The sequence below is a fragment of the Pseudonocardia sp. GCM10023141 genome (assembly GCF_042653605.1).
The window spans coordinates 56,027-113,697 of record NZ_JBHSIR010000050.1; the positions used below are offsets into that span (position 1 = coordinate 56,027).

Genomic DNA, 57,671 nt, shown 5'->3' on the forward strand with positions numbered 1-57,671 from the left:
ACCCGCACGCCCGCGCGGCCCTGCTCAACACCCTGCTCGCCGCCGCCACCGCACATCCGCGCGTCACCGACCACGACGGCAGCTGGCACCTGCACTACCGCGATGACGACCTGCCGCTCGCGTCCGTGCTGCGGGCGCTCGTCGCGACCGGCACGGCGCTGCACCTCGTGGGCCGGGGCATGGACCGGCTGGGCCGGTGCGCCCTGCCTGACTGCGACCGCTGCTACGCCGACACCTCGCGCGGGGGCAAGCAGCGCTACTGCTCACCGCGCTGCGCCAACCTGGACGGCGTGCGCCGCCACCGTGCCCGCGCGACGGTCGGGGCCCGCGGAGCCGGTCAGTAGCCGCTGCTCGCCGCGCCCGCGCCGAGCAGCCCGAACGCGTCGGCGGCCGCCGCCACGGCCTCGCGGTGGGCCGCCGCCGCAGTGCTACCGGCCGCGAGAACGGCCCAGTTGGCGCGGGCGAGCACTCGCCACACCGCGAGGACCTGCGCTGCCAGCAGGCGCGGCCGCAACGTCGACGCGTCGACGGACACGGCACGGGCGAGCGCCTCGGCCAGTGCCGCGGTGCCGCGGGCGTCGATCTCGGCGAGCCGGGCGGTGAGACCCGGCGTCTCGAAGACCAGCCGGTGGAAGGCCAGCACCTCGGGGTCGTCGCACAGGCCGGTGACGGGGTCGTGGGCGTCGAGGCCCGCCCGGAAGTGGCGTAGCAACGCGGCGAGCGGGGTCTCACCCGCAGCCCGCTCGCGCACGACCCGCGCCGGCTCGTCCAGATGGTCGGCGAACCGGTGGACGACGAGATCCTCCTTCGTCGGGAAGTAGCGGAAGAGCGTCGGCTTCGACACCTCGACCGCCGCCGCGACGTCGGCCGTGGACACGGCGTCGAAGCCGCGGGCCAGGAACATCGCGATCGCCGCGTCGGCGATCGACTGCCGCGTGCGCTCCTTCTTCCGCTCACGCAGGCCGGGTTCCATGACCGCAGCATAGCAACTAAGACAATTTTGTGACTCAGTTGTATTTGATACTCGGTTGTGGTTCTGTGCTGACATGACACCAGTGCTGATCGTGGGCTCCGGCCCCACCGGATTGACGCTCGCCATCGACCTCGCGCGCCGCGGTGTCGCGGTGCGGATCATCGAGAAGAGCCCCGCGTTCCCGCGCTCCTCGCGCGCCAAGGGCCCCAACCAGCGCAGCCTCGAGGTGCTCGCCGACCTCGGCGTCGCCGATGCGGTGCTGGCACTCGGCGAGTCCGACCTGATCATGCGGAAGTACCGCGACGGCGTCGCGATCGCCGACACCGACCCGTTCGCGGGCAACGCGCCCACCCCGGACGTGCCGTACGACCGCACCTGCTGGATCGCCCAGTGGCAGCTCGAGCAGGTGCTGCGGGACCGGCTCGCGGAGTACGGCGTGCAGGTGGAGCTCGGCGCCGAGCTCACCACGTTCGCGCAGGACAGTGCCGGAGTCACGGCCCAGCTCGCCGACGGCCGCACCATCGCGGCGTCCTACCTGGTCGGCTGCGACGGGGCGCACAGCCCGGTGCGCAAGCTGCTGGGGCTGGCCTTCGACGGCCACGTCGAGCCCGAGCAGGTGATGGTCTGTGGCGACGTGGACGTGGACGTCGACGGCCTCGACCGCGGCATCTGGCACCAGTGGTTCGACACCGACGGCGCCGTGCTGCTCTGCCCGATCCCCGGCACGGAACGGTCGTGGTGGTTCCAGGCCGGGCCCGAGCGCACCGCGGACGGCACGATGGTCGAGCCGTCGCTCGCGTCCTTCCAGCGGCTCTTCGCGCGGCATGCGCGGCGGCCGGCGAGCGCGTTGACCACCGCCACGCTGCTCTCGACCTACCGGGTGAACGTCCGCATGGTCGAGCACTACCGCGCCGGCCGGGTCTTCCTCGCGGGCGATGCGGCACACGTGCACCCGATCGCGGGCGGGCTGGGCATGAACTCCGGCATCCAGGACGCCTTCAACCTCGGCTGGAAGCTCGGGATGGTCGCCACCCGCGCGGCCGGACCCGCGCTGCTCGACACGTACGAGGAGGAGCGGTTGCCCGTGGCGGCGGCCACGCTGGAGATCACCTCGGACCGGCTCCGAGCCGCCCTGGAGGCGATCAAGGAGCCGGGCGGCGGACTCGACGTCGTGATCACCAAGGACACCAGCAACCTGGGCGTCGGCTACCGGTGGAGCTCGCTGGCGGGCGACTCCGCCGCGGGGCCGCTGCAGGCAGGCGACCGGGCGCCCGACGCGCCGTGTCACGCCGGTGACGGCGCCCCGGTTCGGCTGTTCGAGCTGTTCGCGGGCCCGCACTTCACGCTGCTCGGGTTCGGCGAGGGCTGCCGCGCGGCCGTCGAGGCGCTCGACGGCGGCCCGGTGCGGGCCTACGGGGTGGACGCGGGGCCGGGCAGCCTCGTGGACACCGGCGGCCACGCGCGCCGCGCCTACGGCGTCACCGGGGATGCGCTGGTGCTGGTCCGGCCCGACAACCACCTGGCGACGGTGGCGGTGAGCCCCGAGCAGATCCGGGCCTACCTCGGCGGGCTGGGCTGATCGACTTCACGGCCCTCGGCCGCCACAGGCGCCGCAGACGACGGCGCCAACCAGTTGGCCACGGCGCCGATGTCGGGACGTCGGCGCGGTGGCTACGGGGTTGGCGCGGTGGGCGCGCGGGGCAGCCCAGCGCCGGACGCGTTGCAGGAAGGCCATCCTGCGGCAAGGTGGCCTTCCTGCAACGGGCCGAGATCGGGCGGCTCAGCCCTTCCGGCTGCGCCGCACCAGCAGCACGATCAGCAGGAGCAGGAGCCCGCCCACCACCGGCGCCAGCCGCTTGAGGACCGGTGCACCCGCGGTGTCGAGCAGGTCGATGGCATCGATCTCGCTGCGCATCGGGGTCATCGGCGTCGCCGGCTTGGCCGCCGTCGTGGGTGCCGGTGCCGTGGTGACCGCGCCGCCGCCGGCCGCACCGTTGGTGCTGCCGCTCGAGGACCCGGTGGCCACGGGGGCCGTGCGCGGCTCCTCGGCCGGGGCCGAGCCCTCCGCCTGCGGCGCGAGCTTGTCGGCCACGCACGCCGCGAACTGGCCGATGATCTTGTCGGCGACATCGGAGATGACGCCGCGGCCGAACTGCGCGGGCCGGCCGGTGATCGTCATGTCGGTGACCATCGTGACGCTGGTCTTGTCCGGGCCGTCGGCGACGAGCGTGCCGGTGACCGTGGCGTTGGCGGTGCCGTTGCCACGGGAGTCGCGGCCGCTGGCCTCGATCACCACCTTGTGGCCTGCCTGGTCACGGGTGGTGTAGGTGCCCTTGCCCTTGTAGGTCAGCGAGATGGGACCGAGCTTGACCTTGACGGTGCCCTCGAAGCTGTCGCCCTCGTACGCGGTGAGGGTGGCCCCCGGGAAGCAGGGTGCCACCGTCTCCGGCGTGTTCAACGCCTGCCACGCCTTCTCGATCGGCGCTGCGATCGTGAACGTGTTCTCCAACTGCATGGGGTCTCCTCACCAGTGCGGACGCCTGCCCCGGTGCTCCGGGGGCAGGCGCCCGCTGTGGACGATCGTCAGACGGCAGTGCCGCCTGAGCCGGATCAGCCGGCCGCGGCGAGCACCGCCCGTCCCGTGAGCACCTTCGCCAGATGCTCACGGTAGTCGGCTGCAGCGTCCGCGTCACTCGGTGCGGCCGTGCCTTCCGTCGCATGCTCGGCAGCAGCACGCACAGCATCCGCCGAGGCAGGCTGCCCGATCAGGGCCTGCTCCACACCCGTGGCCCGGATCGGAGTCGTACCCATGTTGGTGAGTCCGACCCTGGCCTCGGCGATGGTGCCGCCCTCGATCCGCAGCGCGGCGGCCACGGCGCACATCGACCAGGCCTGCGCCGTGCGGTTGAACTTCTCGTAGTGGCTCCCCCATCCGGTGTAGCGGGGGAACCGGATCTCGGTGAGGATCTCGTCCTCGCCGAGCGCGGTGGTGAAGTAGTCGACGAAGAAGTCGGCCGCGGTCACCGTCCGGGTGCCCGACGCCCCCGCGATCACCATCTCGGCGTCCAGCGCGAGCGCCGTGGCCCCGAGGTCACCCGCCGGGTCGGCGTGCGCCAGCGAGCCGCCGAGCGTGCCGCGGTGGCGCACCTGGTTGTCGGCCACCGTGGCGGTGGCCTGTGCCAGCAGCGTGACGTGCTGCTTGACCAGGTCGTCGCGCATCAGGTCGTGGTAGGCCGTCATCGCACCGATCGCGATGCGGTCACCGTCCTCGCGCACGCCCCGCAGCTCGGCGATGCCACCCAGGTCGATGATCAGCGACGGCGCCGCGAGGCGCAGCCGCAGCACCGGGATCAGGCTCTGCCCGCCCGCCAGGATCTTGGCGTCCTCCCCGCCCTGCTGCAACGCCGTGACGGCTTCGGCAACCGACGCCGGCTTGACGTAGTCGAACTTGGACGGGATCACTGGACCTCCCCCTGGGGGTTGTTCGGGTCGATCGAGCCCAGCCCGGCACCCGGCGAGTGGGTGTCGATCGGGGTCTCCTGGGTGGCGACGCCCTTGGCGGCCTGGATGGCCCGCCACACCCGCTGCGAGGTGGTGGGCATCTCGACGTTCGTGACGCCGAGGTGGCGCAGCGCGTCGATCACACCGTTGACGATCGCGGGCGTGGAGGCGATGGTGCCGGCCTCGCCGACACCCTTGACCCCCAGCGGGTTGGTGGTGGCAGGCGTCGAGACGGTGGCCGTGTCGAAGCTCGGCAGGTCGGCCGCCGACGGCAGCGTGTAGTCGACGAACGTGCCGTTGACCAGCGTGCCCTGCTCGTCGTAGTTCGCCTCCTCGAACAGCGCCTGCGCGATGCCCTGCGCGAGGCCACCGTGCACCTGCCCCTCGACGATGAGCGGGTTGATGACGTTGCCGATGTCGTCGACACAGACGTACTTGCGCAGCGTCACCTGGCCGGTCTCGGTGTCGACCTCCATGGCGGCGAGGTGCGTGCCGTGGGGGAAGGAGAAGTTCTCCGGGTCGAACACGTAGTCGGCGTCGAGGTTGGGTTCCATGTCCTCGGGGTAGTCGTGCGCGGTGAAGATGGCGTAGGCGATCTCCTGGATCGCCTTGCCCTTGTCGGTGCCGCGCACCGTGAACCGGCCACCCTCGAAGTCGATGTCGTCCTCGGACGCCTCGAGCAGGTGCGCCGCGACCTTGCGCGCCTTCGCGATGACCTTGTCGGCCGCCTTGACCATGGCGATGCCGCCGACGGCCAGCGACCGCGAGCCGTAGGTGTCGAGCCCCTTGGCCGAGACCTGCGTGTCGCCGTGCAGGATCTCGACGTCGTCGTAGGGCACGCCGAGCTGGTCGGCGATGATCTGGCTGAACGCCGTCTCCAGGCCCTGCCCGTGCGGGGACGACCCGGTGACGACCTCGACCTTGCCGGTGGCGAGCATCCGGATGCTCGCGGCCTCCCAGCCGCCCGCGCCGTAGCCCAGCGAACCGAGCAGCCGCGACGGCGCCAGCCCGCACATCTCGGTGAACGTCGAGATGCCGATGCCGAGCTGGACCTTGTCGCCGCTGGCGCGGCGCTCCTCCTGCTCGCGACGCAGGCCCGCGTAGTCGAACGTGGCCATGGCCTGGTCGGTGGCCTGCTCGTAGTTGCCCGAGTCGTAGGTGAGCCCGACCACCGTGGTGAACGGGAACTCCTCGTGCGTGATCCAGTTCTGCCGCCGCAGGTCCATCGGGTCGCGGCCGAGCTCGACGGCGAGCTCGTCCATGATCCGCTCGAGCGCGAACGTGGCCTCCGGACGGCCGGCTCCGCGGTAGGCGCCGGTCATCGTGGTGTTCGTGAAGACCGGGGTGCAGGTGAACCGGTAGGCGTCGAACTTGTAGATGCCGTTGAACATGAACGCGCCGAGCGCCGGCACGGCCGCGCCGAACAGGTTCAGGTAGGCGCCCATGTTCGCGAGCAGGTTGACGTCGATGCCGATCACGGTGCCGTCGCGCTTGGCGACGATCGTGATGTCCTGGATCTGGTCGCGTCCGTGCGCGGCCGAGAGCAGTGACTCCGAGCGGCTCTCGGTCCACTTGACCGGCTTGCCGAACTTCTGCGCGAGGACGACGCAGAGCATGTCCTCGCACAGCATGTCGGCCTTGCCGCCGAAGCCGCCGCCCACGTCCGGGGCGATGACGCGGATCTTGGCCTCGGGAATGCCCATGCTCGCCGCGGTCATCGTCCGCAGGATGTGCGGGATCTGCGTGGCCGCGTAGATGGTGAGCTGCTCGCCGGTGGGGTCGACGACGCAGGACCGCGGCTCCATGAACGCCGGGATCAGGCGCTGCTGGATGAACCGGCGCTTGACGACGATCTGGTCGGGGTCGGACTCGGCGGCCGCGATCGCGGCGTCGATGTCACCGCCGGTGCCGGCGCCCGCGGAGTCGAACACCCAGGTGGTGTTCTTGTTGGTGCCGAGGTCGGGGTGCACCAGTGCGGCGCCGTCGGCGACCGCGGCGGTCATGTCGAGCACGGGGTCGATCGGGTCGTAGTCGACCTCGACGAGATCGGCTGCGTCGCGGGCCTGTGCCAGCGTGCGCGCCAGCACCACGGCCACACCCTCACCGGCGAAGTGCACGGTGGTGTTGGCCAGCAGCGGACGCTGGGGAGCCTTCTCGTCCGGGGACAGCGGCCAGGCGTGCGGCAGGCCGACGGCCTGGACGCCGAGGTCGCCCGCGGTGAAGACGCCGAGGACCCCGGGGGCCGCCTCGGCAGCGGACTTGTCGATGCCGGTGATCGTCGCGCTCGAGATGGGCGACCGGACCACGTACATGTACAACGTGCCGTTCGGGGTGATCGCGTCGGTGTAACGGCTCCGGCCGACGATCAGTCGCGCGTCCTCCCTGCGGGGACGCGCCTTGCCGACTTCGAGCGTGGTGGGATCGGCGGTAGCGGTCATGTCTAGTTGCCTCCTCCGGCCACCGAAGCGGTGGCCGGGGTCTCGGCGTGGGCGCCTGGCTTCATCTTCTGGGCGGCGCCCTGCACAGCACGCACGATGTTCTGGTAGCCCGTGCAGCGGCAGAGGTTGCCCTCGATGCCCTCGCGGACCTCGCGCTCGTCGGGATCCGGGTTGTCCCCGAGCAGGTCGATGGCCTGCATGATCATTCCCGGCGTGCAGTAGCCGCACTGCAGGGCGTGGTGCTCGTGGAAAGCCTGCTGCACCGGGTGCAGCTGGCCGTCACGCGCGACACCCTCGATGGTCGTGACCTCGGCACCGTCGGCCTGGACGGCCAACACCGAGCACGACTTCACACTCTGACCGTTCAGGTGAACGGTGCATGCACCGCAGTTGCTGGTGTCGCATCCGACCAGCGTGCCGGTCTTGCCGAGGGTCTCCCTCAGATAGTGGACCAGCAATGTGCGGGGCTCGACGTCGTCGGCGTAGTTCACGCCGTCGACGGTGACCCGGACCTGTGCCATGTAGCTTCTCCTCCGCCGCGAGAGGTGTCTCGGCGCCGCCACATCTGTGTGTCGGCGACCACATCACACCCCTGTTGATCGACCCGTGCAAGCCGTCCGGCCGCCAGTCGGTACCCGGCGACGACCCGCAACCCGACCAGCGGAGCAGCGTCTCCGCTACAGCGGGTGACATGGGGTGATCCGGGCCGCAGACGCGGACCCGATCACGGGAAACCGTCATCCGTCCGGACTAACCCTCTCGGGCGGTCGGGATCCTGTACTACCCGGCCCGGCCGGCCGCAACGGCTCGAGCGTACGAAGCCGCAGCGCCCCCCACCAGAGCCCCGACCCGTAGGCCAGGTCGTCGAGCCTGCGGGCCAAGACGTACCCGGCAGGCCCCGGGCGGGCCCGCGGATCGCGACCGCGGTCGCGCCACCAGTCCACGACCCCACCGGCGAGCGCGATCACCGCGACCCGGCGCCGGGCCCGCGCCGAGACCAGGCAGGCGAGAGCGGCGACGGGCCAGTAGTGGCGCGTGACGGCGTCGGCGGTCTGGTTCAGCGCGCCCACCGCCCCCTGCCCGATCAACCGGGCCGCCGTGCGGCGCGGCCGGTCGACGGGGAGCTTGCGGGCGAGCCGCTCGACAGCCACGGCCGCGACCACCACCCCGACCGCGGCGGCGGGCGGCCGGGCCCACAGCGCGAGCACGCCCACCGCCGCGGCGAACGGGGTCAGCACCATCGGTGGCACGGATCCGCGGTGGCGCAGCGCCAGCGGCGCGGCGCCGGTGCCGTAGAAGGCCTTGCGCAGCCACCAGGTGGCCAGGGTGGTGCGGTGGTCGTGCGCCACGCGGGCCGCAGGCTCGTAGCGCACGCGCCAGCCCGCGGCGTGCAGGCGCAGCACCAGGTCGACGTCCTCCGCCACGTGCATCCGCTCGTCGAAGCCGGCACCGACGGCCGCGCGGCGCACCAGCAGCGCCGCGCTCGGCACGTACGCCACGCGCGACATCGGCACGACCAGCGCCGGGTCCGCCCCGAGGTCGAGCGCCGACCGGGCTGCCTCGTAGCGGCCCAGCCAGCCCGTGATCGGCGCCAGTGCGACGATCCGCGGTGCCACCAGTCCGACGGCGGGATCCGCGAGCTGGGTGAGCAGCGGTGCGAGCCAGCCCGGTTCGGGCACGACGTCGGAGTCGAGGAACGCCACGAGCGGCGTGGCCGCGGTGGCGAGCCCGGCGTTGCGCGCAGCGGCCGGGCCCTGCGCGGTCCGGTGGCACAGCACCCGAGCGCCGGCGCCGTGCGCGACAGCGGCGATCGCGGCCGGATCCGCCGAGCCGTCATCGACGACGACGACGCCGCCCAGCCCGCCCGGCAGCGCGGCGAGCAGCCGGCGCAGGCCGTCGACCCGGTCCTTCACCGGCACGACCACGGTCACGTCCGACGGCGACGGCACCGCCGTCACGGGCGCAGCGGTGGGGTGCGCGATCCCGGCGTCGAGCAGGGTGCGGGCCAGCTTCGTCGACGTCGCGTCGGCCACCGTGAACCCGCGACCACCGGCCACCAGCGCGCGGGCCCGAGTGGCCAGCCGCAGCATGCGCGGCGGCGCGCCACCGAACAGCACCGCGCCGTCGTCGACCACACGGGCGCGGCGGTCCAGCACGATCCGCAGGCCCGGCGGCAGCGCCGTGACGCCAGGAGGATCGAGCACGGCGCCAGCGTAGAGCGGGCCGCTCACATCCCGGTCTGGCAGTCTCGGCGCCGTGCCCGATGACGACCTCGTTCTGCCCCGCTACGGCGATCGCTCCCTGTCGGACGTGCTCCCCGCACTGCTCACGGCGCTGGGCGAGCCCGCGGTGGGCTCCGGCGACATCGCGCCGACCGACCTGGGGCTGGGCACGGTGCGCGCCGCGGCGGTGCTGCTCGTCGACGGGCTGGGCTCCAACCTGCTGCGCCGCCACGCCGCCGACGCCCCGTTCCTGGCGAGCCTGCCCGACGCCGGCCCGCTCACGGCGGGGTTCCCGTCCACCACCCCGATCAGCCTGGCCTCGCTCGGCACCGGCATGCCGCCGGGCGCCCACGGCATGGTCGGGTTGTCCTTCCGCGCGGACGGAGCCCTGCTCGACACCCTGCTGTGGCGGCCGGTGGGCGGGTCCGAGGATCTGCGCACGATGTTCCCGCCGGAGTACGTGCAGCCGATGCCGACGGTGTTCGAGCGGGCCGCGGCCGCGGGGATCGACGTCACGGTCGTGTCGAAGGGCGAGTTCAAGGGCTCCGGGCTGACCCGTGCCGCGCTGCGGGGCGGCTCGTTCCGCAGCACCTTCGCGCTCGGGGATCTGGCCGCGGAGGTCATCGGTGCGCTCAACGGACCGGGCAGGCGACTGGTGTACGGCTACCACGCCGACCTGGACGGGCTGGGCCACCGGCGCGGCCCCGGCTCGCTGTCGTGGCGGATGCAGTTGGGCCAGGCCGACCGGCTGGCCGCGCTGATCGCCGAGAGCCTCCCCTCCGACGCGGTGCTGGTGATCACCGGCGACCACGGGATGGTCGAGGTGGACGATGTGCTCGACGCCGACACGCACGACGACCTCAAGCGCGACGTCCTGCTGCTGGGCGGCGACGGCCGCGCCCGCCACGTCTATGCGCGGCGTGGCGCGGCCGCCAACGTGCTCGCCACCTGGCGGTCCGTGCTGGGCGAGCGCGCCTGGGTCGTGACCGGCGAGGAGGCCGTGGAGCGCGGCTGGTTCGGCCCGGTCGCTCCGCGGATGCGCGACCGCATCGGCGACGTCGTGATGGCCGCCCGCGGCACCACCGCCGTCGTCCGGTCGGTGGCCGAGCCGCTGCTCGCGACGCTGCCGGGCCAGCACGGCTCGCTCACGGCCGACGAGCAGTACGTGCCGCTGCTGGTGGCGCGGGGCGGGTGACGGACCCGGCGCTGGGGAGCGGCACCGGGCCTACTCGTGGTTGCCGAAGCCGTGTTGCTTGATCCGCTCGACGTTGCCGCGGGTCAGGAACCATCCGACCACGAGCGCCACCACGATCAGCGGGATGCAGTAGATCACGATCTTGCCCGTCGATCCGTTGAACCACGTCATCGCGAGCACCACCAGCAGGAACCCGAGCGTGATGTAGTTCGTGTACGGCGCTCCCGGCAGCCGGAACGCCGGCCGGGTGATGCGACCGGCGTCGGCGGCCTTCTTCATGGCGAGGTGGGCGATCATGATCATCGACCACATCCCGATGATCCCGACGGCGGAGAGCTCCGTGACGATCTCGAACGCGTCGTGCGGGAGGAACGCGTTGAGCGCCACCCCGATCAGGTAGATCGATGCCGTCAGCAGGATGCCGGTGTACGGGACCCCGGATCGGCTCATGCGCGAGAGGATCCGGGGCGCGGAGCCGTTGAACGCGAGCGAGCGCAGCACGCGACCGGTGGTGTAGAGCCCGGAGTTCACGCTCGAGAGCGCGGCCGTGAGCACCACGATGTTCATGATGCCGGCCGCGGCCGGTACCCCGATCTTGCCCAGCACCGTGACGAACGGGCTCTCGCCGGGCTGGTAGACCGACGACGGCAGCAGCATCACCAGCAGCAGCACCGAGCCGACGTAGAACACCGCGATGCGCCATCCCACCGAGTTGACGGCCCTCGGGATGATCCTGCGCGGGTTGTCGGTCTCCCCCGCCGCGACACCGACCATCTCGACGCCCGCGTAGGCGAACACGACACCCTGCAGGATCATGAGGACCGCGAGGAACCCCGCGGGGAAGAACCCGCCGTTGTCGAAGATCAGCTGCGGCCCGGTGGTGTGCCCGTCGACCGGGGTGCGCAGCACCAGCGTCACGATCGCGATGACCATGAAGATCACCAGCGCCGCCACCTTGATCGCGGCGAACCAGAACTCGAGCTCGCCGAACACCTTCACCGAGACGAGGTTGACCGCGAGGACGACGCCGAGCGCGACCAGCGCCGGGATCCACTGCGGGACGTCGGGCGCGAAGAACTTCACGTAGACCGCGGCCGCGGTGACGTCACCCATGCCGCTGCAGGCCCAGTTCAGGAAGTACATCCAGCCGGCGAAGTACGCGGACCTCTCCCCGATGAACTCGCGGGAGTAGGAGACGAACGAGCCCGACGTCGGGCGGTGCATCACCATCTCACCCATGGCCCGCACCACGAGGAAGGCGATGACGCCCGCCACGGCGTAGACGATCATCAGTGCCGGCCCGGCGGAGTGCAGCCGCCCGCCGGCACCGAGGAACAGGCCACTGCCGATGGCGCCGCCGATGGCGATCATCTGGACCTGGCGGTTGCCGAGGCTCTTCCTGTATCCCTCGTCCTCGAACACCGCGAGGTCGGTGCGGGACCGGAAGTCCGGTCCCCCGCTGGATTCCGTGCGTTGTGACATGTGCTCGTCAGCCCCCTTGCGTGACGTCGTACCGGTTTCAGGTGAAGGCGAGGCCGCGTACCTGGTGCAGCGCCGCGGTGACGCCGGCGAGATCGGCGGGTTCGCCGGTGCGCAGCTCCTGCAGCACGCCCCGCATGCGCGCCAGCCGGGTCGCGTCGGCGCGTTCCCACGCGTCGATCCGCTCGTCGACCGAGCGGTCGGCAGGCGTCTGCGCGGCGACCCGCAGCGTGATCGCGCGCAGCGCCGAGTAGAGCTCCTCCCGGACGAACGACCGGGCGAGCACCTTCGAGCGGCTGGAGCGGTCCAGCGCCGCGATCGAGGTGAGCTGCTCGTGCAGGTCGAGCCGGTCGGCGATCCCGAAGTAGAGCCGGGCGAGGTCGTCGACGGCGCCGGGCCGCGGCTGCGCTGCGAGATCGGGATGGTCGGCTAGATCGATGATGTCGAGCAGCGCGAAGCAGTACAGCGCCCCGGCGCACCGGCGGGCCAGCTGATCGGGCACCCCGATCTCGGTGTAGCGCCGGACACGGTCGGCGAGCGACCCGGCTTCCGGGCCGCGCACGAACCGCGCGACGTTCGGCGCGAGCGTCGCCATCGTCGGGCCGAAGCGCTCGACCTCCGCGCACAGGTCGAGCGGCTGCGGGCGGCGGGTCAGGAACCACCGCGACGAGCGGTCGAGCAGCCGGCGCGCCACCAGCGTGAGCCGGTCGGTGACGTCGTGGGGAAGCACCGCGGCGAGCGCGCCGATCCCGGCCGTGATCTCGTCGAGGCCGAACACCGCGGTGACGATGTGATGGGCCCGCGCCGCATCCGTGCTGGTGGCACCGATCTCGTTGGCGAGCCGGGACACGTAGGAGATGCCACCGCTGTTGACGACGTGGTTGGCAACGGCGGTCGTGATGATCTCGCGGCGCAGCGGGTGCGTCTGCACCGCCGCGGGGAAGCGGTCCCGAACGGCGGCCGGGAAGTAGCTCGTCAGATGGCCGCCGAGCGCGGCGTCGGCGGGCAGCGACGAGGCGGCGATGTCGTCGGCGAGCGCGAGCTTGACGTGGGCGAGCAGCGTGGCCAGCTCCGGCGAGGTCAGCCCGGCTCCCGCGGCGTCGCGGGTGAGGAGCTCCTCGGCGTCGGGCAGCGCCTCGAGCCCGCGGTGCAGGCCGCGCTGCGACTCCAGCTCGCCGATGATCCGCCCGTGCACCCCGACCATGGCGTCGGCGTGGGAGCGGGCGACGCCGAGCACGTCGTTCTGCACGATGTTGTCGGCGAGCACCAGCCCGGCGACGTCGTCGGTCATCTCGACGAGCAGGGCGTCGCGGTCGTGGTGGGTCAGCGATCCGTCCTCGATCAGCGCGTCGAGCAGGATCTTGAGGTTGACCTCGCGGTCGGAGCAGCCGACACCCGCGCTGTTGTCCACGGCATCCGTGTTGATCTTGCCGCCGGTGCGGGCGTACTCGATGCGACCGCGCTGGGTCAGGCCGAGGTTGCCGCCCTCCCCGATGACGTTCGCCCGCACGGCGGTGGCGTCGATCCGGACGGCGTCGTTGGTCTTGTCCCCGGCATCGGTGTGGGTCTCACCGCTCGCCTTGACGTAGGTGCCGATCCCGCCGTTCCACAGCAGCCGCACCGGTGCGGCGAGCACCGCCCGGATCAGTGCCGCCGGATCGAGCCTGCGCACGGCGCGGTCCAGCCCGAGCGCCACCCGGACCTGGTCGGACACCGGGATCGACTTGGCCGACCGTGGCCACACGCCACCTCCGGCCGAGATCAGGGTGCGGTCGTAGTCGGCCCACGACGAGCGCGGCAGTGCGAACAGCCTGCCGCGCTCCGCGAACGACACGGCCGGGTCCGGGTCGGGGTCGAGGAACACGTGGCGGTGGTCGAAGGCGGCGACGAGTCGCACGTGCGGGGAGAGCAGCATGCCGTTGCCGAACACGTCTCCGGACATGTCGCCGATCCCGACCGCGGTGAACTCGTCGACGTCGGGGTCGAGGCCCAGCTCGCGGAAGTGCCTGCGCACGCTCTCCCAGGCGCCGCGCGCGGTGATGCCCATCGCCTTGTGGTCGTAGCCGACCGAGCCGCCGGACGCGAACGCGTCGCCCAGCCAGAACCCGCGCTCGATCGCGACGGTGTTGGCGAGGTCGGAGAACGTCGCCGTGCCCTTGTCGGCCGCGACGACCAGGTACGAGTCGTCGCCGTCGTAGCGCACCACCCGCGGCGGGGAGCCGACCGTGGCACCGGCGCCGTGCCCGGACCGGTTGTCCACGAGGTCCAGCAGCGCACCCACGAACAGCCGGTAGCAGGTGGCGACCTCGGCGCGCTGCGCCGCGCGATCCGCCGCGTCGTCACCGGTCGGGACCGGGAGCCGTTTCACCACGAAGCCGCCCTTGGCCCCACCCGGCACGATCACCGCGTTCTTGACGGCCTGGGCGCGGACGAGGCCGAGCACCTCGGTGCGGTAGTCCGCGATGCGATCCGACCAGCGCAGCCCACCCCGCGCGACGCGTTCGAACCGCAGGTGGACGCCCTCCAGCCGGGCCGCGTGGACGAACGCCTCCACCGCGGGACGCGGTTCGGGCACGTCGGGGATCGAGTCCGACGCGAACTTGAACGCCAGCACCTCCGGCGGGTTGCCGGAGCCGTCGGTGGTGAAGTAGTTCGTGCGCGTCGCGGCGCGGACCAGCGACAGGACGCTGCGCAGGATCCGGTCGGCGTCGAGGTTGGCCACCGCGTCGATCCGCGTCGCGATCTCGACGTCGAACACCGCGACGCGTTCGGCGCGGTCCGGCTCGCTGCGGTCCGGGTCGAACCGCGCCTCGAACAGGCGCACCAGCAGGAGCGCGATGTCGGGCTGTGCGCGGACGGTGTCGGTGATGTAGGTGTGACCGTGCGGCCCGCCGAGCTGCTGCAGGTAGCGGGCGAGGCCACGCAGGACCGTGACCTGCTGCCAGGTCAGGCCCGCCGTCACGACGAGCGCGTTGAGCCCGTCGGCGTCGCAGCGCCCGGTCCAGGCCGCGTGGAACGCGTCCGCCAGGCGCAGGCCCAGCTCCGTGTCGGCAGCCGCGGCGCCTGCGACCTCGGGGAGCCGCACCGCGAAGTCGTGGATCCAGCACTGCCGACCGTCGCTGCGCCGCACGTCGTAGGGCCGGTCCTCGAGCACCTCGAGCCCCAGCGACTGCAGCACCGGCAGGACCGACGACAGGGTGACGCGGGTACCGGTGACCAGCACCCGGAACCGCGCGCTGCCGGTGCGCCGGGCGAGATCGCGCTCCAGAGCGGCGACCACGCCGTCCTCGGGGCTGAGCGCGTCCAGCCTGGCCAGGTCCAGCGCGGCAGCCGACGGAGCGACGTCGGCCCGGTAGGACTGCGGGAACACCGCACCGCGCGCGGTGGCGCCCGCCACGGCGAGCAGCTGCTCCCCCCAGGTGTCGAGCACGAGCGCGAGGCGCTCCTCGAGCGCATGCTCGTCCGGCTCCGACAGCGCACCGGTGCCCTCCACCGTCAGGTGGACGATGGCCACGTGCGACTCCGTCATGCGGGCCGCGTGCTCGGTGCTGCGGCCGCCGAACGCACCTTCGAGAACGCGCCGAATTGCGGTTCGCGCATCCGGCGTGCAATGGTCGCGGGGCAGGAAGACCAGCGCCGACACCGTGGCGTCACCGAGATCGGCGTCCAGGAAAAGCCGCACCTGTTTCCGGTCGGTGATCTCGGGAACAGAGGTGAGCACGCGCAACAGGGAATCGGTGTCGGCGCGCAGCAGCTCGGCCCGCGGATAGTTCTGGAGTATCTCCAGTGCCCGCTGTCCCGACCACGAGTTCTGGTGCATCCCGGCCCGCTGCAGCAGCTCGGCCACCCGCTCCCGCACGATCGGGATGCTCATCACGTCGGCCCGAGCGGCGGCGGGCGAGAGCAACGCCTCGAAGGTGTGCACGACCGCGGGCTCCGCGGTCGGGGTGGTGGGCGCGGCACCCGACGCCGGCGCGACGACGGTGACGCGCAGCGGCGGGGCGTCGCACAGTACCCGGGTGACGCTGTTGCCCCGCGCGAAGCGCAGCAACCCGGGCGAGTGCTCCGGGGGTTCCGAGATCGGCTCCACACCGTGGTGCAGGAACGTGAGGTTGCCCTCGGCGCACCACGCGAGGAACCGGGCGGCCTCCTGCCCCGCCGGGGACCCCTCGATGCTCACGGCGAGGTCAAGTGCCTGCTGGGCGATCCGCGGCTCACCCTCGACGACGGATCTGACCTGCGAGATCACGCCGACCATCGCGGCTCGGAGATCATCATGGGCCGACCCGGCCGGAAGCTCGTCCAGGTGCAGCGCGATCCAGGACTCCGCGACCGGAGTGATCGACTCGAGTTCGTCGAGCCGACCCTCGGCATCGCGTCGGGCCCAGACTCGCGGGTGGACGACGCGATGCACCCCGAGGTTGCGGCGGCGCAGCTCGAGGAGCATCGCGTCGATGAGGAACGGCATGTCGTCGACCACGACGAGCACCCGCGGCCGCCCGGGCGACCCGGCGGGTACCACGCCGACGAGTGCCTCGGCGGGCAACCGCACCGCGCCGAGCTCGCGGTGCTGCGCGTCGATCCCCAGCGCCCCTTCCGGGGAGTCGCAACCCAACGGTCCGGACGACGCCACGAATCCGCCCGAATCGGGAAAGGTCGACGTTGCCACACTCAAGGGAAGATTCCTCCACAATTGGCACCGGGATCCTGCTGACATGGCCCATCGAGGTTATGCAGGCTCCCGATCAGCACCAAGTCGCTTGACCGAGATTTAGGGTCGAAAGATCTTGCCGGCTCAACTTTTCGCGAAATGTGAAATTGTCGGGATCCCGGCGACTATCGCGATCGCGGCAGATCCCGGTCGATCTCGGCGAGCTGCACACTGCGCACCGTGCAGTCCGGGCAACCGTCGAGGTGGGCCGCGACCTTGGCCCGCAGGCGCGTCGAGAGCGTGCCGCGCAGGAAGGCGGCCAGCTCGTCGAAGCAGGTGCGGCAGCCGGCATCCAACCCCGGTGGCGCGCCGCCGAGATGCGCCTGCAGGTAGGCCACCACCAGCGCCCGCCGGGCTCGCAAAGCGAGCGCCGAGACGGCGTTCGCGGACTTCCCCGAGGCTGCGGCGAGCTCGGCGGGCGAGAGCCCGTGCACCTCCATGCGGAGCAGGACGTCGCGATGCTCCGGCGAGATCATCGCGAGTGCGCGCGACATCAGGGCCGCGTCGGCCGACCGGAGCACCCCCGCTTCGGGGGTCGGGCCCTCGTCGAACAGCCGGTCCCCCGGCGATCGGCCGTGGTGGTCGTCAGGCTCGTCGAGCGACCGGAGGTGGCGGTCCTTGCGCGCGCGTGTCCGGACCGCGTTGCGGATGGCCGTGGCGAGGTAGGCCCGGAGCTGCGTCGGCCTGCTCCCGCGACGCAACGCCGACAGCACGTGCAGGAACGTGTCTGCGACCAGCTCGTCCGCGTCCGATCGGGAGCCGGTCAGTCGCAGCGCCACCCGGTTCGCTGCGGCGACGTGGCGCGCGTACAGGCGCCCGAACGCGGCCATCGCCTCCTGATGGCCCGCGGACCCGTCCCGGCCCGCCCGAACGATGTCGATCAGCTCGAGATCCGATGGCTCGGCTTCCCCCGCGGTGGGGGTCCGGCGATGCGTTCGAGCGTTCGCCACCCGGCCTGGAGCCGGCGGCACCGCGCGCGACGGAGCACCGGTGGCGGCGACCGCGGCGAGTGCCACGACGGCCGCCAGCACGGTGCCACGCCGCTTGCCTCGCCCGCGCGGACGCGCGGGGCGGGCCGAGACGCTGTGCAGGCCGACCCGCGGTACCCGGTACTCGGCAGGCTCCAGCCCGAGCAGCCGCAGTTGCGCCACCGCGGCCCGGCGGCGCAGCACCGGCGCGATCTTCGCCAGTGCCGCCGCGAGCGGCGGTGGCAGCCGAACCGACAGGACCGCCGCCCAACCCAGCACCAGCTTCCTGCGGGCATGGGCGTGGCGCAGCGTGTGGACCGATGCCGCGATCAGCACCGCCGTCACCGCGGCCGTTCCCGCGAGAACCGGGAGGCCGACGCCCGCCTCCGGGCCGGGCAGCGACCGCATCGGGGGCGGCGTCCCGGACGCGGCGGCGGCGCTCGCGCCGGACAGGGCGACGAGGGCCAGCGTCACCGGCGTCGCCAGGCCGACCACGACGATGCGGGTCCACCAGCCGATCCCGGCCGTCCGATCCGGCATCGGCCGGTACCGGGGTGAGCTTGCGGCCCCGCTCGCCTCCTGCTCGACAGGGTCGGACCACACCGAGGACGGCGGGTCGAGCGAGCTGGAGTAGGTGATCACCTTGCGGCGCCCGAGCTCATGGAGGCGCCATCCGGCCGCCCGCGCCGTAGGGGCGGTCAGTCCCGCCGCGACGAGCTCCTCGACCAGCAGATGCGGGTCGACCTGCTCGATCACGGCGATCACCTCCGGCGAGAACCGTCGCCCGTAGACCCGATCCACGAACGGTGAGGACGCGCCTGCAGGCGTCCCGGCGCCGGGGAACCCGAACGCGTGGTCGATGAGCTTCACGCGGTCGCCGTCGCGGAGGTGGTTGTCCCCGTGCCGGTCGCTGTTGGCCAGTACGAAGTCGACGATCGCCGCCCGTTCGACATCGGCATAGCGGTAACCGCCGGCGTCCTCCGTGCCGGGGACCACGTCGTGGAGCCACTGCTGCAGCGAACCCCGACCCAACCTGCCCTCCCACGGGAACGTTGGAGGGATCAGCTCGGGCCAGCCCAGCAGCCGGACCAGTGCGGCGGCCGCGATCTCGCGCGCCGCGGCGCCGCCGTCGGGATCGTCGAGGTCGAACTGCTTGTAGATGCCGACCCGCAGGTAGGTGCTCCCGGTCCAGATCTCGACCGCGTAGGGCATGACCTGGTTGGCGGGCAACGGTTCCGGCTTGAGCGGCACCAGGCGGTACCCACCCGGCATCAGCGCCAGCAGCTCGTCCCGGCTCATGTGCTCCGGCGGTTCACGGCGCCGCGGCGCCGGGCGCGTCGGGCCTGCGGTGGAGCCGGACGCCGCCCGCCGACCCACGGTGCCCGATGCCTGGAGCTCCTGCAGCCGCTGCGCCGCCGCCGCCGCGGGATCGGGTTCGACACCGGCTCCCGTCACGATGCCGAACAGGACGTCGACCGACAGCGCACCGACGGCCGCGAGCACGTCCACGGACAGGAGCGACGAGCCGAGTGCGGCGGCGAACGGTGAGCGGACCGATTCCGTGCCCACGACGAAGCCCCGCCCATTGTCGATCAACCGCACGGCGTCGCCGAACACCAGAAAGGTCGAGCTGTGGCGGTCGAGGTGCCCGGTCAGGTGATCGAGCACGGCGATCCGCTCGACGTCGCGAGGCCGGTAGGTGGCGACGTCCGGCCTCCCCGGTACGCCACCGGGCACGAACTGGCGCAGGGAGCCCCAACCGTGGGGGCCGCGCCAGGCGATCGTCGTGGGCACCAGGTCGGCCCAGCCGAGCCGGCGGGCCAACCGGGACATCGCGACGTCGCTCGCCGGTTCGCCGCCACCGATGTCGTGCAGGTCCCTGATCCGGTAGATGCCGACCGGTCGACCGTCCACAACGACGAGGAAGGGACCCGATGCCTGGCGGGACAGGCGGCGGAGCTCGACGCTTCCCTGCAGCTGCGCCCGCAGGTCGGCCTCGGTCAGATGTCGCGGCGCAATCCCTGATCCGGCCACGGCGGCGCGCGACAGGTGGCCGAGTAGCGGGAGTGCTCGGATGAGCGCCCGCGCCGTCAGCAGGGCCGAACCGAGCACGACGGCGCCCACCGTCACCAGTGCCAGCAGGCCACCGGCTCCGGGTTGCTGAGCGACGACGACGCCGGTACGGGCGCCCGCGGTGCTGCCGTGGTCGGTCAGCGAGGGCAGCAGTAGGCCCGCGGCAATCAGCCCGACCACGACCAACGGTGCATGGCCGAGGATCGACCACCGCGATCGCCGCTCCATCCGCACCCACTCCAGCGGCCCGGTGAGCACGGGGACCTCGGCGCCCCGCCCCACGATGATCAGGGCGAGGTTCGCCAGCGCGGGCGAGCCCTCCACGAAGTAGTCGAAATGAGCCTGTTCCAGATCACGGCTGCCGGTGCCGCTGTCGAACCGCTTCGCGCCGAACGAGGGGTCGGTCGGGACGACTGCGTGGAAGCGCTCCGGAATCCTCGCGATGGGGTCGCGTCCGGTAGCCGTGGCCCATGTGTGGCCGTCCGGCATCCGCAGCTGCGCCACGTGATCCACCGTCATGCCGGGGCTGCCCAGCACCACCAGCTCGTCCACCGGCAGCGGTGCGTGCTGCAGGTCGGATGCCGCGAGCCCCGTCGTCACTGATCCGTAGCTGTGCGCCGCGAGCGTGAGATGTGCCGGGGCTCCGGGCCGGGCCGCCCGCAGCCCGTTCAGGAATCCGCGCAACGCCGTGGCGCCCCGGCGCGCCGAGTTCCGCCCCGCCGCGACGCGCCACAGCTGCGGCGCGTCGTAGCCGTGCCACATGATCACGGCGACGTCATCGGAACCGGCAGCGATGCCGGCCTCCCGGGTGAGCGCCGCGCGGCGCACGCCCTTGGCGACCTGGGCGAGCCGGTGGTCCTTGCCCGCAACGTGCACGGCGACGTGCGCGGCGGTCTCCGGATCGCCGATGGCGATGATGTAGCGGCCCGCCCCCGTGAGCCCCAGCCCGAGCAGGAACCGCCGCGGACCGCCGGGGATGTCGTCGGTGGCCAGCTCCGCGGCGAGCGCACGCACCCCGGACAGCTTGTCCGCCACCGAACGGCGCGCCCGCTCGTCGAGGTCACGCGCATCGGCCTGATCCATGATCCACTGCAGCCGCCCGTGGACCCGGCCCAGCACCTCGCGGTTGACCGCGTCACGGATCGCGGCCGGGATCCCGTCGAGGCTGCCCAGGTCCACGACACCGGCCGCGCGCACCTCGGCGCGCGCCGGCTCGTCGAGCCACTCCCACCAGCGCGCGACCGCGTATGGGTTCGCGCCGACCGGTGGCATGAGCCGTCGGGCCGGTTGCGAGCCGCGCGGACCGACCAGGCCGCGGATCGTGATGACACCCACGACGGCGAGCACGGCCCCCACGAGCGCCACCGCCACCTGGCCCGGCGGCAGGGTGTGCAGGTGATCGACGATGCCGTCACCCGTCGCCTGCCCACCCGGCAGGTCGACGCCACCGGGCACCGCGAGCAGCATCGTGGTGCGACCGCCGCCGAACCAGCGCCGCAGGCCCCTCGGCGACCGTTGCGGGCTCGGCGACTCCGCTCCGGGCCCGACCTGTGCCGCCACCAGCGTGTCGGTGATGATCCGCACCTGCTCACTGCCCGGACGCCGGACCAGGTCGTCGACGCCGGTCGCGGCGGCCGGGTTGGCCAGCAGCTCCGCGACGAACGCGGGCGGAGCGCGGGCCAGCAGGAGGTCGAGCCGGTCGGCGGGGCGGTAGTGCGCGACGCCACGGCGGTAGCGCGCGTCGAGCAGTCCGGCGCCGACGGCCTGCTCGAGCCAGCGGTGCACCGTCTCGAGCGCGTGCTGCGCGCCGCCGAGGTGCGCACCGAGTGCCACCAGCCAGTCCGGGGCGATGTGCGGGAGCCCGCCGGGCAACCCCGCGTGGACCTGAACAGCGGTGAAGCCGAGCGCTGCCGGGCGCCGGGTGCTGCGGTCCACCCGAGCCCCCGTCGCGGCCGAGCGGGCCACCGCGTGCCCGTTACGCACCAGGTAGGCGGCGATGACGAACCGTCCGACGTCCAGGCCGGCCCGTTGCGCGGCAGGCGCGGCGGGGCGCACCCCCGAGTGCGGGTCGAGCGACAGCACCACCGGTGCCTCGATGACGGCCAGCGCCGGGTGGCGGTGGTGCATGTCGGCCCGCATCCGCGCACCGTCGGCGATGGCCCTCCACACCTGGTACTCCCTGCTCACCCCGGCCTTCTGCGCAGCGCGGGTCGCGTGGTGCAGCCGCTCGAGCGCGCCGGCCGCACCCGTGAGCGCCTCGTCGTGGTGACGGCGATCGGCCGGCGTGCCGCGGTGCGCGGACCGGCTCGACACCGCGTTCAACGTCGAGCTCGCCGCGTGCACGGCCGCCACCGCGACCCGCAGTTCCTGCCGCAGGTGCGGGACGGGTCCGGCGAGTGTTCGCCGGGCCGCGCGGAGCACGGCGTCGATCCGGTGTCGGGGCATCCCGATCGCCGTCGCCTCCCTGCGGAACCGCTCGGTCTCCCGGGTCAGCGCGGCCCGGGCCCTCGCCAGGTCCGCGGTGGCGGTGTGCCGGATGCCATCGCCGATTCCCGGGGTCAGCTCGACCTTGCTCCGGAACGCGGCGGCGCCCCGGACCGCGCGACGCAGCTCCGTCAACGTCCCGGAGTGCTCACCGATCAGCGCCGCTGCCTCCGCCCGGGTGGTGCGCCCGCTGGTCGTTCCCGGCCACACCACCGCCGCGGCACGGTGTTTGCGCTGGTAGGCCAGCCCGGTGAGCCTGCGCACCAGCCACCCCGCGCTGTCTCGCAGACCCGGCCGGACGTACCGCGCCGCCCGGTCGGCATCCGCCAGCAGCTCCAGCAGCGCCGCGTAACCGGCCCGGACGTCGGCGGTTGCCGGCGCGGACGTGCCGTAGTGGCGCACCAGCACCGAGAGCTCGGGATATCCCGGCAGGCCCGCGCTGCGCGCCGCCACCCCGGACGGGTTGACCCGCAGCGCATGCCGCAGACCCGCACCGGCCCCCGCCCACGCCGCCGCCAGCACCGGATCGGCCAGGTGCCCGCGGCCGGACGTCGTGGTGAGGGCACCCGCCCGCTGCAGCGCGAACAGCCGGGCGCGCCACATCCGGCGGCGCCCACCGAACTCGCCCGCGAGCCGCGTGGCAGTGATGGCGCGCCTGCGGCCCGCGATGAGCAACGCCAGCTCGAGTGGCGAGCGCGGGCCATGGGCCCACCCGTGCCGATCGACGACCAGTGTCGCGATCGCGGCGTCGACGCGGGCCCGCCAGCGGTTCCGGACGGTCCGGCGTTCCGGGGCGGCCATCTCGATCTCGTGCAGCGTCGTCACCAGGTCGTTCACCAGCAGGAGCGCGCGTTCGAGCCGGCGGTAGCCGTGCAACGCCGCTTCCATCGCCCGGATGCGCGCGCTGCTGACGGAGCTGCCGCGGCGGGTCGCGGCGGTCAGCGAGCGCTCCTCCCGCTCGGCGAGCCCGGACACGCTGCGCAGTCGGGCAGCGAGGAGCTTCTCGGCAGCGGCCATGCCGGTGGCGGCGTCCACCTTGCGGGCCCGCTCCCGGCCCAGGTCCATGTCGAGCAGCTCGATGGCGAGCTCGGCCCGGATCCGGGCGTCCTCGTCGTTGACCCTGATGGCCTCGGCCAGTCGCGCCTGCGTGACGTCGCGCCAGATCCCCTTGAGGAAATCGATCTTGCGGTGCCTGCGGTCCACGCGCCCGGCGGTGAACATCCGGTCCAGCTGACCGCGGCGCAGCGTCGCGATCCGCCGGTCCAGGCCGAAGGCCGACAGGTTCGCCGGGCGCATCAGCTCGGTCACCATCGCCTCCACCAGCCAGCCCTGGAAGCGCACCGCCCGGGCCGTCGCACCGGCTGGTCGCAGCCGGCCCAAGGCTCGGGTCAGTGCGGTGCCCGGCCGGTTCGCCAGCCCGGTCGCCACCATGAACGGGATCATCGCGACGAGTTGACGGTGCTGCTCGTGCCGCTGTGCGAAGGCGATCCGGGCCTCGGTCAGCAGCGCGGCGATGTGCTGCGGGTCGCCGTCGCGGGTGCGCAGATCCGGCCACACCGCGGTGGGTGTCCGCAGTGCGGCGACCACCGCCGGTGCCAACCGGCGCGCACTGCGACGGGTCAGCGCGACCGTCGACAGGCCGTGGTCACGATCCACCGCGCGCAGGCGGTGCGCTGCCGACCGGGCCGAGCGGTTCAACCTGCCGAACTCGACCCACGGGGGCGACGAGGTGATCCCGAACGGACGCGGCCGGTCCTGTCGCACCGACCGGACGTCGCTGACGTAGCCCTTGAGCCCGAACGGCTCCTCGCTCCGATCGCGGATCACCCACTGCAGGGCGACGAGCACGGCCACCCCGGCAGCCCGCACCCCGATCGAGGCGATCGTGTCGGGCTGACCCGGCAGCGGACGGATGATCAGGTAGGACAGGACCGCGTTGATCATCGGGTCCGACGCCGTCAGCGTGACGATCCGCCAGTCCAGCCGGCCGAACGCGCGGAAGTCCAGCCTGCTGTACTTCAGGTTCTGGGTCCGGCGGATGTCCAGCTCGTGCAGCCGCCAGTCCGATGTCAGCCCGAGCCCCGTCCAGGTGTCCAGTGCCCGCAGGGCGCGGCCGAACCAGCGCAGCGGGCCCCACAGGTGCTTCGGGGTCGTGGTCCCGGCCGCGATGACGCGCATCAGCCGCAGCCGCCGGTCGGTGAGCCGCGTGCCCCACACACCGAGGCGGTCGACCAGCACGTCGCTCAGCGGCGACGACCAGCTCCGCGCCAGCACCCACACCCCGAGCGCCTGCAGGTAGGGCGTCCACCCGGCCGGCACGGTACTCAGGTGCAGGCCCGCGATGACCGGTGTCGAGACGACCGCGGCCAGCCCCGCGATCACGGACTTCCACATCCGGACGCCACCCACCCACTTGCGTTGCACGGCGGTGGCGAGGCCGGTGATCCCGCCTGCGGCCAGCACGGTGACCAGACCGGGTGTGCTGGAGCTGGTGAACAGCAGCGACAGCCCGGCGATCGGCGCGAACTCCAGCACCATGCGGGCGACGTTGTTGACCGCGTCGATCCCCGCCGAGTAGAGCGCCGAGTGCCGGGCGTCCGCAGCGGGCGACGTCTGGGTCCGGCCGGCGGCCATCGCCGCGGTCCGCCGGTTGTAGACGTAGCGGGCGTTGAGCGCCGCACTGACCACCAGCGCCGCCAGCACGGAGGCCAGGGTGCTGGTGACCTGGGCCGGATGGTTCGCCTCCAGCCACACCAGACCCCGCACCGCAGCCGGTGCGAGTACCGCGACCGCGCCGCCGAACGCGATCGCGACCAGCGTGCGGAGCGCGCGCCACACCCGCTGCGCAGCCGACCGGGCGGGCGGCGGACCGCGCGCCTTGCTGATCCACCACGCGGCGATTCGGCGAGCGGTGATCAGTGCCGCCGCAACGGTGGATCCGAGCACGACACCGCCCGGGGTGCCGACGGCGACCCCGATCCCGGCTCCCGCGCCGATCCCCGCCACGATCAGGCGCGACACGACCACCCGCGTGCCGTTGCCCGCGTCCACCAGCACCGCACGCAGCCTGCTCGCCAGCGCGGCCGGGCCCGTGTCGCGGCCGGCTCGCACGATCATCCGGTGGGTCCGCCTGCCGCTGATCCCGGCGGCCCGCGCGTCGCTGCGCGCCTTCTGCAGCAGGCGGGCCAGCTCCTGGCGCGCCGCGTCGCGCAGCGGGCCGGCCGGTGCGACGCGGCGCAGCCGCACCCGATCGGCGATACCCCGCGACTGGGCGCGCCCGAGCCGCCACCGCCCGATCGCGGACCTGATGCCGGTCGCCACCCCGCGCACGGACGGCCCGGCGGGTGCGGGCAGGAAGGCGAGGCGCTGCAACGGGATGCGCCTGTCTGGGTGGTGCAGCAGCGGATCGGACCTGTTGCGGAACCGGTCGGCGGCACCGGTGATCCCCGCGCGGATCGCCGCACCGGCGCGGCGCAGCGCCGGGGGCCTGCGCGTCGCGGCGAACTCCCGCAGCGCAGCCTCCAGCTGCACCCGCTGCGCGCCGGAGAGCCTGATCGACGCGATCAGGTCGGCTCGCACCGCGTGGCGCCACCTCGGCAGCCACCGTGGCGTCCAGTCCCCGGCCGCGATCATCGACTCGGCGAGGTAGAGCGCCGCGACGGTGCCGATGTCGTTCTTCCCGTGGCTCGTCAGCGCCGCCGTGATCGCGACGCCCTGCGCGTCGGTGGCGCCGACGGCACGCAGCGCGTCGCGCAGCTCGTCCATCGTGCCGAGCCGCCGCCGCACGGTGAGCTCCCCGTGCACGATCACGACGGCGACGACCCCGACCGTGAGCCAGGCCAGCGCCTCCAGCGCCGACGCCGTCAGGGGCGCGGTGTCGAGTCCGGCGGCCCGAAGGTCCTTGAACCGGGCCCAGAACCCGCTCAGCAGCGCCGCGATGATCAGGGGCCCCACCGCGAAGCTCCCGGCCTTCGCCGTGTTGTTCAGTGACGCCGCGGTCGCGCCGTCACCCCAGCGGGCGACCGGGATGCGGGCCGCCGACGTCGCCACCGCACCGAGGACGAACACCGCACCGAACGGGATGAGCCCTGGTGCCGCCCACATCCAGGCCGCCGCCGGGACGAGCAGGAGCGTCACCGCGTTCACCGCTCGCAGCAACCTGGCGGCGCTCGGCCGCCCGGCCTCGACGTCACGGCCCAGCAGCTTCCCGATGGCCCCGGGCGTCTCCGCGATCCTGCGGAACCGGTCCCACCCGAGACCCGTGGCCAGCATCAGGGCGCTGCGGACCAGCAGCAGGGCGCTCAGCGCGCCCGCCGATGCCGCGGCGGTCCGCAGCGTCGGATCGGCGATCGCCACCAGCTGGTCCACCATGGAGGCGCCCAGCCCCGCGGCCGGCAGCCCGGTGAGCAGCGTCAGCACCGCGATCGACGCCATCGATCGCTGCAACCCCTGCGGGGTGGCGAGGGCCGTGCGCGCGGCACCGCGCACCGCGCCCAGTACCGGCGACCTGCTCACCTGCTGCAGCACGCCGGTCCCGCCCCGCAGCACGACCCAGGCGGCCGCCGTCAGCACCGCGGCCCCTGCCGACATCACCAGCGACGTCAGCGCGACGCCGATGGCCGAGATGCTCTGCACCAGCCCCACCGGCAGCACGACCTGCGTCACCTTGAACGCCGCCTCGTAGCGCGCGTCCCTGGCGTCCTTCACCTCGACGCGGACCGGATGGCCACGGTCCATCGCGGCCCTCGCGAGGCCGCCCATCACGGCCATCACCGCGATGCCGATGACGGCGACCGGATAGAGCGCCGCCGCGCGGCTCACCGCCAGCAGGAGCAGCGCTGCCGTGCCGGTCAGACCCAGCGCCACCAGTACCTTCGTGTTCCTGATCAGCCGATCGCCCAGCAGCGCGGCGGTCAGCCCGACGCCCGCGCCGACGGCCGTCCCGGTCGCACCCTGCTCGGCGACCCACCGCTCCGACACGCCGAACGTGGACGCGAAGTCCGCCGACGCGAGCATCGGCATGCTGGCCGCCTGGCCCGGGAAGCCGGCGATGAATCCCACGAGCGGCGCCCGGTACCGGTCCCAGTCCTGCAGGGCCGTGTCCAGGACCGGGGTGACGTCACGGCGGGCGAAGCCGGCCAGCGCGGCCGCGTTCAGCGCCGCGAGTGTCGCGGCACGTTCCGCCGCCCGAGCCGCTTCCAGCGCGTGCTCCGCGGTGCGGAGGCGCGAGGCGAGGTCGGAGAGCGCCCGGTCGAGATCAGCGCCACGCCGTGCGGTGGCCGGGATCCCCGCTGCCACGAGCCGCCGCAGGGCCCGCTCGTGCACACGGATCGCGCGACCCAGCACGAGCCGGGCCCGGACCCCGGCGCGGAAGCGAGCCGTGCCTGCCGGCCTCCGGGTCGCGGCGAACACCCGATCCGTCGCCAGGCCGCGCCCTCGCCCCCGAACCGCCGCCGATCCCGCCGGCCGGTGAGCCGCGGCGAGCTGCGCCTGCAACCGGCTCACCCGTGCGGTCGCCCGCGTGACGGCGCGGCTCGCCGCGCGGACCGGTACGAACAGCGCGCGCAGCTCGGCCGCGCGGGCGCGGTCCCGCAGCGGCAACGGCAGCCGCGACCGGAGCGACGGACGCACCGCGCCGCCGTCCCAGCCGACCTCGCGCAGCACCCCGAGCACGCCGTGGGCGAGCTGCGACGTCGAGACGCTCGCCGGTGTCTCGTACCCCAGCAGCCGGGCGAAGCGCTGCTCGCCCAGCACGGCTTCCAGGTTGCGACCCAGCGCCGCGGTCAGCTGCGGCGGCGCCTGCGCGAGCTGGTGGGCGAGCACCGCCGAGGGAACCAGCATCCGGCCGTGCGCGCTGTGCTCGATGCGGACCAGGCCCGCCTCCGACAGCACGTCGAGCAGGCGGCCCATCCCGCTGCGGTCGGGCAGCCGCGCCAGATGCGCGGATCGCAGCGCCGCTGCGGGCCCCTGGCGCGGGATCGTCGCGATCCGGCCGGCACCGAGCGCACGCATGCTCACTCGCGCCGCCGGGTCGGCCGTCCACATCCCGATCAACCACTCCAGGAACACGACGTCCGGCCGCACGGACGCCGCCCGCAGGTCGACGGCCTCGACCAGGTCCCACCGGGCAGCGCGCTCGACCTCGACCTTCGCGCGCCTGCCGGCCTGCCAGCGGCGAACCAGCGCGATCGACACCAGCACGGCGCCCAGGCCACCGACACCCCAGCCGAGCCGGCCCAGCCCCTCGCCCGATCCCGGAGCGGGCGCAGGCACCGCAACCGGCGGTGCCGGCACCGTGCTCGGGGTGGTCGGGGCCACGGAAGACGGGGCCGGGACCGTCGGCGTCACCGGGGGGACGGGCGGCACCGGCGGAGCCGGCGTCACCGGCGGGACGCCCGGCGCTGCGGGCCGCCCCAGCGACAGCTCCCAACCGGGACGGATCAGGTCCAGCTGCTTCCAGGTCCGGAACCGGTCCCGGTTGGCCGCGAAGATCTTCTGGACGGTGGTGCCGTTCTCGGCCGCGATCGCCGTCACCGTGTCGTCGACCTGGACGACGACGGTCTCCGACGTACCGGGCCCGGCAGGCGCGGCGGCAGCGGGCGTCGCGAGACCGATCGGCGCCACCCCGATCGTCGCGCCGACGAACACCCCGGCCACCAGCTTCCGGAGCCGGTGGGTCGGCGGGCCGCGCGGGCTCGGCAGCTCGCGGAGCAGCCGCAACACCACCCGACCGACCAGCACGACCGCGACCGCCGCACCGGCGAGCACGCCCGACGGCAGCGCGTGCAACCAGGAGACGACGCCCTGGCCGCCGGAAGCCGGGAGTGCCATCAGCGGCAGCAGCCCGGTCCGGCCCGGCCCCGGCGCGGTGCCCACCCGCAGCGGCTGGACACCGACGAGGCGGTGCTCCCGATCGCGCGCCCACGTCCGGATCTCGATGACGCTCGTGTGCGTGCCGTCCGGGAGGCGCGCGACGTCGCGTCCGAGATCGACCCACTGGGTCACGAGGTCCGCACCCTGCTCGATCAGGCTGTCCTCGCTGTGCCACACCTCGACCAGCAGCTCGTAGAACGCTGCGGCGACCGCCGCCGGGTCGGCATCCTCCGTCCCGAGCAGCCAGCGCCGGGCGTTGACCGCGTGCATCCACGTCTCGACGCCCATCGGGGTCAGTCCCGATGCGGGATGGCCGTCCCAGCCGTCCGCGCGGCCGGTGAGCCAGCCGTCGATGAGCAGCCGGCCCTTGGCGCTCGCCAGCGCGATCGCCGGGACGGTGACCGGCCCGCCACCGGGGTGCGACGCGCCGACCGTGGTGGTGGTGAGCAGGAACCCGTTGTCGACAGCAGCCCGGTTGGAGGTGACGACGAACGGGCCGGGCATCCCCGGCCCCGACACCAGCTGCGCAACGCCGACGAGGTGATCGGACCTGCGGACCGCGGCGTCGAGAACAGCCCGGTGCACCCCGAGCGCGGCGGCGAGCTCGTCGGAGGCCACCCAGTCGCCGCCCCGCCGGTCGAACGCGCCGAGGATCTGCTCGGCCAGCGCGTCCAGGTGCTCGTCCAGACGCCCGGTGAGCTGCGCCAGCCGGACCCGGGCCGCCGTCACGCGGTCGGTGAGCTCGTGGAGCGGGCCACCGATCGGCAGCGCCTCGAGCAATGCCCGGATCCCCGGTATCGCACTCGCGGCCCAGCCCTGCACCGACAGGGCCAGCGGCCAGTCGGCATCGGGCGCGGACACCAGGTCCAGCAGCAGTTCGAGCGGCTCCAGCAGCTCGTCGACGGGAGCCCGGCGGGCCGCAACGAGCTCTGCCACGACAGCGTCGGTCGCAGCGCCGGTGTCTGCCGCGGAGAGGCGGCTCCACCAGCCCGCGTCGAGCCGGCCCGCACCGATCAGCGCGGTGACCTCGTCGATCATCGCCGGGGTCAGCACCGTGACCCGCGCCGACCCGGATGCGTCCTGCCAACGCAGCGCCACCAACCGCGACAGGGCATCGACCAGCCTCTCCGTCCCGGGCCTGGCGGCCACCGCTGCCGGATCCAGGAGCACGACGTGCAGGATCCGGTCCGCTGCCGACGGCACGGCCGGTTCCCGCGGTTGCGGGCTCTCGAGCACTGACCCCCAGACCAGCGCCAGCGCCGCGAACTCGGCCAGCTCCGCCGGTGTGATGCCGTCGATCGCGATGCCGTCGAGGAAGCCCGACGCCGTGCGGGCCACCTGCCCGGAGCGGACCCGCTCGATGAGGTCGATCAGCCGCTGGTTGTCGGCCGCGTGGGCGCGGTCGTCGTGCGGTGCCCCATCCAGGTGGAACCTGACCTCGTGGGCCAGCACCGCGTCGAGCAACCCCAGCTCCGCCAGGATCGCGTGCTGCTCACGCACCGTCACGACGACGTTGCGACCGTCGCTGCGCACGCCGAACGCCCAGAACCGGTCGACCAGTGACGCGGCCTGCGCCTGTGTCATCGCCTCGTCGTCGACCAGCTTGTCGATCATGTCCGGGCGCGGGACGAGCTCCAGCAGGAACGTGTTCGGATCGTTGGTGCGCGCCGGTTGCTCGCGCGCAAGCACCGCCTGCGCGAAGCCCGCCAGCACCCGCGCGGCCGGCGCCTCCTCGTCCTCCCGGAAGTCCGCCACCGGCCCGGCCGGAACGTCGTAGCGGTCGGTCGGCACCTGCTCGACGCCGACCCCGGCGTCCGCCCGCGCCTGCGCCGCGGCGGCCGTCGCCAGCATCGTCCTGATCGCGGTGGCGCGATCGCCGCGGTTGGAGTCGATCGCCGCAGCCAGCGTCCGGTCGACGTCCAGCAACCGGCCCAGCCGCCACGACGCGACGGCGTACCGGTCGCGCAGCAGCATCCCGAGCACGGCACCGGCGGGCGCGTCGAGGACCGTCGCGATGCGGGCCGAGACCGCCTCCCGGGCCCGATCCTGTCGCGCCGCTTCCGTGGCCAACCGCCCCAGCGCGGCCTCGCGGTGCGCCTGGCGCCAGCGGTCGGCCCGCTCGAGCCCCCAGCCGGGAACCGCGTGCCAGAGGATCCGCGCCGGCTCCGGCAGCAACCAGCCCGCCGCGCGCCAGACCACCCGGACCACCGCGCGGACCGCCGTGTCGAGGATCCGGATCAGGTCGAGCCGATACGGCCTGCCCCGGAAGGTGATCGCGACCGAGATGAACGCGATCCGCAGCTCGACGACCTGCAGGCCGTTCCACCGCACCCCGATGCCGATCTGGGGCACGGTCAGGTACTTCACTCCCGGCAACGTCGAGAGCGACAGGTCGTGCGAGCGGCCCCAGTACCCGAGGCGGCGCACCGGCTGCAGCCCGACCACCTGCGGCGCCGGCACGTCACCGGCGACCTGGCGCGCGATCGGGGCGTACCCACCGGCGAAGAGGTCGATCCCGAGCGGCGGCCCGAACGTCGGCTCCCACCGCAGCGTCAGCCGCGGCACGAGCACGATCGTCCACCACTTGCTGGGGTTGATCTTCCGCAGCCACGCGAACTTGACGTCGTCCTCGGCCAGCAGCCCGGCGACGGCGGCGAAGCTCGCATGCATGCTCACCCGGAACAGGTGGGCGAGCACGACCCCCGTCGGACCCAGCAGGTGCAGCGGGACCACCCACAGCTCCACGTCGAAGAACGGCTGCGTCACCCCGACCGTGGCCGCCCGCTCGATCCGCGCGTGCGACATGATCGTCGCAGCCCGGGCGGTTCGCTGCCGCAGCGTCAACCGGTGCAGGGCGCTGACCGGCGGCAGGGTGTCATGGCGCTGGACCTTCAGGTGCGGGAACAACCCCACGAACGTCCCGGCCAGCAGCGCCGCCGCCGTCCCGAACAGCACCTGCACGGCCCCGATGAAGGCCACCTGCAGCACCGGCACGTACAGCCGGAACTCCGACTCGGCCCGGTGCGGCAGCAGCGACCGGCTCCAGAGCGGGCGCTCCGGCGTCGTCGCGATGCGCAGCCCGATCATCACGTCGGCCCACGCCGTCCGGACCGGCCACGTCGATGAGGTGAGCACGGTGCGCGCCGCCGCCATGACCAGATGCAGGCGCAGCGGCAGGTTCCACCACATCGACCGGCCCCGCTGCAGCAGCGCGACAGCAGCGAGCGTGTTCCGCGCCCAACCGGGCGCCGACGGGCCCTGCGCCGCTGCCACCAGCCGCGACAGCGCGACGACGGCCGCGCGTGTCGCGAGCACGCCGACGACCAGGCCTGCTGCGCCGAGACCGGCACCGGTCAGCAGGCCCCACGCCCGCGCGACCAGCAGTGCGACCAGGACGGTGGTGACGAACCGGAACCGGGCCGGTGCGGCGTCGTCGGCGACGAGGCGGTCGTAGAACTCCCGCGTGACCCTGCTCACCGTCGCGTCGTCGGCCTCGGTGGTGCTCGCCAGGTGCTGCCTGCCCAGCTCCAGCAGCGCGTCCAGCTGCCCCGCCCGGGTCAACCGGCCGACCCAGCGTGACAGCACAGCGGTCACCCGGACACCGGACGTCGGGTCTCGCCAGACATGGCCGAGCAGGCGCTCGACCAGCCGGTCCGCGCCGATCGCCGAGAAACCGACGGACCTCAGCTCGGCGACCAGGTCGTCCTCGGAGACCTCGAGCAGCTCCGTACCCGCCGGCAACCGCGCCATACCGGGCCCGGACTCCCCCGCCCGCACCCGCATCGTGACCGGCGACGCGGCCCGGATCCGGGCGAAGGCCCGCGCGAGGAACCACACCTCGAACGGCCGCAGGCCGTTGTCGGAGCCCGCGAGGACGGCACGACCGGTGCGCTCGGTCGCCGTGGCCGGTCGCGTCGGCCGGGCAACCCTCGCCGGCGGGCGCCCGGCGGCATGCCCACGCAGGACGGGGCCGACCACGATCGCGCCGACCAGCGCCACGGCTGCTGCCGCGATCCACGCGAGCGTCGACCATGGCATCGCCGGCACCGAGGGCACCGGCGCGACCGGCGGAGCCACCGGGGCGACCGGCGCGGTGGGTGCAGCCGGCACTTCCGGCGCCTGCGGCGCGGCCGGGGTGGCCGCCGGTTCGCTCGGGAAGCCGAGCGTGAAGACCTCGCCGTGGTGGATGAGATCGCGGTCGGCTCTCGACGGGAAGCGGCTGCCCTGGGCGGCGGCCAGCGCATCCGGATCGACGCCCATGCGCCGCGCGATCGCGTTGAACGTGTCGTCCGGGGCGACCAGTTCGGCCCGGAACACGACGGTCGCGCCGGTCGGCGTGTCGCCGGAATCGGACGCGGTGGTCGCCGTGGCCTGCGGCGTCCCCGTCGCGCCCGACGCGACGGCGTCCTCACCGACCGTGCCGCCGTACGCCAGCGCCCAGCCGAGCGCGGCGGCGACGACGACGAGCCCGGCACGGACCAGCAGCCCGCCCACGGCCGGTACGGCGGCCCGGACCGCGTCGGTCGCGTCGGTGCGGGACCCGATCGTGGCCCGCACCCACGCGGGCGGGCCGCGAGCGCGGACGAGGTGAACGACCGCGATGGTGCCCATGGCCGCGATCCCGACCACCACGAGTGCCACCGGCGCCGCGGGGCCGACGTGGTGGAGCAGGTCCGCGATCGGGGACCCACCCGCCGGTGCGGCGAGGACGGCCACGTAGCGACCCTTGCCTGCGGCGGGCGGGTCGGCCTCGCCGAGGTGAGCCGCGACGTCCTCGAACGCCGCCCCGATCCTCGCGATCGCCCGCTGCCGCATCGCCACCACGGGCACCGCCAGCGCGGCTGCGGCGGCCGCCAGGTCCGGCCGATCGGTGAACTCGGTCCCGTCGGCGAGCGCGGCCATCACCAGCTCGGCACGCCGGCTCAGTCGGTGCGCCCGCGCCCTGCCGTGTCCGGCGTGCTCGCTGTCGATCACACCGGCCGCGGCGAGCAGGTCCAACCGGGAGTCCTCCATGGCCATGTTCGCCATGCCGAACATCGGGCCGAGCTCGTGACCGTTGATGCCCGGGTGCAGCGCCACGATCTCGAGCAGCTCCCGGAACGTGCCACGCGCACGCAGGCTGCCCGCTCCTGCCACCGCGAGGTCCCCGGCGGCGCTGCCCGCGAAGCCGCGCATCCCGTCCAGCACGCTGCGGAAGGCGCGTCCCACCACAGGTGCGTCGAGATCGATCGGGCTGTCCAGCACCCTGCGCAGTGCGAGGAGCATGTCTCGATGAAGCGCGGCCGATGACGCTTCCCGCGTATCGATCTCGATGAGCAGGTCGACGCCTGCGGGGGTCGGCACAACGGTCCGGCCGCTCGGAGCCGGTGCCGCGAACCCGGCGTCGATCAGCGCGGCGAGCACCGTCGAACGACCGCGGGCACCCACCTCGGCACGCCCGGCGAGCAATGCGTACAGCGTTGCCGGCCGGGCGTCGGCGTCCGGCGTCCATCGATGCGGGGTGGAGTCGAACGCCGCCACCCGCTGGAGCAGGGCTCGCAGCCGCCGGTGGAGGTGCTTGTCGTCACGAGGCGCCGCCAGCAGCGAACCCAGCTCACGCAGGGCATCCGCGCGGAGGCCGCGATCGGGCGCGGCGGTGTCGATCGCCACCAGCAGCTCACGCGCGGTCGCGCTCAGGCCGAACCGCTTGGCGGCGCGTCCGGTGGGCACCATGACGTCGACGAGGCCGGCCCCGGCGAGCTGGCGCAGTCTCTCGAGGACCTGACGTTCGGTCGACGGCGTCGTCGCGCCGATCTCCGTCGAGGTCAGCCCGCCGGAGACATCGACGGTCAGCAGCAGCGCGAGCAACGAGTCGACGCTGCGCCGCGCGCCGAAGGCTCTGGCGCGCCCGCGGCTGGTCAGCGAGTACCCCCGCGCGCCGGGTGCATCGGTCATGAACCCGCCTGCCTGCAGTGTCGCGAGCGCCGCGGCCACGACGTCCTCGTCCGCACCGGTCAGGCGTACCAACGTGGTCCGGCGGATCTCTCGACCCGTGCTGATGTACCGGAGCAACGCGGTGGGCAGGCCCGACCGCAGTGCGGTGACCGCATCGAGGGCAGTCGCAAGCCGCTGCGCGGTGACGACGCCGATCCGGGTGTCGGCAGGCGCCGTCAGCATCCGTGCCAGTCGTTCCAGCGGATGGTCGGAGTCGGGCACGGCCGCGGGACGGCGGAGCAGCAGATCGAGCAGGTCCGCGGCCTGGTCGGTGAGCTCGACGGCACCGCCCGCCGCGATCCGCGTGAGCCGCAACCGGTGCAGGAGCGTCTGGAGATCGACCAGGCGATCGGCCCGGACCTCGCCGCGCGTCCGCAGGTCGGCGAGGGTGGCAGGGCGGATCCGCAGGCCACGCAGCAGTCCGCCCAGTGACAGCGGCTCCAGGTGCTGCGCCCCGAAGACCGTCGCCGCCTGCCGGAACAGCGGCAGGTGCGTCCCCAGTTCGTCGAGGCGACGCCACGTCGCCAGCACCGGGCCGAGCCGCTCGATCAGGGTGTCCTCGGCGGCGGTGCCCTCCAACGCCCCGCCGAGCACCTGCAGGAGCCGGCGCGCGCTGCCGTCGAGCACGTACCCCTCGTTGGGCAGGTAGAAGACCAGCCCCGCTTGCGCCAGCAGGAGCATCCGCTCGCGGAGCGCGGAGTTGCTCACGCCCAGCTCGGTGGAGATCTCGATGGCCCGCACGGCATCGGCGGAGCGCGCGACGATGGACAGCGCGGATCGCAGGCTCAGCCGGAGCGCCGCCGCCACCGCCTCCGCGCCGGGACCCGCCTGTTCCGGTGTCCACCAGCTCGGCCAGCCGTCGAGCACGGCTGCGGCCCGATCCGCCGGGCCGGTGCGCACCGACCCATCGGTCATGTCGAGCAGCACGCGACCCTGCTCCGTCAGCAGGTACCGGTGGTTGCCGTCCCGCCGGATCAGTCCCCAGCGCTGCAGGTGGCGCAGTTGCCTGGCGAGCGCATCGCGACCCACCCGGACCTCGGCCCTGATGGTGCGGGCGAGCAGGGAGCCGTTGTCCCTGATGAGCTCCAGCACCGACCGCAGGCTGGGACCGGGACGGGCCGGACCGCCGCGATCCGGCTTGCCGCCGGCGGGGCGCGGCTCCGTTGTGGGCTCGCTCCCCGGGTTCCAGGCGTTCGGGCGGTCGAGACGGCGCAACGCCGCGAAGACGGCGGCCGCGAGGTTCCAGACCTGTCCGGCATCGGCCCCGTCGACCGGTCGCTCGAGCAGGCGGTGCGCCCTGGCCAGCGCCTCCCGGGCGGCCAGATCGTAGAGAGCGTCCGGATGGTCGAGGCCGTGGAGCACCCCGATCGCTCCCGAGGTCGGGAAGTATCCGCCGACCGGATCGCCGGTGACCAACTCCATCCCCGCGAGCACGTCCACCAGCTCGACCAGTTCGCCGATCGGGAGGCCGGAGGTGCGCGCGAGCACGTCCGCCGGAGCCCGCGTGGAGGCGATCTCCGCGACCAGGCGCAGGGGAACGATCTGCAGCGGGCGCGGGCCGTCGCCGGCACCCTCCGCCCCGGACCTCGCGCCTGCCAGCATCCGGTGCGCATCACCGAGACGGCCGTCGGTCACGGCCTCCGCGAACCGTGCCGTCAGCAGGCCGCGGTGGTGGAGCCCGTCGATCTCGACCCAGAGCGCGTGGGAGCCGACGCGCCAGAGCCGGCCCTGATCGTCTCGCACCGGGTGGGCGATCAGCCCGGCGACCGCGCCGGTCAGCCCCGCACGCGCCAGCGCGGCGCCCCACTGCGATGCCATGAGGAGGAACTCACCACCGGCGTGCTGCACGAACCGGCCCAGGTACGGGGCGAGCGTCGCGATGAGGGCACGGCGCTCCCGCGGCGGCAGCGAATCGGCCGTTGCGGCTTCCCAGCGGGCATCCCGCAACGGGCCGACGCGGTCGGCCGCGTCGTCGTCGTGGCGGGTTCCGGTGTGCTCCCGGCGCCGGATGTGGAACTCCGTCTCGTGCGCGAGCAGCTCGACCCACCAGCCGGCGGGCAGCCGCCCGGCCCGGATGTGCTCCTCGATCTCGGCGAGCACATCATCGAAGATCAGGATCACGCCGGTGCCGGGCGTCGTTCCCGCGACGGTGAACGCGACGACCCGGTCCGCGACGTCGTCGAGGCCAGCCGCCGGCCGCGCTGCTGCCGGCACCACCCGGACGTGCCGCGTCGCCGGATCGAACGGCAGGTACGGGCGGTGGACGCCGTCGAACGGACCCGCGCGTTCCTGCAGCATCGGGGCAGCGGTGTCGAGGTGCTGCCGCAGCGTCTCGTCGGTGCCACCGACGGACACCCCACCCCCGGTACCGCCGTGCAGGCCCCAGCCGTGTTTGCGGCTGAGCTGCTCGAGGCGCGGCGTGAGCCCCATCCGGTCGATCGTGGCGAGCTCCTCGTAGAGCACCCTGCGATCCGGAGGTCCCAGCGAGACGAGGTCGGCCAGCACATCCGCGACCAGCCGATTGCGCGCAGCGGCCCGCTCCTCGCCCGACATGCCGGCATCGGCGGTCGCGGCCCACCTCATGGTGAACTCCATGAACCTGGCCGGGTTGACGATCGGACGCAGCTTCGCGTACCTGCTCGACCGCTCCGGCGCGCCCTTGCCCGCGCGCGTGAGCCGATCCCGCAACGCGTCGTTCAGGAGGCCGTCGGCCGGGCTGAGCCGCACGTCGAACGCGTGCAGGACGAAGTCGAGCGGACCCGCGGCCACCGAGCTCACCCGCGCTCGGACGTCGAACCACCGGTCCGCGTCGGTCAACCCGCGGGCCTTCACGAGCCCGGCGCCGAGCCGGACCCAGTCCTGCCACTCCTCGCCGGACTCCAGCCCGACGTTCTCGGCCATCCCGATCCCGATCTCGTTCGCCTCGGCGGCGATCCCGTACAGCTCCTCGATCCGGTTCCACGAGGCGCGCAGGTCCCCGCCCGCGGCGGTGAGCGGCCCCGGCCCGACCGGCGGTGCGGGCTCGACCGGCGTCGTTCGACCCGCAGACGTCTCCTCGTACCCGTACCCGTCGGCTCGCTCGTCGTCCCCGGCGTAGATGTTCGCCCGGACCGAATCGGCGCCGGACTGCCGCCGCCACGCCTCACCGGTGATCGCACCGCCACGCTGGATCTCGGCCAGGCGCTCGGCGGCCTCGGCGGCTCCTTCCGCCGGGATGCCGATCTTGACCAGCTCGGCCTGCACTGTCCGCGGGCTCACCGAACGGACAGCTGCCAGCACCGCGGCGCCGAGCGGCCTGCCGAGGAGCGAGCTGACGAACTCCGACCGGATGGGCGTCGGACCGGCCTTGCCGAACCCGAACTCGTGGTCGATCAACCGCAGCCTGGCGCCCTGGCTGAGGTAGCCGCCGAGGTTCCGGTCCAGGTTCGCCGTGACGTAGTCGATGACGGCCGTGCGCTCGACGTCGAAGTGCCGGTACCGGCCGAGGTCATCGCTGCCCTGGAGGGCGTTCGGCAGCCACGTCTGGGCGAACCCGGCACGCCATCTCACCGTGACCGGAACCAGATCCGGCCAACCCAGCAGCACCGCCAGCCAGTACGTCCCCACCTCGCTCCGGACGATCCCACCGTCCTCGTCCTTGTAACTGGCGATGTCACGTCCTGCCGGGCCGGGCGTCCTGACGCGGTACGGACCGGACTTGCGGATCGGTTCGAGCTCGACATCCCCGGACAGCTGCGCGAGCAGCGCCCGCGACGCCTCCTCAGCGGCTTTCAGCGCGTTCCGGAGGCTGCGTCCCCGGAACCCGAACCCGCCCGCCACGGCCATGGCGGGCGCGCTGATCGCGGAGTCGCTCCACAGCTGCGGGATCTCGCTCCCGACGACCACCAGCAGCGCAGCCGCCGTCAGTCCCGTGACCAGCTCGGCGATCCGCAGCCGGCCGAGTGCCGCCAGCAGCCGGGGGAACGCGGCGCGGGGCGACGAAGAGCCGCGGACGCGGAGCAGCTGCACGACCGCGACGGTGCCCACCGCGACGAGCGCCACGGTCGCGACGGGACCGAACCGGTTGAGCAGGTCCACGATCGGTGAGCCACCCGCCACCGGTGCGGCGAGGAGGGTGGCGAACCTGCCCGGACCTGCAGTGTCGCCAGGGCCGTCGGAACGCAACCGTGCATCGGCCAGCGCGGAACGCAGGTGCTGCCGGACCGCGGCCGTACGCTCGGAGTCGAGATCGTCCAGGGTGTGCCGGGCGAGCTCCCAGAACGTGCTGTCGTCCGGGACCGGTTCCTCGAGCGCCGTCAGCAGGCCGGCGGCGGCGCGCAGCCTGCCCAGGTGCGCCCGCAGTTCCCGCACCTCCCAGTCGCGCGCGCCGGAACTCGCCCGGATCCACTCCCGGGGCCCGAACCCGTCCAGGTACCGCGACAGGCGGTCGATGATCGCCACGGCGTCGCTGACGGTCCCGGCGGCCAGCATCCGCTCGGCCGTGGCGACGTTGCGGTCGACGTGGAGCTCGTAGGTCGGCGGATCCTTGACCGGGACCACGACGTCGGGGCCGCGCTGCGGGCCGGGGGCCGGGTAGTCGGGACTCCATTCCACAGCGGCGACTCCGTCGGCCGCCTCGACGAGTGCGGTGTTCAGCCGAGCACGGATCCCGCCGAAGCGGTCGAGGATCTCCGGAAGGGTGAGCTCCAGTCCCGGCGTGATGGACCGGAACAGCGCGCCGATGGGTGCCTGCAGCGTGACGGGCAACCTGTCGCGGAACCGCCCCGCCATGGTGCGCCGGTAGCGATCGCCGACATCGGCAGCGTGCAGCCGGCCGTCCGGGCCGCGGGCGCCGCCGTGGACCCGGGTCACCTCGCCCCAGTACAGGAGGAACGCTGCCGCGGCATGGAGATCGGCCGCGTCGATCGCCCCGACCTGCGCCGCGTCGAGCCCGAGCAGGTCGACCGTCGCGAGGATGTCACGAGCGAGCAGCCCGATCGTCGCCGCCAGCTCCACATCGGTGCGTGTCACCAGGTGCCGGCGCGAACGCACGATCTCCCGGTACAGCTTGCGCGGCGTACCGAGGCTCACCTCCTTGGCGAACCGGTTGTAGAGCGCGCGTGCCGCCGCCGCCGTGATGGCCACCGGCTCGACGCGGCGCTGCGCGGCCCGGAGGTACTCGAACTCGACGTGCTCGGCGAGTGCGAGTAGCCGGGGGGCACCGACGAGCGCCGCTCGCATCCTGCCCACCGCGCTCTGATGGTCGAGCTGCACGGCGGCCCACTGGTTCGGGGCGTACTCGGCCAGCCAGGCCAGCTCCGCCCGCAGCCGCACCGGCAGCCAGCTGCCGGGCTCGTGGGCGGGCCCCAGCACCGCACGCTCGGCGTAGGTGGCGAACAGGTGCGCGACCTCCCCACCGAGGCTGACGGCCAGTGCCCACTCGACGACCTCGTGGACGAGGGTGGCGATGTCCGTCGGGTCGACGAGGTACACGTCCAGCGGCCCCTCCCGGTCGCTGTGCAGGCCACGTACGTCCAGCCCGAGCACGGGATCGACCTGCGGCGCCATCTGGAAGATCCGCAACGCGCCCGGGGTGGCGTCGAGCGCCGCCATGACGTCGCCGAGCTGATCACGCAGCTCGGCGAACAGCGCCTCGAACCCGGTCGGCGCGATGATCGCTTCCCGCGCACTGGCCAGCTGCCGACGCAGCGCCCGCAACTCCGCGGCCGTCAGCTCGCGCCCCTGGATGCCGTTGTCCACCAGCCAGCGCGCGGGCACCGTCGAGCGGTGCGGGGTGCACGCTCCGCACCCGTCGTCCTGGTGTCGATCCGCCGCCATGATCACGTGCTCCAGTACCAGCGCGACGGCGTCCTGCTCCTTCGTCGTCCCGACGCGCAGCACGCGACGGCCCGACATCGAACGGCGCCAGTACACCCCCGATGGCCGGGCCGCCCGGATCTCGACCCGTGGCGCCGGGCGCGGCCCCTTCCGGTCCATGCCGAGCCGCCGCAGCGCAGGCCCGTCCGTCTCGCCGTAGACCAGCTCCGTCGCCGCGGCCACGCGCACCCGCCCGCGATCGACGGCCGGGATGTCGTGAGCGGGCAGCCCGGGACCCCGGTGCCGGCGCACCAGCGCCAGCACGCCGCGCGCCATGATCGCGACGACCAACCCGCCGACCACCACCGAACCGGCGACGAGCCCCGCCGCGAACAGCGTGGTGCCGGCCGCGTCCGGCGCCGTGACGAGCCGGTGCAGCGTGGCCGCAGAGGCTGCGGAGGCCGCGTCCGAGCTGAGGCCCGTGGCCAACCCGAGCAGGCCGCTGGTGAGCCCGAGCACGGTCAGCGCCCGCCTGCCGAACTTCGGACCGGCGGCGGCTCGGACCTGGCCGCCGAGCTCACCGGCGGCGGCGAAGGCGGCCCGGCCGAGCGCGAACGCCTCCCGGTTGCGGGCGTCGGTGTTGCTGCGGTTGTAGAAGCTGTCGAGGTTGAGGTCCAGGCGGATCCGCCCGTCGACGACGGTGGTGCGCGCCTCGCCCGCGGCGAGCACCGCGGCCCCGCGGGCCGCGACCGGGTGATGCACCGCGATCGGGATGAGCCACAGCGAACCGTCCAGCCGCACCACCCAGTTCACCGCGCCGCGGACCAACATCTCGGCGGCAGCAGGCGTGCCGAACCGCGCCGGCTCGACACCGCGCAGGCGCGCCGAGACGGTCATGAACGCCGTCAACGGCCCGGCGCGACGGTTCGGGATCGTCGGCTGCAGCGCCGTGAACCAGCGCCACCGCTGCTCCGGCGTCGCCCCGGGAGCCGCGGCTGCTGCGGGCTCGGTGAGCAGCTGCACCAGCTCCTGGCCGTCCAGCACCAGCACCCGCACACCGCCGCCGGCGTGCCGGACGCGGAACACCCGGATCGAGCCGCGGACCAGCGCCGGAGCCCCGGCCGCCCGCCACAGCTCGGCCAGCCGCTGCAGCTCACCGTCGCGGCGCAGGTCCGCGCCGTTCAGGTCCGGCGCCACGACCAGCGACCCGATCCCGGCGCGGCCCGCCAGCTCCCACACCGGCCGGCCGAAGCGTTCGGTCGCGACGAACCCGGCGCGCGGCGTTGCGGGATGCACCGTCGCGGCGCCGTGCACGTGCCACCTGATGGCGATCCCGCGCAGCACCGTGGGCCCGAACGCGATCGCCAGTGCCGTCACGGCGACGATCAGCGTCGCCGCACCGGCGAGTGCGAGCAGTCGCTCCGTGAGCAGTGCGGGTGCGGGTACCGCTGCCAGCATCGGTGCGATGGCGCCGCGCTCCTCGGCCGCGGGCGGTCCGGCGCGCAGCACGACCACGGAGCCGCGATCACGGAGCTCCAGCGCGTCCGACCGGGCCACCGCGGTGGTGACGCGGGACCGGTCGCGCCCGAGGCCCGCGGCCAGCTGGGCAACCGGCAGGCGGTCGCCGCCGGTCCCCGCGATCGTGGCCCGGATCAGCTCCTCGTCGGCGTCGGCGAGCTGTGACGTGGCGAGCCGGCGGATCCCCTCCGCCCGGCCCAGCACCGCAGCCGCCGCCTCGACGCCTGCGAGGGGCCCGAGCTGCCGGCGGACGCGATCCAGGTCGGCGATCGCCTCGACCAGCGCATCCGACCGGTCCCCGACAGCCGTGATCTTCGGGGCGTCGACGACGGCACGGCGGATCGCTTCGAGCTCCCGCGCGACCAGCGCCAGCTCGTACTCCCGGCGGCGCTCCTCCTGGACGCGGGCGAGGTGCTCCTCGATCTGCTCGACGGCCCGCTCGGCGCGCTCGATCAGTGCGGCCATCCCGGGCCGGTCGGCCGCGCGCCGCATCTGCGGCTCGACCTTGCGCAGCCGCTTGAGCGCGCGGCCGATCCCGGCCGGCTCGCCGTTCGCGGCCGTCTCGACGTCCGACACCCGCCGCTCGTAGAGCACCAGCGCGGCGGCGCGGGCCAGGTCCACCTGCCGGATCAGCGACGCGCCCGCGGCCAGGATCTCCTCGCGGCTGTACCCGCCGGCAGCGGCCCGCGCGCTGAGCCGGTAGCGACGCTCGTAGTCCAGCGCCCGCCCGAGCAGGCCGCGGTCGGCCAGCTCGCGCCAGCGCTCCTCGAACGTCACGATCACCGCGGTCCCGTCCGCGTCGCGCCGGCTGAACAGGTACAGGTCCGCGACCACCGCGCGCGCGTCGGACTCGGACAGCCCGCGAGCCATCAACCCGGCCACGACGAGGCTCGGCGCGACCACCTGCAGCACCTCGCCGTCGAGCAGCTCGGCACCGAAGGGGAGCTCCGTGCCCTGCGCCTCGGCCCGGATGCCGGCGAGCACCGCCCCGAGCTTCTCCGTGATCTCGTCGCGCAGCCCGTTGCGGGCGAGCGCGCCGCCCGCGGTGGGGCCCGCACCCGCGTCGCCTCCCGCCTGAGCCGGTGGCGACGGCGCGGCGGCGGCGGGGACGACCAGCGCCAGCACCAGCAGCGCCCCGGTGACGGCGCCGATCGCCGCGAGCCGCACCGCGGTGCCCGCCATGCTGCCGATGGCCACCCGCACGCGGGTCCAGACGCCGGCCGGGGCGACGCCGCGGTCCGAGCCGTAGCGGCGCAACAGGACCACCGCGAGCCCCGTCGTCAGCGCACCGGACACCAGCTCCAGCCACGACACACCCGACCATCCGGCGGCGGCGAACGTCAGCGCACCGAGCTGCGTCCCCGCGTACTGGCCGCCTGCCTTGAACATGCTGCTCAGCGACTGGGTCGCCGGAGCCTGCTCCGGGGTCAGCACGCGCCCCTTCGCCGCCACCTGCGCGATGAACGCGGTGGTGCCCATGCCCATGCCGGTGGACCCGGCCTCGCCCGCGTTCGCGGCGATGCCGATACCCGGCGTCGGGTTGCCCAGCACCTGCTGGGTGAACCACACCGAGGCTCCGCCGAAGGCCATCAGCGTGCTCAACCCGACCATGAACGCGCCCGGGCGACGCGACACCACATCGCCGGAGGTGCGCGCGACCGGCGCCGGCGCGACGCCGCGCCGGGCGGCGATCCACGACCGGACCCCGGCCGCCACGTCGGTGCCCAGCACCAGCGCCACGAGCACCACGCCGCCGACGACCAGGCCCAGGTTGAACACCGGGATCAGCACCCGCGACGCCGGCGGCAGCGCCACCCGCCACAGCGCGTCGAAGGCGCCGATCGTGAACGCCACCGCGAAGACCATCGACGACACCGTGAGCGCGAACCCGTTGCGCAGCATCTGCCACGGCGCCAGGAGCACCTGCCACACCGAGCGGCCCGACCGCGAGCCCGGCAGCTTCGGCATCGTCAGCCCGAGCGCGACCGCCGCCACCGCGGTCAGCCCGGCCGACACCCAGATCGCCGCCGACACCGACGGCAGCAATGCCCCCTGCAGGTTCTGCATCCCCGCCTGGACCACCGTGATGCCGCCCCACACCAGCGCCGCCAGCACCCCGGCGCGGTTGCCGTTGCTCGCGGCCGCACCGGTGGTCAGCCAGGTCTGGGCGCGGCTCGCCAGCAGCGTCCAGACACCCGCCGCGGCGCCCAGCCCGAACGACGCCACCCACTGCACCGTCGTGTTCGGAGCCAGCGCCAGCGCGACGAACGATCCGACCGACGCCCACATCGAGCCCAGCGCCACCCGGTTCGGCGCCACCGGCATCCACGGTGCCGCCACCAGCACCAGTCCGGCCAGGAACCCGGCGAACGTGGCCGCCGACAGGACGCCCTCGGCGACACCCGGCATCGCCGGAGCCAGCACCGCCGCCGTGTAGACCCCCGACGAGACCATTCCGGCGCCGAAGGTCGACGTCGCGACGAACGCCCACCGGTGTCCCGCCGAACCACCCTCGCGCCACGACACCGGGCGATCGGCGGCAGCGGCCCCGAATGCGGGCCGCGCACCGAGGCCCCATTGCAGGCCGGTGACGGTGTCGGCCAGCCAGGCCCGTGCGCTGGCCGTCGCGGACCCAACCACGACACCCGTTGCGGATCGAACGGCAGCCGGGTCGGGCAGCGCCTGCGTCCGCGCCAGCCAGCGCAACAGCGCGGCGACCCCCACGGCCGCCACCACCACCGCGAGCGCCACGCTCACCGTAGGTCCGATGTGGTGCACCAGCTCCGCCAGCGGCGAGCCACCTGCGACGGGAGCACCCAGGAACGCCGCGAAGCGGCTGCCCCGCCGCACCGGCTCGTCCCCGACGGTGAGCACCACGAACGTCGCGTCGTCGCCGCTCTGTTCCGAGGCGGCCAGTTCCACGGCCTTGATAGCGACGGTGTTCGGCTCGGCAGCGGTCGGCTCGGCAGCGGCGAGGAGCGTGACCAGCGTCGACTCCAGGTCGGGCACTGCCTTCCAGCCGCCGTCGGTGGCCAGGACGATCGACGATCCCGGCGCGATGAGCACCGGCTTGCCGACGACGAACTCCGGCCGGCTGTCCACCGCGATCCAGCGGCGGTCGTCCGACTCCTGCGGGTTCGCGACCTCGACGGTGTTGCCGACGCCGGCGTCGTACCTCCAGAACCTCGCGTTCCGCGTCGGGACGACGACCACGATGCGCAGCGTGGTGGACGGCGGGCTCGCCATGGCGACACCCAGCGCTGCCACGGCATCGGTGGCCTGATCGCCTGCTGCCCTGATCGCCGCGGGGGCGTTGCGGCCCGCGACGTCGCGGCCCAGTTCCAGCCGGACGGCGTCGACCGCCACCCGAGCCGCCGACACGGACCCGGCTCCACCGGAGAGGCCGATGTGGCCGTCGAGACCGTCGGCGATCACGAGGTACACCGCGTCGACCGTCCGGCCGTTGACCGTGACCCGGGTCCGGCCCACGGCCGCGGCGTCCCGGTTGTGCTCACGACCGTGCCCGCGCCGTGTCGCGGCCGCGGCTCGCAGTGCGCTCGCCGCTCCGACGCCGACGGTGCTGATGTCCCCGCTGCCGGCCGCGTTCGGGACGGCGGATGCCCCGTCGGAGTCGGGTGCGGGCAGCGGCGTCGCCGCGAGCCGTTCGTCGATCAGGCGCTGCAGCTTGTCACGGGTGAACTCGGCCCGGTCCATCTTCCACTGCCCGCCCAGCGGAACCCATGCCTCCTCCTGGTGCGCGAGTTGCACGGCCAGGTCGTGGCGCTCGATCCACAGCCGACCGCGCGTGATCGCCGCGTGGGTCGCCTCGGTGGAGTACGCCGCACCCAGTGCCCGCAGCGCGGCCTTGAGCTCCACCCGGATCCGCTTGAGCTCGCCCGATGCGCTCGGCTGCGCCGGGTCGGCACCCGGACGGTCCTCGAGTTCCTCGAGCGCGCCCCCGACCAGCTTGGCGATCCGGTGCGGGACCACCTCCCGCTGGCCCTGAGCGTGCGCCGCCGCCTGCACGAGCTCGACCTGCTCCTGCTGGACGTCGTCGAGTGCCTGGTAGGCCTGGATCTCCCGGGTCCGCACGCCCTGCTGGTGCTTGTCCAGCGCCGGGTTCGGCGGACCCCGGATGCCGAAGGCGCCTTCGATCCTGCCCCGGGTGGCGACGATCTGTTGCGTCCACTCCAGCTCCGCCTTGACCTGCAGCACCGCCACCAACGCCGCCGCGATCGCGGCCTTCGCGTCCCGCACGGCCTTGCGGGCCGGTACGAGGAAGTTGCCGACCCGGACCGGCACCCGGAGCACGGCCCGTGCGCCGTTGCGCAGCACTGCTCCCAGGGTGGGAGGCGCAGACGCCGCGGTCGGCCGCGGTGCCCAGAACGTGCGGGCACCGGGACGCAGGGTGTGGAGCCGCACGATGTTGCCGATCTGCCGACCGAACAGCAGCAGGTAGTAGCGCACGCCGTCCCGGTAGTGGCGGAACGTCAGCGTCCGGTCGCCCACCATCTTCACCAGCTCGGTGTGGGCGTGGCGGATCTGCTCGGCATCCAGGAACGGGTCGGCCGTGTTCAGCACGGCCAACCCGCGGACGCCCCTGCCGACCTGGTCGTCGGCAACGGCCTGGGCGTCCCGGCGCAGTGCGCGGCGCAGCAGCGGATCGGCGCCGCGCAACGCACCCCGCAGCTCCCGGCCTGCGAGGTACCCGTCCTGCTCCGAGCCCGTCACCAGCTCCAGCCCGGCGAGCACCGACAGCATCGGCTGCCACCCGCCGGCTCCGTACCGGGTCGCCAGCCAGGCCGCCGTGATCGGGCGACGGCTGCCGGCCGTGATCAGCAGGACGCCGAGGTAGGACCCGGTCCACACCGTCGCAGGTCCTTCGGCGACCGCCGCGAGCGTCGTACGGAGATCCCGACGCGCCGCCCGGCGCGCGCCCGCCGACACCGTGATCTCGGTCAGGAGCACCAGCATGCTGCGCTCCATCTCGAGCGCGAGCGCCACCCGCTCGCGCTCGTCGGGCGTCAGCGACTCGGCGCGCCCGTCGGCATAGGTGATGGTGTAGGTGCGCTCCCCCGTCGCGCCGTTGACGTGCACGGTCGCGCTGCGGACGCTGTGGATCCGCTCCGCGAGCGTCCGCGCCGCCAGGTTGAGCCAGTGCGGGTCGGACTTGCGCATCCGCTCGCGGCTGCGGCTGTTGCGGTTCTTCGCGAGCTGTTCGGCGGCCAGTTCCCGCAGCCGGGGATCGCGCTTGCCGTAGTGCGTGGCCAGCGCGTTGAGCAGCAGGCGCATCGGGCCGTCGAGCAGCTCCACCCGCAGCGTGACGCGTTCGTCGATCTTCGCGTAGAACCGGGCGGCCCAGGTCGCGACGCTGCCCGGCCGGTTGTCGACGAGCTGCCGGATCCGCGGGTCCTCCCACATCGCGTCCACGAGTGCGCTCACGAAGCGGACCGTCGCCGCGGCGTCGCCGTCCGGGTCGACGCCGCGGGGCAGGCGCTGCCACCGGCCGGCGAACCGCAGCACCGCGATCGTGTAGGCGACCACCACCGGATGCTGGTGCTGGCGCTCGAGGGTTGCCCGGCGCTCGGCCGCGCGCAGGATGTCGAGTCCGCCACCGCGGGGGTTGTTCATCCAGTCCGGCAGCGTGTCGGTGATGACGGCGGTCAGCTTCTCCACCAGCAGGGCTGCCACCTGCTTGATGTCGGCCGGGGTCATCGTCGAGGCGGCCTGGAGACCGAGCCGATGACCCGAGAGGTCCAGGAAGGCCAGCACGGCGTCGCGCACCGCGGTCGCGGCGAGCGTCACGGACCGGGTGCCGTGGCCGGGCCTGATCACCGACAACCTGCGGGCCCAGCGGTGCCCCTCCCAGATCCGGGCCGGGTTGCGGATCTCACCGGACGGGAAGCCGTACATGTCACGCTCGCGCGCGATCGCGAAGCGCACCTGGTTCCACAGCACGAATGCCATGCCGCCGGCGGCCGCGCGGGCCCCGACGTTCCACAGCGGCTCGTTCGCCTCGCTGGGCCAGCTGACGAAGTTGGCGACGACCAGGGTGAACAGGTTGGTGAGCTTCCATATCTCCGGGCCGACATCGACACCGAAGAACCGGAGGTCCGCCAGCTTCTTGTGCTCGTCGCGGGCTCGGCGCTCGACCTGACGCCACGGCACGATCCGGGCCAGCAGCCTGGTGCCGATCCGATCCGGCATCGTGGCACTGAGCCACGCCGCCATGCGGGACAGCCGGGTGTCGCGGCGGTCCGCGCCCAGCCGCAGCCCGACGGTGCCGCGCGAGCCGAGCTTTCCGGTGAGCTTCGCGGTGACCACCCCACCCGGCGCCGCCAGCAGCAGCAGGAAGGTCAGGCCCGCGATCCGGTCACCCATGCCGGTCGTCGGCGCCCCGAGGTCGAGCCGCAGGCCGAGGTAGGCACCCGGCAGGGCCAGCACGCCCGCGAGCAGGGCACTGAGCCGACGGCCGCGGCCGTGCTCGTTGAGCTGCACAACCTGCCCGAGTGCTGCCGCGAACACCGCGACCAGCAAGGCGTTGGGCAACCACGCCGCGTGGAGCTTGGGGGCGACGTAGGCGGCCACAGCGACCGCACCGGCGAGCACGACCGACACGGTGGCCTTGCGGCGGGCGCGGTTCTCGACGCCGGCACCGTCCACCGAGTGCTTGCGCACCAGCGACTGGTAGACCGTGCTCGTCGCGAGCCCCAGCCCCAGCAGCTTCGCCACGACGAGCGTGTCCGCCAGCAGCGCGGAGATCCCCTTCCGGATCGAGCTCGCGCCGAGCTGCACGACGAAGAGCATCGTGTCGGGTGCGACCGCAGCCGCGGCACCGACGGTGCCCAGCAACGCGATGCCGAACCCGGCGAGCACCTTCCGCGGCGGGCCGCGGTCTCGCACCGGCATCCACCTGCGGAGCGCGCCGACAGCGGCAGCGGCAGCGGGCAGACCCACCGCGATACCGGCCAGCACGCCCGGAACACCCGCGACGATCCCGTGCATCGCGAGCGCGGCCGCCGTGACGCCGGCGGCCGAGCCGAACACGGCCGCACCGAAGAGGATCGTCTCGACACCGCGGCGCAGCCGCCAGGCCAGCCGGGCGAGCCGCTTCGCGGGCGGCGTGGCGCGGCGCTGCTGCGCGGCGAGCGCGTGGCGCGCGGCCCGTGCGGCGAAGCCCCGGCCACGACCGGCCCGCTCGACCATCGCGGTGGCCGGTCCCGGACGCAACCCGACCATCGCCAGCCGGTCGAGAGCGGCCCGCACCTCCACCGTCGCGGCATCCCCGACGCCCGCTGCCGCCACCGTGTTCGCGACGTGGCGACGCTCCGCCAGCAGCAGGCGCAGCTGCAGCAGCCGGGCAGCTGGCCCGCGGGCGGGCGCGACCGTGGCCCGGAGCACACCCTCGAACGCACTCATCGCGGTGAACAGTTCGGCCGCCGACACGACCCGGCGGTTGAGGGGACCCAGCTCCGGCGCCACGGCCCGCGGCTCTGCGGCCAGCGCGGCCCGCAGCGAACGCGGCGCGAGGTCCAGCATCGTGTTCAGGCGGTCGGCCAGGCGGTACGTCGGGTTCGTGACCGGCCCGGCGCGCTCGAGGAACCCGGCGCGCACCAGCGCGTCGAGGACCGACGCCGTCCGCCCGAGGGACTCCCGACCGCCGAGTGCCCGCCGCACGTCGGCCGGCGCCACCGGTGCTCCGGCCAGCACCATCAGGCGCAACGCCGCCCGGTGGGTCAGCACGGGCTTGCGGGCGACCGCCCCCTCCGCGATCGCCGTCCAGCGCTGGTCGGCGGCGTGCAGTGCGACGGCCGTGCGCACGCCGCGGATCGCGACGATCCCCACGACGGTGACCAGCACCATGCCGACCGCGGCGACGATCACCGAGGGGTGCCCGGCCAGCCAGGTGCCGAACTCGGCCCACATCCCGGGGGCGCCCTGCGGGGTCGCCTGCTGGTGGAAGGTCGCGGCGTTCGCGGAGCTCGCATCACCCAGCACCGACGGCAGCACGACACCGGCGCCGACGATCCCGGCAACGATCAGCGCAGCACCCGGCCCGCGTCGACCGTCGGCCTCGCCCGGCTGCTCCGTGTCCGTGGGACGGGTCGGCAGCGACCACCCGAGCGTCTCGTACATCCCGGCCCAGAACTCGGCGAATGCCGCTGGGAGGCCGTTCTTGCGCGCCAGGTCGTGCGCGATCATCTCTTCTCGCCAACCCGGTCGGTGGTCTCCGTCTCGGAACTCGAGTGCCCGGCCCAGGTGCCCCGCCCAGACAGCGTCCGGCACCGCGCCGATGCGGAGCACCTGCTCCATCGAGGCCCAGTAGAGCGCGTCCACGACCCCGGCCGCGTAGCGCCCGCTCGCGATGCCGGCGAAGACCGGTCCATAGGCCGCACTGACCCGTCTGGTGTGGGTCCACGCCGCCACGCCGGTCGGGTCGGGGCCGTACTCCGCGCCGAACCAGGCCGTGCCCATGTCGATCGCCACGACATGCTGCCCGTCCGGGCTGAGGAGGAAGTTGCCACGATGCCCGTCGAGCTTGCGCATCGCGTAGTCCTGCACGTGTGCCTGTACGAGGTCGATCAGGACCGGCAGCGGCACCGGCTGGAATTCGATCGACGGCTGAGCGTCGAGGTCGGACCGGTTCGGCAGGATCTCCTGGAAGGTGCCGAGCACTCCGTCGAACGTTCCCACCGCGAAGCGTCGCACTCCCCGAAGTCCCGCCGCGGCAACGATCTGTACCGCCGCGAACTCCAGTTCTGCCCGGTAACGCCGCCCCTCTGCTGCCGGCTTGAAGAGATAGGCCTCGCCCGTCTGCACATCACGCACGTGCCTGCGTCCGTTGCGGGCGAAGGCCGGCTGATCACGGTCCAGGGCGAACTCCTGCCCCCCGAAACTGGCGCCCATGACCGGCTGGACAGCCTCACCGGCCTCGTTGTCGACGCGCCGCTCCCGGTTCGGCGCGACGGCCGCTGTGCCCTTGCCCCGCATCGCCACGACGGCAGCGCTGAGCAGCACAGCGCCGACTGCGGCGACGATCACCGACGGGTGCGCTCCGAGCCAGCCGCCGAACTCGGCCCACATCCCGGGGGCGCCCTGCGGGGTCGCCTGCCGAACGAAGGTCGCGGCCTCGGCGGTGCCGGCGCCCCCGGCACGCGGGAGGAACATCAGCGAGCCGGCAAGACCCACCGTGACGAGCACAGCACCACCCCGGCCGATCCGGTTGCGTCGATCATCGCCGGCTCGGGACGGGACCGATGGCCCCGGGTTCGAGCCCGGCTCGGCGCCCTCGTCGGCGCCGTTGGCGTCACCGGCGTAGAGGTCCCGCGGGTGGCGGATGATCCCCGTCCCGAACTGGTCGAAATCACCGTCCGGTCCCTTCCACGCATCCCGCCGTTGCCGCTGCCACACCGCGCCCGTGATCCGATGGGCTGTCTGGAGTTCGCGGAGCCGCTCGATCGCAGCGTCGACGTCGTCACCCGCCATGCCGAGAATGCGGAGAGCACGGGCGAGTTCGCCTGCGGGGACGCCCTCGACCGCGGCCAGCACCTCGGCGGCGAGCGGCGCGTCCAACTGCGCCATCACGAACGGCGAGGCGATCGCGACCGGGTCGTACTCCATCATGTCCCGCGGCTGGAAGGCCGCACCATGATCGATGAGCCGGAGCACCGCTCCGAAGTAGTTCAGACCGTGGCGATCCGTGTTCGCGATGATGTAGTCGAGTACCGCGGCCCGCTGCTGATCACGATCGTCGTAGGCGGTGATGTCCTCGGTGCCGGGCTCGACATCATGCAGCCAGAGCTGTAGGGAGCCGCGGCCGTGCGGACCGTCCCACGAGACGGTGAGCGGAACGAGATCTCCCCAACCCAGAGCCAGCGCGATGAGGTGGGTGCCGAGCTCGCGAACCGGCTCCGAGAATTCCCATTCGACCGACGCGTCGTCCAGCAGACCGACCTTGTAGATCCCGACCCTGCGGCCACCTACCTCCACCGCGTACGGCCCCACCCCCTGTTCCTTGAGCGAGACCAGCTCGAAGCCGCGGTCCAGCTCGGCTCGGAGCCGGTCCAACGCCAGTCGCGCGGCGGGATCCAGCAGGTCGGCCCCCCACTCGCCGGTCAGGATCTTCCCCAGCGGGAACCCGAAGAGCGGGGCGGTCGTGATGGCGTCCAGCATCCTGAACAGCGGCATCAGGCCGCGCTCCGGGCGCGGTCCGTCACGCTCGGTGCCGAGCGCCTCCTTGAACGCGCTGTCGTAGGTGTCCTTCGGAGCGCGCGCCCAGTCGATGTCGTAGCCGGCGGCGCGCGCGAGCTGTCCGATGAACACCTGCAGTGAGCGCCGGTTGCCCTCGCGGAACGGGTGGATGTAGTTCAGGTCTGCGGCGAGCCTCGTGAGGTTGGAGAGGAGCTCGGCACGGTCCTGGCCCCGGAAGTGGCCGCTCGCGGCGAGTGCCTCGAACAGTTCGGTGCTGCGCGACCGCACGAACCGCGGCAGGAGGAACGTCTGTTCCTTGCGGATGTGGATCCGGCGCAGGTCACCGGCCCAGTGATAGACGTCCTGGAAGAGGTGGCGGTGGATCGCCTGCAGGTGTGCCAGGTCGAAGTCGCCGGGAATCGGTCGCCTGCGCAGCTGCTCGGCCCGCATCTCGACGAACCAGTCCTCGGCGCTGTCGAGGTGCGCCTGCGTGGTCACGCCGAGCAGGTTGCGCAGCACGCCGGTGCCGGGCCGGAGGTAGACGAACTCGTTGTACGTCTTGTTGATCAGGTTGATCAGGTCGAGAGCATTCGTGGCGTGGGCTTCGTCGTCGTGATGCTGCGTCGCGTCGAGGTGGAAGTCCACCTCGTGCTTCAGCACGTCGTCGAGACGGCCGAGCTCCACCAGCAGCGCGTGCTGCTCACGGATCATGACGACCACGCCGCCGCTGCGGTGCCGCACGCTGACCGCCCAGATCCGACGGGCGGCGTCTCCCGCCCCCGCGGGCGTCATCCCCTCGGCGACGAGCACATCGATCATGCGGTCGCGGTCCACGAGCTCGAGCAGGTAGGCGGTGCGCGCGTCGGTGGCCGTTGCGTCCCGCCACTTCGTCGCCGCATCAGCCAGCCGCGACGCGCCACGTTCGACGGCGGGTTGCTCTGCATCGCGCAGGTCTGCGAGCAGGCCGGTGCGAGTGTGGGAGAGGTGCTGCGGTCCCGGCGGTGGGATGCCGGTCGACGGCCCGCCCGGCCGGAACTGGATCGGATCCGTCGCTGCCGAGCGCGGTCGCCCGCCGGGATCCGAGGTGTCGCCCACCTCGTCGGCGGTCGTGCCGGCCGGTCGCTGGGGTCCGTCGCCCGGCCCGGCGCCGGGTGATCCACCGGAGCCGGCCGCGGTGCCGCCTGCCGGCGGCGTGGCGTCCATCCCGGTGGGGACCGGGGTGGTCGGAGCGCCGGCAGCGTTCTCGTGCAGTGCTGCCCGGAACCGCTTCTTGGTGTTCTTGCCCCACACCAGACCGTGCGCCGCAGCGAACTCGCCGATCTCGCGGGAGACGGAGTACCCGGTGCCTGATCCGCTGTTGAGCAGGCGCTGCAGAGCCGGCGGCGCGATCTCGCCGTTGATCACCAGCCGGTGCAGGTCGTCGAGCACCTGGGCCGGGACGTCGCGCCGTGAGAGCAGGCGCAGCTGTTCGCGCAGCTCCTGAGCGGCCAGCACGGCGTTGAGGCGCGTGCCGAGCGTGCCGGCCGCACCGGAGGGGAACCGGCCGAAGATCTGCTCGCGCACCGCCACGAACACCTCGGTCCGGTCCCGGGCCTGCTGGGCAGCGGAGCGCAGCCCGTTGGTCAGGTTCGGGTCGCCGCCCGCGGCGAGCGCCTGCTGCTGCAGGGCATCAGCGCGCTTGCCCCAGAACTGCGCGGCGGCGGTCAGCTGCCCGTACCAGGCCCACGCCTGCGGTGTCAGCTCCGCGCGGGCACCGGGCGGCAGCGTGGAGAGCAGGCCGCGCAGAACGGCGAGGGTCACGTCGAGCTGACGGGCGTCGAAGCCGGCCGTGTTCGCGGGTTCGGCCTGGCGGATCCGGTAGAGGGTGTGGACGGCCTGCTCGGCGGTGATGCCGGTCTCGGTGCCCAACCCCCACCGGGGACCGTTCGGCGCGAAGACCGTCGGCGCGATCCGGCTCAGGTCCGCCAGCACCGCGGCGGCACCCTGATGGTCACCGTTCGCGGCCAGGCGCTGCGCGAGCTCCACCGCTTCGAGCGACACGCCGCGGTCCGGCGCGGAGAAGCTCAGGTCGCGGCTACCGGGGGGACTCGAGGCGGAGTGCTCGCCGACGATCTCGCGGTAGGTGTCGAGGGCGTGGTCCAGCGACTCCCGCGCGTGGCTCAGTGTTCTCGACTTCTCGTCGAGCCCGACGGCGGCGCCGGTCCGGACCATGGCCTGGGCCGCGGCGAGCTCGTCACGCGCGGCGATGACCGCGGCCCCACGCCTGCCGACCTCTGCGGCGGCCGCACCCAGCTGCTCGTCTCGCGCCGCGCGGGCCCGCGCTCCGAGCGCCACCTCGGTCGACGGCTCGACGTCCGTGCGCTTGGCCGTCGAGAACCGACCCGACTTGCCGGCCGTGGACGCGGCCGTCGTCGTGGTGGCGTCCTCGGGATGGGCGGCGAGGTGCTTGAGCTGGGCGGTGTTGCGCTTGCCCGCTGCCTTCTGGGCCTTCTCGAACAGTGGGAGGACGGCGGCATCGTCGATCGCCCCGGCCGCGTCGCGGTGCTTGTCCTGCAGCTTGCGCAGCTTGCGAGGGCCGACGTTCTGCGCCAGCAGCGGGTCGTCGAGCGAGAGCATCGTCTCGGTCGACCCGCGGTTCGTCTGGCGTGCCGTGCGCAGCTCGGCCTGCCTGCCGAACCGCGGGCTCTCCCCGAAGTGGGTCTGGATGACGTGCATGCCACCGGCGGCATCGACCGCAGCGGCGTCGGCCGCGACCCGCTCCTTCGGCAGGCCCAGGTGGGCCGCGTCGCCGCCGGGCTCGTAGTGCACGGCCCGCCCGGCGATGTTCGTGGCGAAGTTGATCGCGCCGGGCCGCCCGGCGCCCGCCGCGAACTCGGCCTCACGGTTGGCGCGCACCGGCCGCGCATTGAGCACGCCGACGGCTGCCGGTCCAGCGGCCTCGTCCTTCGCGATGAGCTCGCCGACCGTCCTGGCGAGCAGCTCGGTCTCGGGGATCGACCTGCCGACGACGAGAACCGGTCGCCCCTGCCGGCTGACGGCCAGTGCCCGCTCGGCGACGGCCTGCAGCCATCCCTCGGTGGTGGCGTGGATCGTGACCGGCTTGTTCGGGTCCAGGTCGGGCTTCGGTGCGGGGATGGGCTCGACCTTCAGGCCGTAGACCTTCGCCAGCGCACCCGCCTCGGACGCGGCGGTGCCGGTCATGCCGGCCACGGTGTCGTAGCCCTCGAGGAACTGCATGATCGTGGTGCTGGCGACGGTCTGCTGCGGGTCGCCGACCGTCAGCCGTTCCTTCGCCTCGATGAACTCGTGCAGCCGGCCCTGGTAGCGCCGGCCCGGCAGGGCCCGCCCGATGTTCTCGTCGACGATGAGGACGCTCGCGTCGTCGCCGATGACGTAGTCCTTGTCGCGCTGCCAGCCCTGCGCCGCCAACGCGACCTTGACGTCCGCGCGCTGGGCAGGGGTCAGCTCGGCCAGCCGGCGCTTTCCCTCGCGGGTCGGGCGGCCCTCGGTGACGAGCCCGTCCGACAGCAGCGTCCGGGCGATCCGCGTGGCCTCGTAGACCTCGTCGGTGTGGGGCGCCGCACCCGGCGTCGGCTCCGAGAGCACTGCCGGGCTGCGTGCCAGGTCCAGCAGGATCTGGTCGGCCTCGTCCAGCAGCACGTGTGCGCGGTCGCGCTGCACCACCAGCTCGGTGTCGGGGCGCCCGTCGCGCAGGGCGTCGTGCATGAACTCGTGCGCCTCACCGATGGTGATGGCCTTGCCGTACGCCTCCTTGCGCGCCTCGGGACGGTGCGGAGCATCATCGGTGTAGATCCTCCCGACCTCGATGCCCTGCCTGCTCAACACCGCGTCGTAGGCCTCCCACGTCGTGTGGGTGGCTCCCACGTCGTGGGTCATCACGTGCACGCCGCGACCGTCGAGGGACCGCCAGGCGGCGTAGACCATTCCCACGGCGGTCTTGCCGCTGCCGGACACCAGCTCGGCCACGGTGCCGCGAAGATCGCGCCCCAGCAGCGACAGCAGCGTCGAGTGGCTCCCGGACTGCGGCGACAGGCCCATCGCGAGCACCGCCAGCAGCTGCGGGTCGCTCAGCCGGAACCCGAACTGGCGCCGGATCGACTCCAGCATCAGCCCGAGACCCTTGACGAACACGCCCTTCAGCGACGCGCCCGCTGCCACCTGCTGTTCCAGGTCGGAACGCCAGCCGCGCTCCTGTGCGCGCAGTTCCTCGTCGGACAGCCGGGTGCCGTCACCGTGTCGGGCCGCGTTCTCGAGGTCGGCAGCAGCCGCCCGGATCGGCGCCAGCACCCGCTGGACCGCAGGATCGCTGGGCTCGACGACCGCCGGAGCGGTCGTGGAATCGGTGAGCGGCGGCGAGGTCCCCGACGTGGTGCCGTCGACGTTGCGGGTGCCCGCCGCAGCTCCGTCGCCCCGTGGACGATCCATCGCGGGCTCGATGGCGGGTCGGTCCGGGCCGGTGCCGGACCGATCCGCCACGTCGCCAGCCGCCTTGACGCCCGCCGCCTTGACGCCCGCCACCTTGACACTGGCGAGCTCCTTCGCCACGACAGCGGCGGCGTCCGCAGCGGATTCCACGATCGGGTCCGCACCCGGGTTGTAGACGTCGCGCCGGACCTCGGCCAGGCGGCCGTCGGACTGCGGACCGCCGACGCGCACGACGCCCTGCTGGATCGGGACACCGTCCACCTCGACGGTGGGTGTCACGGTCTCCAGCACCGTCGCACCCTCTCGACCGGCGGCAGCCGGGGCACCGGTGACCGTCAACGGCGAGTCCGTGACGAACGGCTCGCCCGCATGGCCCCGCACCGTGACGCCCTGGCCGCGCAGGTGTTCCAGTGCCTGCCTGGCCTGCACCGATGCGCGGACGTCACCGGCGGCGACGGCCTCGCGATGGGCCTGCCACAGGCGCGACGCCACCTGTGCCAGCTCGGTCGGTGTCGCGGTCGGGCCACGGTCACCTGTCGCAGGCTCCGCCGCGCCCCGAACCGCACGCACCACATGAGAGGTGCCGTCCTCGGCCACCAGGATGTTGCGCACCGAGGGCTGGTCGGCGAACGCGTTCTTGATCTCGACCTCGGTCGTTCCCAACCGCGCCGCCGGCTCCGCCGTCGAGATCATCCGGTTGGACGTCATCACGTCGTCGATGCGGCTCATCAGCGGTCCATCCGCACCACCCGGTACCGGGGACTCGGCGACGGGGCCGCCGATCTGCGCGATGTTGTCCGGTGCGGTTCGGCTACCGCCCGATCCCACCC

General features: G+C 73.6%; 12 protein-coding genes (2 of these 12 running past the window's edge). 3 read left to right on the plus strand and 9 right to left on the minus strand.

Annotated elements, in window-relative coordinates; genetic code table 11:
• Positions 1 to 344 carry the 3' portion of a CGNR zinc finger domain-containing protein gene (locus ACFPFQ_RS28600; RefSeq protein ID WP_379624275.1) on the plus strand. It extends 196 nt beyond the left edge of the window, so only the last 344 of its 540 coding nucleotides appear in the window; its start codon lies beyond the left edge, outside the window; the stop codon is at positions 342 to 344.
• On the opposite strand, the gene ACFPFQ_RS28605 is transcribed toward ACFPFQ_RS28600, so the two are convergent.
• A complete protein-coding gene (locus ACFPFQ_RS28605; RefSeq protein ID WP_379624277.1) occupies positions 338 to 973 on the minus strand; it encodes a TetR/AcrR family transcriptional regulator in 636 nt (211 codons plus the stop codon). The two genes, ACFPFQ_RS28600 and ACFPFQ_RS28605, sit on opposite strands and share 7 nt — an antisense overlap.
• Positions 974 to 1,046: 73 nt before the next feature.
• Between ACFPFQ_RS28605 and ACFPFQ_RS28610 the strand changes: the two genes are divergently transcribed.
• A complete protein-coding gene (locus tag ACFPFQ_RS28610; RefSeq protein ID WP_379624279.1) occupies positions 1,047 to 2,552 on the plus strand; it encodes an FAD-dependent monooxygenase in 1,506 nt (501 codons plus the stop codon).
• A 201-nt stretch (positions 2,553 to 2,753) separates the two neighbouring features.
• Here the strand turns inward: ACFPFQ_RS28610 and ACFPFQ_RS28615 are convergent, their stop codons facing one another.
• The 5 genes from ACFPFQ_RS28615 to mftF form a co-directional block, all read right to left on the minus strand.
• Entirely contained in the window at positions 2,754 to 3,488 is a 735-nt protein-coding gene (locus ACFPFQ_RS28615; RefSeq protein ID WP_379624281.1) for an SRPBCC family protein, read from the minus strand.
• Between the two features lie 95 nt (positions 3,489 to 3,583).
• The gene (locus tag ACFPFQ_RS28620; protein ID WP_379624283.1) at positions 3,584 to 4,435 is read right to left on the minus strand and encodes an FAD binding domain-containing protein; all 852 of its coding nucleotides are present in this window, start codon (positions 4,433 to 4,435) and stop codon (positions 3,584 to 3,586) included.
• A complete protein-coding gene (locus ACFPFQ_RS28625) occupies positions 4,432 to 6,912 on the minus strand; it encodes a xanthine dehydrogenase family protein molybdopterin-binding subunit (RefSeq protein ID WP_379624285.1) in 2,481 nt (826 codons plus the stop codon). The genes ACFPFQ_RS28620 and ACFPFQ_RS28625 overlap by 4 nt, the downstream gene beginning before the upstream one ends.
• 2 nt (positions 6,913 to 6,914) lie before the next feature.
• Complete coding sequence (locus ACFPFQ_RS28630) at positions 6,915 to 7,433, minus strand: (2Fe-2S)-binding protein (RefSeq protein WP_379624287.1); 519 nt, start codon at positions 7,431 to 7,433, stop codon at positions 6,915 to 6,917.
• 216 nt (positions 7,434 to 7,649) lie between these two features.
• Positions 7,650 to 9,116 (minus strand): mycofactocin biosynthesis glycosyltransferase MftF, encoded by a 1,467-nt coding sequence (gene mftF, locus ACFPFQ_RS28635; protein ID WP_379624289.1) that lies wholly within the window; start codon positions 9,114 to 9,116, stop codon positions 7,650 to 7,652.
• A 52-nt stretch (positions 9,117 to 9,168) separates the two neighbouring features.
• On the opposite strand from mftF, the gene ACFPFQ_RS28640 reads away from it, so the two are divergent.
• A complete protein-coding gene (locus ACFPFQ_RS28640; protein ID WP_379624291.1) occupies positions 9,169 to 10,329 on the plus strand; it encodes an alkaline phosphatase family protein in 1,161 nt (386 codons plus the stop codon).
• Positions 10,330 to 10,359: 30 nt separating this feature from the next.
• On the opposite strand, the gene ACFPFQ_RS28645 is transcribed toward ACFPFQ_RS28640, so the two are convergent.
• The 3 genes from ACFPFQ_RS28645 to ACFPFQ_RS28655 form a co-directional block, all read right to left on the minus strand.
• Positions 10,360 to 11,811 carry an amino acid permease gene (locus ACFPFQ_RS28645; protein ID WP_379624293.1) on the minus strand — a complete coding sequence of 484 codons (1,452 nt, stop codon included), beginning with the start codon at positions 11,809 to 11,811 and terminating at the stop codon, positions 10,360 to 10,362.
• Between the two features lie 37 nt (positions 11,812 to 11,848).
• Positions 11,849 to 16,477 carry an NAD-glutamate dehydrogenase gene (locus ACFPFQ_RS28650; RefSeq protein WP_379624373.1) on the minus strand — a complete coding sequence of 1,543 codons (4,629 nt, stop codon included), beginning with the start codon at positions 16,475 to 16,477 and terminating at the stop codon, positions 11,849 to 11,851.
• Positions 16,478 to 16,644: 167 nt separating this feature from the next.
• A protein-coding gene (locus tag ACFPFQ_RS28655; protein ID WP_379624295.1) for a sigma-70 family RNA polymerase sigma factor crosses the window boundary here: on the minus strand, positions 16,645 to 57,671 show its 3' portion. The gene runs 11,035 nt beyond the window's last position; only the last 41,027 of its 52,062 coding nucleotides appear in the window; its start codon lies beyond the right edge, outside the window — the gene reads right to left on this strand; the stop codon is at positions 16,645 to 16,647.

Excerpts from the sequence above, each read along its gene's own strand:
- ACFPFQ_RS28605 (WP_379624277.1), bottom strand. The coding sequence starts at position 973 with ATGGAACCCGGCCTGCGTGAGCGGAAGAAGGAGCGCACGCGGCAGTCG.
- ACFPFQ_RS28610 (WP_379624279.1), top strand. The coding sequence starts at position 1,047 with ATGACACCAGTGCTGATCGTGGGCTCCGGCCCCACCGGATTGACGCTC.
- ACFPFQ_RS28615 (WP_379624281.1), bottom strand. The coding sequence starts at position 3,488 with ATGCAGTTGGAGAACACGTTCACGATCGCAGCGCCGATCGAGAAGGCG.
- ACFPFQ_RS28625 (WP_379624285.1), bottom strand. The coding sequence starts at position 6,912 with ATGACCGCTACCGCCGATCCCACCACGCTCGAAGTCGGCAAGGCGCGT.
- ACFPFQ_RS28630 (WP_379624287.1), bottom strand. The coding sequence starts at position 7,433 with ATGGCACAGGTCCGGGTCACCGTCGACGGCGTGAACTACGCCGACGAC.
- ACFPFQ_RS28645 (WP_379624293.1), bottom strand. The coding sequence starts at position 11,811 with ATGTCACAACGCACGGAATCCAGCGGGGGACCGGACTTCCGGTCCCGC.